Source organism: Pseudoalteromonas sp. AWM4_233 (assembly GCF_056158285.1).
Window position 1 is genome coordinate 3284997 of sequence record NZ_JBSWSZ010000001.1, and the last position, 57021, is coordinate 3342017.

General features: G+C 41.9%; 58 protein-coding genes and 1 pseudogene (2 of these 59 running past the window's edge). 23 read left to right on the plus strand and 36 right to left on the minus strand.

Annotated elements, in window-relative coordinates; all coding sequences use genetic code 11:
* The 7 genes in view from ACXAC4_RS14915 to ACXAC4_RS14945 are tightly spaced (at most 10 nt apart) and all read left to right on the plus strand, a layout consistent with a single transcriptional unit that may run on beyond the window.
* Positions 1-512, plus strand: partial view of a DUF3450 family protein gene (locus ACXAC4_RS14915; protein WP_475162958.1) — the 3' portion only. 280 nt of this gene lie to the left of the window's left edge; the window shows 512 of its 792 coding nt (coding positions 281-792); the start codon falls outside the window, past its left edge; the stop codon is at positions 510-512.
* Positions 509-1798: a MotA/TolQ/ExbB proton channel family protein gene (locus ACXAC4_RS14920; protein ID WP_475162961.1), complete on the plus strand. Its 1290-nt coding sequence runs from the start codon at positions 509-511 to the stop codon at positions 1796-1798. The genes ACXAC4_RS14915 and ACXAC4_RS14920 overlap by 4 nt, the downstream gene beginning before the upstream one ends.
* A 1-nt stretch (position 1799) precedes the next feature.
* Entirely contained in the window at positions 1800-2207 is a 408-nt protein-coding gene (locus tag ACXAC4_RS14925; protein WP_138560522.1) for a MotA/TolQ/ExbB proton channel family protein, read from the plus strand.
* Positions 2195-2602, plus strand: coding sequence for an ExbD/TolR family protein (locus ACXAC4_RS14930; protein WP_058031064.1), 408 nt, complete (start codon positions 2195-2197; stop codon positions 2600-2602). Before ACXAC4_RS14925 ends, ACXAC4_RS14930 begins: the two co-directional genes overlap by 13 nt.
* Position 2603: 1 nt before the next feature.
* On the plus strand, positions 2604-3284 hold the full coding sequence (locus ACXAC4_RS14935) for a hypothetical protein (protein ID WP_475162965.1): 681 nt from the start codon (positions 2604-2606) through the stop codon (positions 3282-3284).
* A 3-nt stretch (positions 3285-3287) separates the two neighbouring features.
* On the plus strand, positions 3288-4667 hold the full coding sequence (locus ACXAC4_RS14940; protein ID WP_475162968.1) for a tetratricopeptide repeat protein: 1380 nt from the start codon (positions 3288-3290) through the stop codon (positions 4665-4667).
* 10 nt (positions 4668-4677) lie between these two features.
* Positions 4678-5118: a DUF2799 domain-containing protein gene (locus tag ACXAC4_RS14945; protein ID WP_475162970.1), complete on the plus strand. Its 441-nt coding sequence runs from the start codon at positions 4678-4680 to the stop codon at positions 5116-5118.
* A gap of 53 nt (positions 5119-5171) precedes the next feature.
* On the opposite strand, the gene ACXAC4_RS14950 is transcribed toward ACXAC4_RS14945, so the two are convergent.
* Positions 5172-5654 carry a YajQ family cyclic di-GMP-binding protein gene (locus ACXAC4_RS14950; RefSeq protein ID WP_058031068.1) on the minus strand — a complete coding sequence of 161 codons (483 nt, stop codon included), beginning with the start codon at positions 5652-5654 and terminating at the stop codon, positions 5172-5174.
* Positions 5655-5830: 176 nt separating this feature from the next.
* On the opposite strand from ACXAC4_RS14950, the gene ACXAC4_RS14955 reads away from it, so the two are divergent.
* Positions 5831-6181 carry a VanZ family protein gene (locus ACXAC4_RS14955; RefSeq protein ID WP_349285043.1) on the plus strand — a complete coding sequence of 117 codons (351 nt, stop codon included), beginning with the start codon at positions 5831-5833 and terminating at the stop codon, positions 6179-6181.
* A complete protein-coding gene (locus ACXAC4_RS14960) occupies positions 6174-7079 on the plus strand; it encodes a ketopantoate reductase family protein (RefSeq protein WP_475162972.1) in 906 nt (301 codons plus the stop codon). Before ACXAC4_RS14955 ends, ACXAC4_RS14960 begins: the two co-directional genes overlap by 8 nt.
* Positions 7080-7129: 50 nt before the next feature.
* Here the strand turns inward: ACXAC4_RS14960 and thiI are convergent, their stop codons facing one another.
* Together thiI and ACXAC4_RS14970 are read right to left on the minus strand one after the other, a co-directional pair.
* Positions 7130-8587 (minus strand): tRNA uracil 4-sulfurtransferase ThiI, encoded by a 1458-nt coding sequence (thiI, locus tag ACXAC4_RS14965; protein ID WP_475162975.1) that lies wholly within the window; start codon positions 8585-8587, stop codon positions 7130-7132.
* Between the two features lie 97 nt (positions 8588-8684).
* On the minus strand, positions 8685-9341 hold the full coding sequence (locus ACXAC4_RS14970) for a TetR/AcrR family transcriptional regulator (protein WP_390448484.1): 657 nt from the start codon (positions 9339-9341) through the stop codon (positions 8685-8687).
* A 251-nt stretch (positions 9342-9592) separates the two neighbouring features.
* Between ACXAC4_RS14970 and coaD the strand changes: the two genes are divergently transcribed.
* A complete protein-coding gene (gene coaD / locus ACXAC4_RS14975; RefSeq protein WP_475162980.1) occupies positions 9593-10075 on the plus strand; it encodes a pantetheine-phosphate adenylyltransferase in 483 nt (160 codons plus the stop codon).
* Positions 10072-11436 carry a capsule assembly Wzi family protein gene (locus tag ACXAC4_RS14980; RefSeq protein WP_475162983.1) on the plus strand — a complete coding sequence of 455 codons (1365 nt, stop codon included), beginning with the start codon at positions 10072-10074 and terminating at the stop codon, positions 11434-11436. Before coaD ends, ACXAC4_RS14980 begins: the two co-directional genes overlap by 4 nt.
* Here ACXAC4_RS14980 and ACXAC4_RS14985 read toward each other — a convergent pair whose 3' ends face one another.
* The 10 genes and pseudogenes from ACXAC4_RS14985 to argC form a co-directional block, all read right to left on the minus strand.
* Entirely contained in the window at positions 11437-12030 is a 594-nt protein-coding gene (locus tag ACXAC4_RS14985) for a hypothetical protein (RefSeq protein ID WP_475162986.1), read from the minus strand. It abuts the gene before it with no gap.
* Entirely contained in the window at positions 12027-12650 is a 624-nt protein-coding gene (locus tag ACXAC4_RS14990; RefSeq protein ID WP_475162989.1) for a hypothetical protein, read from the minus strand. Before ACXAC4_RS14990 ends, ACXAC4_RS14985 begins: the two co-directional genes overlap by 4 nt.
* Before the next feature lie 3 nt (positions 12651-12653).
* Positions 12654-13148: a hypothetical protein gene (locus ACXAC4_RS14995; RefSeq protein ID WP_475162991.1), complete on the minus strand. Its 495-nt coding sequence runs from the start codon at positions 13146-13148 to the stop codon at positions 12654-12656.
* 281 nt (positions 13149-13429) lie between these two features.
* Positions 13430-13765 (minus strand): hypothetical protein, encoded by a 336-nt coding sequence (locus ACXAC4_RS15000; RefSeq protein ID WP_475162996.1) that lies wholly within the window; start codon positions 13763-13765, stop codon positions 13430-13432.
* 227 nt (positions 13766-13992) lie between these two features.
* Complete coding sequence (locus tag ACXAC4_RS15005; RefSeq protein WP_349285051.1) at positions 13993-14172, minus strand: hypothetical protein; 180 nt, start codon at positions 14170-14172, stop codon at positions 13993-13995.
* A 302-nt stretch (positions 14173-14474) separates the two neighbouring features.
* Positions 14475-15839: pseudogene (gene argH / locus ACXAC4_RS15010) on the minus strand (argininosuccinate lyase); the annotation flags it as partial.
* Between the two features lie 23 nt (positions 15840-15862).
* Complete coding sequence (locus tag ACXAC4_RS15015) at positions 15863-17071, minus strand: argininosuccinate synthase (RefSeq protein WP_475162999.1); 1209 nt, start codon at positions 17069-17071, stop codon at positions 15863-15865.
* Positions 17072-17081: 10 nt separating this feature from the next.
* Positions 17082-18002 carry an ornithine carbamoyltransferase gene (locus ACXAC4_RS15020; RefSeq protein ID WP_475163000.1) on the minus strand — a complete coding sequence of 307 codons (921 nt, stop codon included), beginning with the start codon at positions 18000-18002 and terminating at the stop codon, positions 17082-17084.
* Between the two features lie 9 nt (positions 18003-18011).
* Complete coding sequence (gene argB, locus ACXAC4_RS15025) at positions 18012-18791, minus strand: acetylglutamate kinase (RefSeq protein WP_138478388.1); 780 nt, start codon at positions 18789-18791, stop codon at positions 18012-18014.
* A complete protein-coding gene (gene argC, locus ACXAC4_RS15030) occupies positions 18788-19801 on the minus strand; it encodes an N-acetyl-gamma-glutamyl-phosphate reductase (RefSeq protein WP_475164162.1) in 1014 nt (337 codons plus the stop codon). The genes argB and argC overlap by 4 nt, the downstream gene beginning before the upstream one ends.
* A gap of 187 nt (positions 19802-19988) precedes the next feature.
* On the opposite strand from argC, the gene argE reads away from it, so the two are divergent.
* Positions 19989-21140 (plus strand): acetylornithine deacetylase, encoded by a 1152-nt coding sequence (argE, locus tag ACXAC4_RS15035; protein WP_475163001.1) that lies wholly within the window; start codon positions 19989-19991, stop codon positions 21138-21140.
* A 45-nt stretch (positions 21141-21185) separates the two neighbouring features.
* Here argE and ACXAC4_RS15040 read toward each other — a convergent pair whose 3' ends face one another.
* The 3 genes from ACXAC4_RS15040 to ACXAC4_RS15050 form a co-directional block, all read right to left on the minus strand.
* Positions 21186-21389, minus strand: a complete 204-nt coding sequence (locus tag ACXAC4_RS15040; protein WP_475163004.1) for a hypothetical protein — start codon at positions 21387-21389, stop codon at positions 21186-21188.
* Between the two features lie 101 nt (positions 21390-21490).
* The gene (locus ACXAC4_RS15045) at positions 21491-21679 is read right to left on the minus strand and encodes a hypothetical protein (RefSeq protein ID WP_475163006.1); all 189 of its coding nucleotides are present in this window, start codon (positions 21677-21679) and stop codon (positions 21491-21493) included.
* A gap of 165 nt (positions 21680-21844) precedes the next feature.
* The gene (locus ACXAC4_RS15050; RefSeq protein WP_475163007.1) at positions 21845-24271 is read right to left on the minus strand and encodes a zinc-dependent metalloprotease; all 2427 of its coding nucleotides are present in this window, start codon (positions 24269-24271) and stop codon (positions 21845-21847) included.
* 160 nt (positions 24272-24431) lie between these two features.
* On the opposite strand from ACXAC4_RS15050, the gene ACXAC4_RS15055 reads away from it, so the two are divergent.
* Positions 24432-25400, plus strand: coding sequence for a class 1 fructose-bisphosphatase (locus ACXAC4_RS15055; protein WP_138560505.1), 969 nt, complete (start codon positions 24432-24434; stop codon positions 25398-25400).
* A gap of 71 nt (positions 25401-25471) precedes the next feature.
* Here ACXAC4_RS15055 and ACXAC4_RS15060 read toward each other — a convergent pair whose 3' ends face one another.
* Positions 25472-25810 carry a hypothetical protein gene (locus ACXAC4_RS15060; protein WP_475163010.1) on the minus strand — a complete coding sequence of 113 codons (339 nt, stop codon included), beginning with the start codon at positions 25808-25810 and terminating at the stop codon, positions 25472-25474.
* 27 nt (positions 25811-25837) lie between these two features.
* Between ACXAC4_RS15060 and ACXAC4_RS15065 the strand changes: the two genes are divergently transcribed.
* Complete coding sequence (locus tag ACXAC4_RS15065) at positions 25838-26170, plus strand: DUF5522 domain-containing protein (protein WP_475163012.1); 333 nt, start codon at positions 25838-25840, stop codon at positions 26168-26170.
* Positions 26171-26189: 19 nt separating this feature from the next.
* Here the strand turns inward: ACXAC4_RS15065 and ACXAC4_RS15070 are convergent, their stop codons facing one another.
* The 3 genes from ACXAC4_RS15070 to ACXAC4_RS15080 are packed head-to-tail and all read right to left on the minus strand — an operon-like array spanning position 26190 to position 28505.
* Positions 26190-27023 carry a sulfurtransferase gene (locus ACXAC4_RS15070; RefSeq protein ID WP_475163016.1) on the minus strand — a complete coding sequence of 278 codons (834 nt, stop codon included), beginning with the start codon at positions 27021-27023 and terminating at the stop codon, positions 26190-26192.
* 13 nt (positions 27024-27036) lie between these two features.
* Entirely contained in the window at positions 27037-27435 is a 399-nt protein-coding gene (locus tag ACXAC4_RS15075) for an FAD synthase family protein (protein WP_475163019.1), read from the minus strand.
* Complete coding sequence (locus ACXAC4_RS15080) at positions 27432-28505, minus strand: CDP-glycerol glycerophosphotransferase family protein (protein ID WP_475163022.1); 1074 nt, start codon at positions 28503-28505, stop codon at positions 27432-27434. Before ACXAC4_RS15080 ends, ACXAC4_RS15075 begins: the two co-directional genes overlap by 4 nt.
* A gap of 164 nt (positions 28506-28669) precedes the next feature.
* Here ACXAC4_RS15080 and ACXAC4_RS15085 point away from each other — a divergent pair, with 164 nt between their 5' ends.
* On the plus strand, positions 28670-29413 hold the full coding sequence (locus ACXAC4_RS15085; protein WP_475163024.1) for a glycosyltransferase family 25 protein: 744 nt from the start codon (positions 28670-28672) through the stop codon (positions 29411-29413).
* A 48-nt stretch (positions 29414-29461) separates the two neighbouring features.
* Here ACXAC4_RS15085 and ACXAC4_RS15090 read toward each other — a convergent pair whose 3' ends face one another.
* Complete coding sequence (locus ACXAC4_RS15090; RefSeq protein ID WP_475163027.1) at positions 29462-31777, minus strand: bifunctional diguanylate cyclase/phosphodiesterase; 2316 nt, start codon at positions 31775-31777, stop codon at positions 29462-29464.
* Positions 31778-32035: 258 nt separating this feature from the next.
* A complete protein-coding gene (locus tag ACXAC4_RS15095; protein WP_475163032.1) occupies positions 32036-33136 on the minus strand; it encodes a phosphoribosylaminoimidazolesuccinocarboxamide synthase in 1101 nt (366 codons plus the stop codon).
* A 224-nt stretch (positions 33137-33360) separates the two neighbouring features.
* Between ACXAC4_RS15095 and ACXAC4_RS15100 the strand changes: the two genes are divergently transcribed.
* From ACXAC4_RS15100 to ACXAC4_RS15110, 3 genes are read left to right on the plus strand one after another with little or no spacing between them, the layout of a single operon-like run.
* On the plus strand, positions 33361-34038 hold the full coding sequence (locus ACXAC4_RS15100) for an ABC transporter ATP-binding protein (RefSeq protein ID WP_475163033.1): 678 nt from the start codon (positions 33361-33363) through the stop codon (positions 34036-34038).
* Entirely contained in the window at positions 34035-35444 is a 1410-nt protein-coding gene (locus ACXAC4_RS15105) for an ABC transporter permease (RefSeq protein ID WP_475163034.1), read from the plus strand. The genes ACXAC4_RS15100 and ACXAC4_RS15105 overlap by 4 nt, the downstream gene beginning before the upstream one ends.
* 15 nt (positions 35445-35459) lie before the next feature.
* Positions 35460-35939 carry a DUF3299 domain-containing protein gene (locus ACXAC4_RS15110; RefSeq protein ID WP_475163036.1) on the plus strand — a complete coding sequence of 160 codons (480 nt, stop codon included), beginning with the start codon at positions 35460-35462 and terminating at the stop codon, positions 35937-35939.
* A gap of 198 nt (positions 35940-36137) precedes the next feature.
* Here the strand turns inward: ACXAC4_RS15110 and ACXAC4_RS15115 are convergent, their stop codons facing one another.
* Genes ACXAC4_RS15115 through ACXAC4_RS15125 form a run of 3 tightly spaced genes read right to left on the minus strand, consistent with a single transcriptional unit; the run spans position 36138 to position 41036 of the window.
* Complete coding sequence (locus ACXAC4_RS15115) at positions 36138-38711, minus strand: M14 family zinc carboxypeptidase (RefSeq protein WP_475163038.1); 2574 nt, start codon at positions 38709-38711, stop codon at positions 36138-36140.
* Between the two features lie 12 nt (positions 38712-38723).
* Positions 38724-40097, minus strand: coding sequence for an ATP-grasp domain-containing protein (locus ACXAC4_RS15120; protein WP_475163040.1), 1374 nt, complete (start codon positions 40095-40097; stop codon positions 38724-38726).
* A gap of 3 nt (positions 40098-40100) precedes the next feature.
* Positions 40101-41036, minus strand: coding sequence for an ATP-grasp domain-containing protein (locus tag ACXAC4_RS15125; protein WP_475163043.1), 936 nt, complete (start codon positions 41034-41036; stop codon positions 40101-40103).
* Positions 41037-41224: 188 nt separating this feature from the next.
* Between ACXAC4_RS15125 and ACXAC4_RS15130 the strand changes: the two genes are divergently transcribed.
* Both ACXAC4_RS15130 and ACXAC4_RS15135 read left to right on the plus strand, forming a co-directional pair.
* The gene (locus tag ACXAC4_RS15130; protein ID WP_475163047.1) at positions 41225-42361 is read left to right on the plus strand and encodes a M20 family metallopeptidase; all 1137 of its coding nucleotides are present in this window, start codon (positions 41225-41227) and stop codon (positions 42359-42361) included.
* Between the two features lie 195 nt (positions 42362-42556).
* Entirely contained in the window at positions 42557-42742 is a 186-nt protein-coding gene (locus ACXAC4_RS15135) for a hypothetical protein (protein WP_390448421.1), read from the plus strand.
* A gap of 71 nt (positions 42743-42813) precedes the next feature.
* Here ACXAC4_RS15135 and ACXAC4_RS15140 read toward each other — a convergent pair whose 3' ends face one another.
* The 3 genes from ACXAC4_RS15140 to ACXAC4_RS15150 all read right to left on the minus strand — a co-directional run bounded on the left by ACXAC4_RS15140 (position 42814) and on the right by ACXAC4_RS15150 (position 44952).
* Positions 42814-43410: a hypothetical protein gene (locus ACXAC4_RS15140; RefSeq protein ID WP_475163052.1), complete on the minus strand. Its 597-nt coding sequence runs from the start codon at positions 43408-43410 to the stop codon at positions 42814-42816.
* Between the two features lie 142 nt (positions 43411-43552).
* Positions 43553-44362, minus strand: coding sequence for a bifunctional DNA-formamidopyrimidine glycosylase/DNA-(apurinic or apyrimidinic site) lyase (mutM, locus tag ACXAC4_RS15145; RefSeq protein WP_475163054.1), 810 nt, complete (start codon positions 44360-44362; stop codon positions 43553-43555).
* A 38-nt stretch (positions 44363-44400) separates the two neighbouring features.
* Positions 44401-44952 carry a hypothetical protein gene (locus ACXAC4_RS15150; RefSeq protein ID WP_475164164.1) on the minus strand — a complete coding sequence of 184 codons (552 nt, stop codon included), beginning with the start codon at positions 44950-44952 and terminating at the stop codon, positions 44401-44403.
* Positions 44953-45087: 135 nt separating this feature from the next.
* On the opposite strand from ACXAC4_RS15150, the gene ACXAC4_RS15155 reads away from it, so the two are divergent.
* Positions 45088-46008 carry a manganese-dependent inorganic pyrophosphatase gene (locus ACXAC4_RS15155; protein WP_010562021.1) on the plus strand — a complete coding sequence of 307 codons (921 nt, stop codon included), beginning with the start codon at positions 45088-45090 and terminating at the stop codon, positions 46006-46008.
* A 74-nt stretch (positions 46009-46082) separates the two neighbouring features.
* Positions 46083-46805 (plus strand): AraC family transcriptional regulator, encoded by a 723-nt coding sequence (locus ACXAC4_RS15160; RefSeq protein WP_475163056.1) that lies wholly within the window; start codon positions 46083-46085, stop codon positions 46803-46805.
* Between the two features lie 584 nt (positions 46806-47389).
* Here the strand turns inward: ACXAC4_RS15160 and ACXAC4_RS15165 are convergent.
* Entirely contained in the window at positions 47390-48184 is a 795-nt protein-coding gene (locus tag ACXAC4_RS15165; RefSeq protein ID WP_475163058.1) for a substrate-binding periplasmic protein, read from the minus strand.
* Between the two features lie 147 nt (positions 48185-48331).
* Positions 48332-50152, minus strand: coding sequence for an alpha/beta hydrolase (locus tag ACXAC4_RS15170; protein WP_475163059.1), 1821 nt, complete (start codon positions 50150-50152; stop codon positions 48332-48334).
* 122 nt (positions 50153-50274) lie between these two features.
* Here ACXAC4_RS15170 and ACXAC4_RS15175 point away from each other — a divergent pair, with 122 nt between their 5' ends.
* A complete protein-coding gene (locus tag ACXAC4_RS15175) occupies positions 50275-52308 on the plus strand; it encodes a winged helix-turn-helix domain-containing protein (RefSeq protein WP_475163062.1) in 2034 nt (677 codons plus the stop codon).
* Between the two features lie 4 nt (positions 52309-52312).
* Here ACXAC4_RS15175 and ACXAC4_RS15180 read toward each other — a convergent pair whose 3' ends face one another.
* From ACXAC4_RS15180 to thiC, 6 genes are all read right to left on the minus strand, one after another.
* The gene (locus ACXAC4_RS15180) at positions 52313-53059 is read right to left on the minus strand and encodes a HesA/MoeB/ThiF family protein (RefSeq protein WP_475163063.1); all 747 of its coding nucleotides are present in this window, start codon (positions 53057-53059) and stop codon (positions 52313-52315) included.
* The gene (thiE, locus tag ACXAC4_RS15185; RefSeq protein WP_475163064.1) at positions 53059-54594 is read right to left on the minus strand and encodes a thiamine phosphate synthase; all 1536 of its coding nucleotides are present in this window, start codon (positions 54592-54594) and stop codon (positions 53059-53061) included. The genes ACXAC4_RS15180 and thiE overlap by 1 nt, the downstream gene beginning before the upstream one ends.
* 27 nt (positions 54595-54621) lie before the next feature.
* The gene (locus ACXAC4_RS15190; RefSeq protein ID WP_475163066.1) at positions 54622-55407 is read right to left on the minus strand and encodes a thiazole synthase; all 786 of its coding nucleotides are present in this window, start codon (positions 55405-55407) and stop codon (positions 54622-54624) included.
* 2 nt (positions 55408-55409) lie between these two features.
* Entirely contained in the window at positions 55410-55604 is a 195-nt protein-coding gene (gene thiS, locus ACXAC4_RS15195; protein ID WP_058031113.1) for a sulfur carrier protein ThiS, read from the minus strand.
* The gene (locus ACXAC4_RS15200; RefSeq protein WP_475163067.1) at positions 55601-56611 is read right to left on the minus strand and encodes an FAD-dependent oxidoreductase; all 1011 of its coding nucleotides are present in this window, start codon (positions 56609-56611) and stop codon (positions 55601-55603) included. Before ACXAC4_RS15200 ends, thiS begins: the two co-directional genes overlap by 4 nt.
* A gap of 71 nt (positions 56612-56682) precedes the next feature.
* Positions 56683-57021 carry the end of a phosphomethylpyrimidine synthase ThiC gene (gene thiC / locus ACXAC4_RS15205; protein ID WP_475163068.1) on the minus strand. Its footprint extends 1611 nt past the window's final position, so the window shows 339 of its 1950 coding nt (coding positions 1612-1950); its start codon lies off the right edge, out of view; the stop codon is at positions 56683-56685.

Here is a 57021-nt window from a genome sequence, read left to right on the forward strand (position 1 = left end):
ATCAGCGACTAGTTGAAGCCGAGCTAAAAAGCCTAATGCAATTTATTAATAGAGTCTCTCCTCTATTGCCCCCTCCTATTCAGGCTCAATGGGAAGATGCTTTAACGACCATTAATAGCACACCTTACTCTAACAGCGAGCAACTAGAAAAACTGCTAAGTATGTTTAAATCAGCGACTGAGTTTAATCAAAGAGTTGCGTTGAATAATACCAATATGACCATTCCTACAGCAGGCGGGGAGACACAAATGCTCGTAAGTCAGATCTATTTGGGTTTGTCACAGGCTTGGTATGTTAGCCAAGATGGTAAACACTTTGGGATAGGACGGGTAGAGCAACATGGTTGGCAGTGGCACCACACGGAGCAAGCTCAGCAGTTATTGGGCCTCTCTTCACGAGAAGACCTATTGCAATCTCTTGCACAAATAAAATCTATACTCAATAAACCTACAACTGCAGCCTTTGTGAATGCCCCTCTTGCAATAGCTCCCATTGAAAAGGACTTACTATGATCACTCGGCTCACAATATTACTTTTCTTGTTGATCACAGGCTTTTCTTCTACAGCAGCCCCTAATTCTGTCAGCCAAGAGCTCGTCAACAGGATCACAGGCTCTCAAAAGTCACTGCAGGCGCTTGAATCTAAGATTAACGAAGAAACTCTGAAATATCAGGCCCAACTAAATAAAGAACTTGCTGTCGTCAAAGCATTACGAGAACAAGCCACAACTATTCAACGAACTGCCGATGAGCAGTTGATGAGTATTGAGCAACTCTCAGACAGGATCAATAAATGGCGAGAACAAGATAATTACCAAAAACTGTTATTACAAACTTATTTAGAACAACAAAATATTGCTTTTGAGCATACTGGAACGAGCAATGTCACAGCCAATCCTGAGATATTTCGGCATCTGAGAAACGAATTAATCGACGATCTTGCACCTAGCTGGCAACAAACTGATGTGATCAGCACAAACGGTGAGGTCAAACCTTTCAATGTCCTCAATATTGGCCCCATCCAGCTGGCATATAATTCCCAATTACAATCTGGTGGGTTGCTTGAAAATCCAGTTAATCAAACTCTACCTAACCTTGTTAAAGGGGTAAGCCAAAATGCTCAAGCTATGCAATTGCAACAACTCAATCAAACAGGCATAGGAAGTGTGACTTTTGACCCGACACTTGGTAATGCCACAAAATTGCAAAATAACCAGCAAGGGATAATTTCTCACATTAAAAAAGGCGGTGTGTGGGCATTACCTATTTTATTCTTTGGCTTATTGGCACTTATCGCAGCTCTACTTAAAAGCATTCAACTCATACGTTTACCTCGCATTAGTAACGATTTCATTGAACAACTCAAAGCCCAAAAAACTTCATTGGAAGCTCAAATTCCATTTGATGGTGCAGAGAAAAAGCTGGTTCAAATCGCGCTTGATACACCAATCTCAGAGCAAAGAGACGATCAAATCGTGTCTTACTTAATGCGGCACCAACAGAAGGTGGAAAACTATTTAGGCGTTGTTGCTACAACAGCTGCTATTGCCCCGCTTTTAGGTTTACTTGGTACTGTATCTGGCATGATAAATACCTTTATGATGATGAATACCTTTGGTACAGGAGATGCGGCAACCGTCTCGGGAGGAATATCGGAAGCTTTAGTTACAACAGAGCTGGGGCTGATTGTTGCTATTCCATCACTCATTATAAGTGCGCTGTTAAATCGTAAGGCTAAAAGCTATAACGCCAAGCTTGAAGCCAATGCAATTCAGATTAGTAAATTTGCGATGCACTAACATGACAGATATCAGCATCTTCCTAAAACTACTCAACAACACCATAGTTTGGACATTGATTGGGGTTGCATTTTTTAGTTACGGTAAGCTTTTATCGTTACTGGCTTTCGCAACTTGCAACACACAATGGGCTGCGCGTTGTAATTACTGGTTAAGCGCTCTAAAGACATTGCTTGCATCCTTACCTTTACTGGGACTCTTGGGCACAATCAGTGGATTGCTAAGCACATTTAATTTCATGTCTGTCAACAACGGACTAGATATGCAAGAGATGATCAGTGGCGGGATTGCCACTGCGATGTTCACAACACAGCTAGGTTTAGTATTTGTTGTACCTGGTCTTTTGCTCCATACCGCTTTGAGAAGCAAAGTTTCTAACTGGCAGGTAAATACGGCATGCGCTCACTAATAAAACAAAAAATTTCCGAATCTAAAAGCCAAGAGATCGACTTAGCACCGCTACTTGATGTGGTCTTTATACTACTTATCTTCTTTATTGTGACCACTGTATTTGTAAAAGAAACAGGGGTAGAGGTTGATAAACCCAACGCCGTATCCAGTCAGCAGTTACAAAAGTCAGTATTTTTAATTGCGATAACGGATACCGGTCAAGTCATGTATGCAGGCACTAATATTGGCGTTGCCGGTGTAAGGGCAACATTGATGCAAGCAAGCCGCTCGCAAACTCGTCCACTGATCATTCAAGCAGACAAAAGCGTTCCCACTGAGTTATTGGTAAAAGTCATTGATCAAGCTAAGCTCGCCGGTTTGAGCAATATTAGCCTAGCAACACAGGCGCAATAATATGGCCCCTCTAACTCATAATTCATTGAAGTATGGAACGCTCACTTTAGCTCCCTGGCTGTTAAGTGCAATGACTGTTGCAGGTCTAGTTTTCAGCTTACATTTACTAAAACAGCAACCTGTGGCACCAAAAGCGGACCTCATTACCAGAAAAATAGACGTGGCTTTACCAACCCCTCCACCGCCGCCGCCACCGCCAGTGAAAACTACTTCGAGCAGTAGTGAGCCGTCTCAAACCGCGCTTAACCTAGCCAGCTTAGGTGACGGACCTAGTATTAATTATGCTGATAAACCGACGATGACACTACCAAAAGTCGAGTCGCTTGAGTTACCCAACTTCGCGATGGATGCAAAGGTGATTCAAGAACGATTAGCCCTTGATGTGCCTTTACTGGCTGTCGAAAAACTTGATCGCGTGCCTCAAGTCGTGCGACAAAAATACTTCCCGCCCCCTAAATCTGTTAGACAAAAGGGAGTGAAACGAATAAAGACACAAGTTGAATTGATCATTGATCAATCAGGCAAACCCTATATCAAACGCATTGTTGATCCTGTTTACCCCGAAATGGAAGAAGTGATCCGCGCCTGGGTTAGCCATGCAATCTTCAGCAAGCCAAAGAAAGATGGCAGAGCTGTACAAGCAATTTACTTTTACTCTATTAACTTCAATTACGGCAGATAATCTATGAAGAATCTAAAACAAATAATTATTGCTGCGCTACTGTCTCAAAGCCTGTGTAGCACTGTCGCATTTGCCAGCTCATCATCCTCTCAATTTAAGATAGAGGTTGCGCCTCCAACATTTGTACTACCTCAGTTTACCGGTCCTTACACTGAAAAAGAGGCGAACATAGCACCTGAAGAGCTTGAAACAGCAGAACGCTTAAAGAGCCTGTTAGAGCAGGGGAAAAGAGAGCAAGTTCTTAAGGAACTAGAAGCTTTTTATGAAATAGAGTTAAGCGTTGCCATGATAATGCTAAAAGCACAACTATATTTCGCGTTAGAAGATTATGATAAAGCGGAAAAAGCCTACTTATCATCATTGAGCCGAAGCCCACAACTTATTAGGGCGCATAGTGACCTTGGGCAGCTTTACTTACTTAAAGGGAAGTTAGAGAAAGCAAGAGAACACTTTTCTAATGCTATCTCCTATGGCTCTCAAGATGCTCTCATATATGGTCAGTTAGCATATTTAAACTTATCCCTACACGGCCCCTATTCTGCGATTTCAGCGTACCAGCAAGCACTCTCATTAGAACCAACTCAAGAACAGTGGCAGCAAGGGTTATTTATTGCTTTAACGCAAGCCAAAATGTACCCGGCTGCGCAAGCGCTTCTAAGCGAACTTATTGCCAAGCACCCGAACGATCATAAGTTATGGCTAAATCAAGCAATACTTAAACTTGAACTAGATAATAACGTAGAAGCATTAGCATCTTTAGAAATGGCAATACTGCTCGGTAACGAGCAGCAAAACAATTACAAAATAGCAGCTCAGCTTCACATGCAACTTGATAGCTTTGATAGAGCCGTAGAACTTATTAGCTATCATTTGAATAACTTTGATCTTGAAATGAATAGCCTCAACACCTATTTAACTTGGCTCGGTCAAAGGGGATTATGGTCTCAAAGCCAAGAAATTCTGGCGTCGCTTGAAACTAAAGTACAAACCATGTCGGCACACAAGCAAAGTGTAATCTACCTTCACCATGCCCTGATTGCACAGCAATTAAATGGCACGCGAAAAGCTGTTGAAAATTTCAAGCTATCAATAGAGAAGAACCCTAATAATGGTATGGCATTAATTGAATACGCTAATTATCTAGCATCTAATAAACAGTTTACTCAAGCAGAAACCTTACTATTGCGGGCTGAAGCTCTAAATGATTCGAAAAAAGAAGCCCTGCTCGCTAGAGCTCAGCTCTATGTCGATTTACAAAATTACCAAGCCGCACTCAACACTCTTAAAAATATTGCAAATCAATACAAAGAAACAAAAGGTATATGGCAACAAATAACATTAATAGAAAACATTATTAAAACAAAAGAGCAGCAGAAAACTTAAGGACTACAAAATGAAAAGACTCTTAATTTGCTTACCACTCAGCCTGTTAATTGGCTGCCAGTCGAATACAACCCAAATGGCCTGCAATGCCTCAGAAAGTGAATGGTATGAATTTGGGCAAAACAGTGCTATTACAGGAAAAAGTGTCCGTATTTTTGATGCCTTTAAGCAACAATGTGCAAAACAATTAACTCCAACTGCACAAAAAAGCTATATAGATGGCTTTAGTGACGGATTAATATCTTACTGTACTTTTGATAATGGATTTAAAAGAGGTCAAGAAGGGTTAGAGTTAAATCACAGTTGTCCATTAGAAATACGGCAAGAATTTGAAAAAGGCTATAAAATTGGTAAGAAAACAAGAGATGAAAAGTTAAAACAGGCTGAATTTGCTCGAAGAGAGCAACTAAGATCTCAGCAAAAAAAGTATGTTGCACCTCAAAAACATTAAAATAATTGTAACTGGCTATAAATACTCTTAGTTATAGCCAGTTATAGAAGTACCTAGTCGCGGAAATTCTTAAACTGGAAAGGCTGACCTAGTTCACCAGTGCGGATTAACTGCATTACTTCTTGTAAATCGTCACGCTTCTTACCTGTTACGCGCACTTCTTCACCTTGAATAGAAGCTTGCACTTTGATTTTTGAGTCTTTGATAAGCTTAACGATTTTCTTCGCCATGTCTTTATCGATACCCTGCTTCAGGGCAACTTTACGTGACACATACTTACCAGAGCGCTCAATATCTTTCAGCTCAAGGCTTGAAACATCTAAGCCACGCTTTGACGCTTTCGCTGCAATGATATCGAACAACTGCATCACTTGCTGCTCAGCTTCAGCTTTCAGGTTGATCGTTTCGTTTACTAACTCAATTGATGCATCAACACCACGGAAGTCATAACGGGTTTCAAGTTCACGGTTCGCATTATCTACCGCGTTCTTCGCTTCTGTCATTTCAATTTCAGACACAATGTCAAATGATGGCATTATCTATCTCCTAATCATATTATGGCCTGATTATAACAAGCAAAAACCGACTCGGTGAATAAATTTATCTCGCCTGATAACATCTATTTACAGAGCACTTTCGTATATTCACCCACCATCCATTTTTCGGTGATATACTGGCTCTACTTTGCCTGCATAGAGATATAGGAAGTTTTGTGACTCGGCGTATTTACCAAATTTTATTACTACTCACTTTAAGTATTTGTACTGTTTTATTTGCTAAAGAGATCCAGCATTCAGGCATTCGATTTGAGCACGCTGATAAAATTGCACATTTTGGTATTTTTTTTGTGCTTGCCTTTATTATGCATCACGCCATTCGCATTCCTATCTGGCTTCAGCTTTGTTTACTAACCGCTTACGGAATTGGTATTGAATACATGCAAGATACCCTGCCTCATAGGCAAGCTTCTGTTGGTGATTTTGTTGCTGATGTAGCAGGTGCTGCCAGCTACTATTTAAGTTATTTCGCATGGCGAGAATGGCGAGTTCGTAAGCATGGCTAGCATTCATGTTTTAGGTGCTGGTGCTGTTGGTTTAAGCTTTGCGTTTCATTTAAGCCAACACCATCAAATCACGCTAGTGACTCGACATAAAAAAAACAACACTTTTTATTATCAAGAAGGCGAAACCGTCACTCCAATCACTGCCAACATAGTTGATATCACAAGTTTAACCTCACAAGATCCCATCTCAATTTGCTTTATCTGCGTTAAAGCGTACCAACTCGTTGATGCTTTCAATGTCATTCAGCCTCTTCTAACGCCAGAAGCAAAGGTAATTATCAGTCACAATGGTATTACCGATTTGGCTGAGATCACGTCGCAACTCAGTAAGAATCAAAGCCTATACTTTATGAGTACCTCACGCGGAGCACTTAAAGCGTCGAGCAAAACAGTGGTTCAAACAGGTATTGGTGCTACCTATTTAGGTGCTTGTAATACCGAAGCTGAAAATAACATTGATACTTTTTATGAAGCAGTATTTGCTGAAAGTATTTCCGCCAGCGCCATTCATAACGACATTACATTGCTGCGCTGGCAAAAGCTGATGGTTAATATTGCCATTAATCCACTCACCGCTTTGCATCAAGTTCAAAATGGGCAATTACTCAAACCGAATTACGCCACACAAGTGATGAACTTATTAAATGAAGCCTGTTTTATTGCCGATAAATTAGGAGTTGATATCGCATTAGCTCGAGCGCTCAACAGTGCGTATACCGTTATGCGACAAACTCGCAGTAATAACTCATCAATGGCACAAGATTTAAAATTAGGGCGTAAAACTGAAATTGAGGCAATCTGTGGCTATATCGTTGGTGAGGCGAAAAAACTCGGGCTGGATGCGCCTTATAACCGAACCATGCTTGAACAAATCAATCGTTTAGAACAAACAAGCTGATAGCAAAAAGCCGAGTTATACTCGGCTTTTCTGACAACTAAAAATACTTGCTATGGACGGTACACTTTTACATTCATGTAACCATTTTCATGCAAAATAAGTGCTTGTAGCTGGCTCATTACCCCACGGGCACAATATAAGTAATATTCTTTATCTTGAGGCAGATCACCAAACTTAGTCGCTAATCTAAAGAATGGAATATGCTCTACTTCTACCCCATCAAGCTCAAGTGGATTTGCGTCCTCTTCTTCTGGCGAACGAATATCAAGTACTACTGCATTTTCAGGAAGCTCACTAACAGTTTCAGCCTCTTTAACTTCTTCTTTCGCTTCTTCTTCGATTTCGCGAATGTCTTTTACAGTCGCGTTTTTGATCACAGTATCTAAAACATCAAAGTCGAACTTGGCTTCTTCTTCCAAGATCTTTGACATTTTCGCTTTAACAGTCGGCTTTTGTGAAATAACACCACAGTATTCAGGCATAGATTCTGCCATTTCTACTGTACCAATCTCACGTGCAATCTTGATAATGTCAGCTTTATCGTGCTGAATAAGCGGGCGTAAGATAAGTGTTTCAGTTACACGGTCTATCACACTTAAGTTAGCCAGTGTTTGACTAGATACCTGACCAACACTTTCACCTGTAATTAACGCGTGAGCATTTACTTTTTCAGCTACCGCAGCGCCTGCACGCATCATCATACGCTTAAGTACAACACCCATTTGACCGTTTTCTACATTTTCTAAAATCTCGGCTACCACAGGTTCAAAGTCTACCGTAATAAACTTAACCTTGTGAGTAGAGCTAAATTGCTTCCAAAGATAATGACTAACTTGTTTCACGCCGATTTCGTGGGCAGCACCACCAAGATTAAAGAATAAGAAGTGAGTACGCGCACCTTTACGCATCATTTGGTAGGTAGCTACACCCGAGTCAAAACCGCCTGAGATAAGAGAAAGAACATCTTCTTGCGTCGGCAGAGGGAAACCACCAATGCCGTAGTGAGTGTGGGTAACAATATAGGCTAAGTCTTTTTTGATTTCGATTTTAACTGTTACATCAGGCTTGCTCAGCTTAACTTTTGCGCCTTCAACATTTTGATTAAGGCCACCACCTACATAACGCTCTACATCGCTTGAAGTAAAGTCATGGTTACCATTACGCTTCACACGCACACAAAAGGTCTTCCCTTCGATAGTGTGACTCGCAAGTTCTAGAGTACGCTGGTAAATATCGTCAATGGTTTCAAAAGGTGTTTCTTGTACTTCGATAAACTGCACAATACCTGGTACGCGTTTTAGGTTATCAATGAACCATTCACGGGTTTGTGCATCGCTGATATCCGTTTCAACTGCAATGTTATCCCAGTTATTTTTTACGCGAACTTTTTCATCTCGACGAAGTAAAATCATCTTGATGTTTTTCTCAAGTAACTTGGTAAAGCGTTTACGAACAGATTTACTCTTGATCGCGATTTCAGGGTGCAGTTTTACGATAAATTTAAGCATAGAAACACTCTTAAGGTGGGCGAATGCGCGCCGCGTCAGTCGGGCGCGCGATTATAACAAATTTCTATGCGATGAGGAAATAAACAATATTGGTTGATTAGGCAATACTCGGTAAAGCCTCATCAGCCAATTGCTGATATTGCTTTTGCAGGTCGCTAATTTTCTTAAAACTCAAATCAGTGCAATATGGTTTGACTAAAACCAATACTTTGACAATGCCATTATAGATATCTTGTTGCTCTAATACCCCTGTCATACGACGCGCTTTAACGTAAGGTGTCCAGAAGCTCACCGTCATCTTTAACATGTGCGCAAACTCAGATGCATCCTCATCTGTGATTTCTATTACGCCAGCACTGCGTAATCCGATCACTACTGAGCGCACTTGATTAAACAAATCGGCTTGAAATTCTATGTATTGCCTTTTTAACTCACTGTCCTTCGCAAGAATGTCAGTTAGGTTGTCATAGAAGAAATGATAACGCCACATAAGTTCAAACAATGAATCTAAATACTGTGTTAATTGTTCTAGTGGCTCGTGAGATGTGTCGAGTGGTTTAAAGTGGGTACTTAAATGCTCTCGATACAGAGTGAAGATATTACGGATAATGTCTTCTTTATTTTTAAAGTGATAATACAAATTGCCGGGACTTATACCTAAGTTTGAAGCGATATGATTGGTAGTGATCGCTCGCTCTCCATGAAGGTTAAATAAGGCAATACTGGTACGAATAATTTTTTCCTTGGTATTCATATCCTGCTCTCAGACACGCTAATAATGATGAATATAATAACTAAATTCTGCTTTAATTACTTATTTGATTCTGTCATAAGACATAAATTATGTGACATTACCCAAAAAAAAAACAGTTCCATAAAAATTATATCCATACTGAAAATACCATTAAAACGGCTTAGTTATAAGCAACAAGTTGCTAAGCAGACCAGTGATATTTGCTGCAAAGCTTGATAACATTACGGAAATTTTATTCTTACTGAACTGTTATGAAAGTTACCGCGCTATATCCTGGCACTTTTGACCCACTCACCAATGGTCACGCAGATTTAATTAAGCGTGCAGCTAAAATGTTTGACGTGGTGTTATTGGCCATTGCCAATAACCCGAGTAAAAAGCCTTGCTTTAACTTAGATGAGCGCGTTGAACTCGCTGAACAGGTGTTGAGTGAATACAAAAACGTTAAAGTCATCGGTTTTTCTGGACTATTAGTCGATTTAGCTAAACAACAAAATGCCCAAGTATTAATTCGCGGCATTCGCGCAGTCTCGGATTTTGACTACGAGTTTCAATTGGCGAATATGAACCGCCGACTTAACCCTGATCTTGAAAGCGTATTTTTAACGCCTTCAGAAAGAAACTCATTCATCTCCTCAACGCTCGTTAAAGAAGTGGCTTTACATCATGGTGATGTAACCGAGTTTGTCGATCCTATTGTTGCCAAGGCCTTAATGGAAAAATTACACGGATGAAGTTAAAACTATTAACCCTAGCAGTCGGCCTAAGTAGCTTCTCAGCTATCTCTAGTCCCTGGATAGAAGCTGAACAAGCGCAGCTTAAGCATTCTATCGACTTACTTGTCAGTCACAACTTAATTCAACGACCAGTCAATCAATACCCTTTATTATGGCGAGGTATAGTGCAAGACTTGGCTGCTGTTAATATGAATGAAGTACCTGAGTCGGCAAAGTTCGCGATTGCGCATATCAAGCATGCTTTATCTAATGCGAAGCAAAAACGCCGCTCCAGTATTCGCGCTTTCTACAACCAAGACCCAGAATTAAGAGAAGGGTTTGGCGAGCGCAAAGGCGCAAAGTCTGGTGTTCAAACGTTTGGTCAGATAATCAGTGAGGACGTTAGCGCTAAAGTGCAAGTCAACTATACGGATGATGCCATCGATGGTAAGTACATCAATCATTATGGTAGTCATGTCGCGATATTGCTAGATAACTGGTCAGCTAGTATCGAGCAATTGAACTATTGGTGGGGCCCAGGTAATGAGCAAGCTTTACTGCTTAGCAATAACGCGGCCCCTATGAAAGCGTTTAGACTGAGTAGAGCCAATACCGACTACCAAGGCCCATCATTTTTATCATTTATCGGCCCTTGGCAAGTCACTGCTATCGCAGCCAAGCAAAAGCCAACATTAGCCACAAAGAAAGAAGGTGATTTTTGGGGCGTTCGCTTATCTAGCATGCCATTATCTGGATTAGAGATTGCGTTTAGCTCAACATCAAGTGACTTTATTTATAAAGAAGATCCACAAAACCCCGAGCTTAGAAGCAAGCAGCGTCTAACAAGTTTAGATGCGAAATACTCGGACACTTTTCAAGGTTTACCTTTTGCTGTCTATGCTGAGATAGCTGGTGAAAATGACGCCGGGTTATTACCTAGCAATAGCAGCTATACCCTTGGTATTGAGGGTCACCTTGCAGATATAACCTATCGAGCAAAAGGCTTTATTGAATTAAGTGATACAGAACTGAATTGCCAAGCAGAGCAAGCCAGTTTCCAATGTAATTTTGCTACATCAAATAAAGGGGCTGATTACATGCAACGCGAGCAATGGCTAGGTGCGGCCATGGGACCGCAAGCTAAAAGCGTCACTCTAGGTATTGATTATTACCGTCTGGCTGGTTTCGGCGGGTATGCTAAATTAAAGCAGTTAAATTTTGATTCTTTAGATTTAGATAGAAGCTTACTCGAAGTAGGCTATCAGCAAGGCGTATTAAAAGGCTTAGGAAAACTGGGCTTGAGTGTTTGGAAAGATAAACTACCCAAAGACTCTGAGACTCACACAGCAGTCTCAGCAAGCTGGGAAATTCAATTTTAATTAAGGGCGCGTATAAGCGCCCTTAATTTTTTCGCTTAGCTTGTACCAACCTAAAAAATCTTTTTGTACAACTAAAACTAGGACCATGATAAGGTCTGAGCCATTTATCCCATAGCTAAATACAGTCCAAAACCACCAAAAGCCACTCTCCTTCAACCCCTCATGTATAAGTAAAAGATCAAGCTGTAATAAGAAAAATAAAGAAGCGTTCACTCCAAGTGCAACCGTTAAATAAAAACGACACAATTCCCCCAAATTGGTTTCTATTTTTACAAAACTGTAAATAAATAGAATTGTTAGAATATCCAGCACCATATAGGGTGTATTAGGCATGTAAACTGAACGTACCTCGGAGAGCCAATATATGTAATCGAATGGCATGGGAATCGCGTATGACACAGACATAACAAGCGATAAAATCAAAATTTCATGTGCTTGCTGTTTTTTTAGAGGGTAGCTGTTTCCTCTGGAGGTTCTAACAAAGTTCACCAGCAGCACCATAAAAAAGATAAACGTTGTAGTATGTCCATATAAAAACTGCACTATTGGCTCAAAGTACAATATTTCACCAAAAAGATACAAAACTTCTATCATTTTAATTCACCAACTCTAAGCTTTTTATTTCTCCTTGCTAAAAATTGTGACTCGAACTTATGTAAAAGTAATATATCCCTATAACTCAAGAGCACCAGAATCATCACTGCATCAAAAAAATTTATACCTATCGTAAATACATCCCAAAACCACCAAGCTTTGAAAGGTTTAAAGTCTTCATACATCAGAATTAAATCGATTTGTACTAAGAGGAATAAAACAGAGTTACACGATAAACAAAAGACAATATAGCGTTTGCATAGTAATGCTTTGTTACTTTGGGTATTCATCAAAAAACATATCAGCAGAATGGTGAATATATCTAGAAAAAGATAAACAGTATAAGGGAAGTAACGCGAAGAAAAGTCGAACAAGGTAACTAAGAGTTCTATTGGTATCATTAAGGCATAAGAGATGAACATTACAACAGATAGCTTAAGCACTTCTTTTTGTACAATTTTTTCATTTTGACTTGCATGTATATTGGATGTTCTTACATAGCTAGCCAGCATGACTAAAAAAAATAACCAAGTTACAAGGTGCTTGTATAGAAACCTGGTGAAAAGGTCCCAATCCATTTCCACCCCAAAATAGATTATCCCGTAATTATCCATAACCACCTGTTACTCATTGCGGAGTTGAAATTGATTGAAAAGAAAGTGGAGCTTGAGAAAATCTTTATGTAATAACAAGACTAAAATCATCATGGCATCGAATGTATTAACCCCTACTGCAAAAACATACCAAAGCCACCATGGCTGGTAAGATTTTAATCCCTCAAAGACCAAAAATACTTCTATTTGAATAACTAGAAAAAGTAGTGAATTACACAACAAGCCTACAAGCAAATAAGTTTTGCATATCTTGCCTTGCTCAGAACGCGTATTCACACAGTTATAAATAAATAATACAGTTAAAATATCAAGTAAAAGGAAGTAAGTATTGGGGTAAAGATAAGAGATTAGCTCTTTCAAATTTACGAAGTAATCAATCACACTACCAATAAAATAAGATAAGAACATGATAGTTGATAACTGTAATGGTTCTTTTAATTTTGCTTTATCTATATTCTTGAATTGCCAGCCAGACATCCTCACAAAATTTAATAAGGTCGTCATTAAGAAGCTCCAAATGACAAAGTTGGCTAGAAAACTAGAAAAGATAGCAGAGGAAAAAAGGGTAACCACAGTAATACATAACCCGAAGTAATAAACTCTATAGAAAAAGGCGCAAAGGAACTATAAAGCCCATTTAACTGCAATTAGACAAGTTAAACTTTATTACTTATCGATACAAGCCTTTCATTACAACGAGTGCATATTATTACAACGACAGTCTGATTGGCTAGACAGCTTGAACGGGAGAAGTAATCTCTTTTTGTATTACCCATTATGGTATATTAAGTTGAAAGTGTTTTTTTCTTCTTAGAGAAATAGATTGAGATTTTGTTTTTCAAAAATTTCATACCTAAAAAGTCTCGATCTAGTATGAGTGCTGCAACCATGATCACATCGATCGTATTAATCGCTAATGTATAGAAATACCAGAACCACCAAGGCTCAGAGTTCCAGAGTACCCGAAGATCAATATGTATAAACAAGCATAATAAAGCGTTTAATGAAAGGCCAAAAATTACATATTTAACAGCAATACAAAGTTTTTGCTTCCAAAGCTTATGGGCAAATAAGATCATACCTATAGTGACTATGTCATATACTATCCATGAGATATACATATACATTCTATCAGCAGATAAATTTATAAAATGATTACTTGTGAAGTATGACGCAGCCATTAGAAAGGAAGCTAAAAGGAGGGATATATTTTTACTAATTCCAGACACAAAAAAGAATAAGTTCAGCAAAAAAGCCAAAACCATACCTATTAGAATTATTGTGTCAAAGTGTAAGCCTAAGCTTATTGAGTTAAGAATATATCCACCACGAGAGTTAGTTGAAGCAATTAATCAGCTTTTTTATCTTTTGGGCGATAATCTTTATCGACAAGACCACCACCTCGAGCACCAGTAATTTGCTCTAAAAACTTTTCAGATTTAATTACCTTACCAGAAAGCGAATTGATTTGGCTAGTGCTTTGAGCCGAACGTTGTTTTGATACTAAAGTTTTAATTACCTTTAACATAATGTTTCCTTATTTACGCTGTGAAACAGAGAGTCATAAAAGTGACGTTTATTTATTGTTAAAAGTTATTTAGCAATGATCGATCCAATATTACACCACATTACACTTAACTTGCTTAAATGCTGGTTTTATGTTCACAAGTAACAAAAAAGCACCAGTTTGATATAAAAATGGTGCTTAATTAATAATTTAAAGCTTTACTCAAATAAACGAGTAGTGGCTTGATTCAAAAAGTATTGGCTTAACATGCCAAGAAATAAACTCTACAAGCCACTTAATCTTTATTACTACTTAGATTTTGCCTGCTGTTTAGCATATTTAATTGCTTGTTCCACTTGTGGCAACGATGTGCCACCAAGCGCTTGCCGTGCGGCAATACAAGCATCTATCTCTAATACAGGATAAACATCTTGTGTAATTACGGAGCAAACAGTTTGAAATTCATCAAGCGATAAATCTTCTAGATTCTGACCTTTATCAATTGCATGCTGAACAAGCTGCCCAACGATATGGTGGCCTTCTCTAAATGGAATGCCTTTAGCAACTAGGTAGTCAGCAAGCTCAGTAGCATTAGCATGGCCGCCTTTCGCTGCCTGTAATGTTGCTTCACCATTTACCTTGATGCCCTTAATGCAGGCTTGTGCCATATGAATACAGGCAAGCCAAGTCGGCATAGCATCAAACAAACCTTCTTTGTCTTCTTGCATATCTTTATTGTACGCAAGCGGTAATGCTTTTAGTGTCATCATCATGGCGCTAAAAGCACCAAAGACACGGCCCGTTTTGCCACGAATTAACTCCAGCGCATCTGGGTTTTTCTTTTGCGGCATTAACGACGAACCCGAAGTCACATTATCTGCCAACTCAATAAAACTAGCTTCACCTGAGTTATAGAATATCAAATCTTCTGCGAAACGCGATAAATGCATCATAGAAATACTTGCGCAACTTAAAAGCTCAACTACAAAATCTCTATCTGACACTGCATCTAAGCTGTTGCGACTGGCATGTCTAAAGCCAAGATTGTGAGCCAAAGCTTCTCTATCAATCGGGTAAGCTGTGCCTGCTAACGCACCACTGCCCAGTGGGCTGACATTTAGTCTATTAATGGCATCGTTTAAACGAGACTCATCACGCTCAAGCATTTCAACGTAAGCCATACACCAATGGCTAAATAATACCGGCTGCGCTCGCTGCAAATGCGTATAACCAGGTAAAATCGTGCCTAGTTCACGTTCAGCAAGGGCGACGAATTCAGCTTTTAACGCTTGAATGGCTTCAACAATTTGTTCGGCTGTACTTCGACTCCAAAGACGAAAGTCAGTCGCAACCTGATCGTTGCGACTGCGGCCCGTGTGTAGTTTTTTCGCCAAATCGCCTACTTTGTCTATCAGCTTAGCTTCAACATACGAATGGATGTCCTCATACCCAGCGCTCGCCACTGCTGATAGATCTTGTTGTACTTCACTTAATAGCTCATTCAAAGCTGCAACCAGCTCAGTATGCTCTTGTGCACTTAACACCTTTACTTGTTGAAGTGCACCGGCCCAAGCGATTGAGCCGATAATGTCTTGCTCCGCCATTTGGTAATCAAACGGCAAAGAATCATTAAATTGTTTAAAAGCCTCATCAGGTCCTGATGAAAAACGGCCGCCCCATAGTGCCATGCTGAAATCTCCGAACTTAACTCTTATTTAGCCTTTGCGTTTAATGCGGCAATTCTGCTCGACAATGAGAACAGGCGAATAAACCCTTCAGCATGCGACTGGTCGTACACATCATCTTCACCAAATGTGGCAAAATCTTCACTATATAAGCTATTTACCGATTGCTTTTGTACGGCAGCCACTTGGCCTTTATACATTTTTAAGATCACTTCACCTGTTGCAACTTCACTTAACGCTTCAGCTCCGGCTAGCACTGAGTCTTTTAACGGCGTGAACCAACGACCGTCATACACTAAATGTGCAAACTCAGAAGAGAGTGCCTCTTTCCATTTACGACTTGCTTTATCTAGCACTAACTCATCGATTGCTTGCAGTGCAGCCATCATGACTGTGCCACCTGGCGTTTCATAACAACCACGAGACTTCATGCCCACCAGACGGTTTTCAAGAATATCAACTCGACCTACACCATGTGGCGCTGCTAGTTTATTTAACTCCATTAAACATTTATATGGGCTATAACGCTCACCGTTAACCGCAACGATTTGACCCTTTTCTACTGATACAGCAACAAACTCTGGTTTATCTGGCGCTTGCTCTGGCGCTGTTGTCCAAGTCCATACTTGGTCGCTTGGCTGGTTCCAAGGATCTTCTAATTCACCACCTTCGTGCGAAATATGCCAAGCATTGGCATCACGACTGTAAATTTTTGTCGCAGAAGCAGCACATGGGATATTACGCTCTGCAAGGTAATCAAGTAATGACTCACGGCTTGATAAATCCCACTCACGCCAAGGCGCGATCACTTTTAGATCTGGAGCTAATGCCGAGAAACAAGATTCAAAACGGACTTGGTCGTTACCTTTACCCGTACACCCGTGAGCTAACGCATCAGCACCTACTTTGCGAGCCACTTCAACCTGTGCTTTAGCAATGATAGGACGTGCCATAGACGTGCCTAGTAAGTAAGTGCCTTCGTAGATTGCGCCTGTTTTCAGTGTTGGGTAAATATAGTCACTCACCATTTCTTCTTTAAGATCTACGATGTGACACTCTGATGCACCCGATGCTAAAGCTTTCTCCTCAACACCTACTAGCTCTTCATCGCCCTGACCTACATCGGCAACAAAGGCGACAACTTCACAGTCATAGTTTTCTTTTAGCCAAGGAACAATTGCTGACGTATCGAGACCACCAGAATATGCCAATACAACCTTTTTGATTTCGCTCATTACTTTACCCTTACACATAATTTGGATTTAACAGTGACACCAGCAGTGCATTTTGGGCATGCATGCGGTTTTCAGCTTGTTGAATAATTTTTGAATTTGCACCGTCCATCACCTCTGAAGTGATCTCGTACTCACGGTGAGCAGGTTGGCAATGTAGAATTGTGCTTGCGCCAGATTGTTCTACCAACTGCCGATTAATTTGATACGGCATATATTTAGCTTTAACTTGCTCAAGTGGTGTCGTGTCACCCATTGACACCCAGGTGTCTGCATACAAGGCATCAGCACCCGTTGCAGCTTCTATGTCATCGCTTACAGTGATTGATGCACCTGACTCTAATGCCAGTTGTTCTGCTTGTTTTAAGACCTGTGCATCTGGTGACGCGCCTTTTGGACTAATCGCCACAAAGTCAGTACCTAGCGTTGCAGCTAATAACATAAGAGAATGAGTGACGTTATTACCTTCACCTAAATATGCCAGTTTGATTTTACTGACGTCACCATAAACTTCTTGCAACGTTAAAAAGTCAGCTAATGCCTGACATGGATGGTAAAGATCACATAAGCTGTTCACCACAGGGACACTCGAAAACTCAGCCAATGTTTGCAATGAACTATGCGCATTAACACGTGCCACGATACCATCAGCCCAAGTGGCAATATTGAGGGCAAAATCTTTCACCGACTCACGACCGCCCATCGCACCGTTTTGTTGATCAAGATAAACTGCATGGCCGCCTAAACGGTTAATACCAATATCGAAAGACACACGAGTACGTAGACTCGGCTTTTCAAACAAAGTAACGATAGATTGACCTGCAAGCGCTTGATTAAACTCTTTTGGCTGCTGCTTGATGGTTTGTGCAAGCGACAAAAGTTTTAGCGCTTGAGCTTTATTTAGTTCTAATCCTGTTAAAAAATGAGATGTCATTGCTATTTCCTAAGGTGTAATTTTTGTACCGACATGGATGCCTTGAACTAAGGCAATAAGATTTTCTGGCTTCTGCCAGCTCGATATGTACACCCCGCGTCGTAAGTGTTGTGCAGCGTGCAGGCTGGTCTTCACTTTGACCTCCATGCCGCCAACAATGACTCCTTCTTCGATAAGAGTTGCAATGTGTTGTTCAGATAGTTGATGTAAAGGCTGCTTATTCGCATCAAGCACCGCCTCTACATCTGTCATATAAATCAGTTCAGCATCTAGTTGCTCGGCAATCGCCGCCGCCGCTTCATCTGCATTAACGTTATAAAGTTGACCATCAACTCCGATACCTATTGAGCTCACCATAGGTGTTCTGCCCAGCTCTAACAGAGTAGGTAGAATACTTGCTTCACCCTGTTGGCACTCGCCCACTTGACCTAATGCTTTGAGTTTTTGCGAAGCAATTAAACCCGCTTCATATAAACAAGTACCCACAGGTTTTAAACCGGCTTTAATGGCTTGACCACTCAGTTGTTTGTTCGCAGTACCTGCCAATGCACCAACTATATAAGGCATCTGTTCCTTTGGGCTGATACGAAGACCTTGGTGCTTAGCCGTTGCAAAGCCCGCCTCTGACAACCACTTATCAACTAGCGCGCCACCGCCATGTACCACAACAAACTGCTTGTCGATTTGTACTTTTGTCAGCTCAGCAATTGCAGAAAATAGTCCCATCGCTGCATCTTCCGTGTTTAACACCGCTCCACCGACTTTAATGACCCATGTTTGCATCTTCATGACACTCCTTTTAAGCCAAGTTCAGCAGGTAACAATGCTGCGATATTCATACACTGAAGCGCTTGACCAGCAGCTCCTTTTAACAGGTTGTCGATGGCAACCACCACGATCAGTTGTTCACCTTGTACTTGCCAACCAATATCAACATACGGTTGTTTAGCCACACCTTTAATTGAAGGCATTTGCTTATTGCCTTTTAAACGAATTAACGGCTCGTCGGCCAATACCTGAAATGCTTCATTAACCTGGTGCTCACTTACACCCGGCTTCAGCTTCACATAAATAGTTTCAAGAATACCGCGAGCAAAATTACCTAAGTGTGGGGTGAATAACACTGAATGACCAAGATACTGTGAAATTTCTGGCGTATGCCTGTGATTGAATAAACCATAAGGTGCGAGAGACACTTCGCAAAACTGGGTACCTATATTGGCTTTACGACCCGCACCCGTGACACCTGATACCGCGTTTACAATAATGGTATCGTCCGCAAGTAAATCGGCTTGTTTAAGTGGTTTTAAACCATTTAACGCAGCCGTTGGATAACAGCCTGCAACAGCAACGAGTTGCGCCTGTGAAATGCCCTTTGCATTCCACTCTGCTAAACCGTATTGAGCTTGAGCAAGCCAGGTTGGTGATTGATGTGTGAAGCCATAAAAGCTGTCGTAGTCTTGAGGATTTTTAAGTCTAAAGCCGCCAGATAAATCAAATACTTTTTTGCCCATAGCTAAAAACTTAGGCGCGAGCTCTACACTGACTTTGTGGTCTGTACACAGGCAAACGAAGTCAGCATTTGCTTCGATATCAATAAAGGCTTGTTCATTAAGAGGTAAAAGAAGCGTGTCGAGCAAAGAGGCATGTTCTGGATACAAGTCACTCAGGAGCTTTCCTTTGTCTAAACTTTGCTCTGACACAAAACATCCAGCAAGGGAGAAGTTGGGATGTTTGGCAATTAAACTGGCTAATTCGGCGCCGCTATAGCCGCTAGCGCCAATAATGGTTACATTCAACATAGTAAAAAAATCTCTAAAAATTTGGTTCCGTTTCGTGCCCTCTGGGCATTCTTTAAAAAGTGTTGAATGTATATCGTCGCATCTTAGCCTCAAATTATATTTATGCTTAAAAAGTGAATTGATATTCATAGTAAACACATATAAATTATTATGCAAACATTTTGAATAAATATTTTGGACTGATATGACCACTCCCGCTTTTATTAATATGTACCAGCAGCTTATCGCTGAGCCCTCTATTAGTGCACTCGATCCGCAGCTCAATATGAGCAATTACTCCACCATAGAATTATTAGCAGCCTGGTGTGAAAATTTAGGTTTTCAGGTTGAGATTACAGAACTTGAAAGCGCACCGGGTAAATTTAACTTACTGGCCAAACGTGGCGAAGGTGAAGGCGGTTTGATGTTAGCTGGGCATACAGACACTGTGCCTTTTGATGACAGTCGCTGGAGTTATGATCCGTTTAAACTTAGTGAAGTCGACAACAAACTATTTGGTCTAGGCTCGATTGATATGAAAGGATTTTTTGCATTTGTGATTGAAGCCATTAAGCAACTTGATGCACAAGATGCGAAACAAGCTAGACCCATTATGATCCTCGCCACCGCAGATGAAGAAACCACCATGGCAGGCGCACAAGAAGTAGCTAGACATCAAAACTTGAAACCTGAATTTTGTGTCATCGGTGAACCGACTGATATGGTGCCTGTATTCACCCATAAAGGGCACATGAGTACCGCCATTCGTGTGACGGGTAAGTCGGGTCATAGTTCTGATCCTGCACGCGGTTTAAATGCCATTGAAGTGATGCATAAGATTATTGCAAAGCTGTTGCAACTAAAAGACACTTTAAAGAATAAATATTCAATTGAGCATTTTGCAATACCCTACCCCACTCTAAATCTAGGGCATATTCATGGAGGAGATAATGCTAATCGTATCTGTGGCTGCTGTGAGTTGCACTTAGACATTCGTCCATTACCCGGGCTGAGTATTCAAGAGCTGCAATTATTATTGCTAGAAGCGGTTAAACCCATTAATGATGAATACCCAGGTAGTGTTGCGGTTATCGACTTGCATGATCCTATTCCAGCCTTTACTGGCACAACCGACAGTGCATTAGTAAAACTGGCTGAAGCGGTTTCAGGAGAACAAGCCATTGCAGTGAACTACTGCACCGAAGCACCATTTTTACAGCAGCTCGGCTGCGAAACCATCGTTATGGGTCCGGGCTCTATCGAGCAAGCTCACCAGCCTGATGAGTTTTTAGCAATGGAGAAAATCAAACCATCGCAAGAGAAGATCACACAGTTAATTCATAAATTATGTTTTTAAAACTAAAAAAGCCACCAAAGGTGGCTTTTTTCATTGTATGCTCAATTACATGATGTCACATGGGATTGTTCTACAGATTTCGATACTCATTGTATAAGTTGTAGGTCTATCACATGCGATTGAGCCTGTATCAGTGATGCATCGTAGAGTATTAACACCACCCGCTACCGCTGGAGTTGCATTTACCGGTAGTGCTTTGTTGTCTTTTGAAAGGTTTTTTACGCTTTTTTTGTTTAGTTTAAGTTTCATTTTATTTTCCTTAAATGAATAGGTTTGGTACCTGTGAATAAATTACTTACTTAACATCAGGACCAATAATGAATAGAGTAATTTTCTAAAACTTGCGTTTATTAAGATAAACAGTCGTTTCTGTAGCTAGGTGGCAATGTCGTAATTGTGATGCAAGGGTTTGTATGGCAAACCTCAGTTTTCACAAACAAAGGCACACCACCTGCGATTTGCGGCGTTGCTTCTAAAACAGCTTGTGAGTTATCTAAGCTTAAGTTTTTTACTTTCTTTTTGTTTAACTTCAATTTCATAGTGACTTTCCTTATTAAGTGTGACCCAAGGTCAAAAAAGAAACTATCAAAAAGGGGACAAGCTAGCAAGATATTAATTGAATATTTCTCAAGTAAACAAAATGACTATTTAACTGTAAGAGAATGTAAAAAAAGAGCGCTTATTTGCGCTCTTTAAAATGAAGGTTAAATTGGTGAGCCGGGCGGCATTTTTAATGCAGCAAAGCCTTCAGGCCACTTTCCTGATTCTAAAAACGCTTTCACTTGACGTGCAAGGTCATGTCTAAATGCAGTGTCTTCACTGACGCTACTAAACAGTGATCTTTGATCAAACTGTTTCGCTACTCGCATTAGTTGAAAGCGTAACTGCGCTTGCACTTCTGGTTCAACTTTATTTGAGCTAGCTAACTGGGCTAGTCGTGCTGCTGTTAAAAATTGCACGCGTTGGGTTAATTTTTGTGCCATACCAGCTGCGCTATTTGCTTCAAAGATCTTGCTGTAAAGTGCATTCATTAGGTCGCTCAAGCCAAAGTTTTTGCTGTCTCGCGCAGCATGCTGCGATAGACGATTTAAGCGCTCAGCATTTAATAGCAGTTTTAAACTATGGTTTGCTGCCACTTCCGGTAACGCCATAGCATCAAGGGCTAGGCCTGTACGGCCATAGACACTTTCACGGGTTTTACGCTCACCATACGCTTTAGGTGGGATCAAAGCTAAGATGCCCTCAGGGATCATCAACTGCTCAGCCTCAAGGGTTTTCAGCATCGCCGATAGTGCTTGTTGCTGCGTCGCTTTATCTACAATTTGCGCACCTTTAACAGCACGCTCGCTACGTACTTCATAATCGTAATCAATACCCGCGATAAGCTTCACAGCCGACTCAGTTTGGTAGCGATGGAATAAAAACAGGGGTACGAGTTTCTCTTCTAACTGAGACAATGCAACACCAGTTTTAATGTTATTAATACCGAACGTATTCAACGCTTGCTGACGAATATCGAGTACACGCAGTAATTCTGCGGCTGGGTTTTCACCGTTATCCCATAAATGCGCGGTTGGATGACCACCACCTTGCGGGCGCGCATCTGGGTCAGAAATAAACTCTAACCCTTTGTTGTGATTTTCAGTGATGATATTAGCCAGCTCAGTTGCTTCGTCTTTACCGCTGAAATCACTGTAACCATATTTCACCGCTTGAATATCCCAATCGCCCATACCTTTAGCATAGCCTTTAGAAATATCTAGCTGACCTTGTGCATCAAAACCAACCAATGGGTGCGGATAATCCATCACAGACGCTCTATTTTTAATAGACGCCGAGAAGTTATGTGCAATACCCAGCGTATGACCAATTTCGTGGGCACTTAGCTGACGAATACGATCAAGGGCCATATTCTGTAAATGTGTGTTTACTTCGTCACCTTTCACGAAAGGTGCCGCTAACGCTTCTGCAATTAGAATATCTTGGCGCACTCGCAATGAGCCTAATGTGACGTGACCTTTGATGATCTCACCCGTACGCGGATCAATAATCGAAGAGCCATACGACCAACCACGTGTTGCTCTGTGCACCCATTGGATCACGTTGTAGCGCACATCCATAGGATCGGCATGCTCTGGTAAAATTTTCACTTGGAAACCATTGCTATAACCTGCCGCTTCAAACGCTTGCTCCCACCAGCGTGCGCCATCTAATAAAGCCGTTCTTACTGGCTCTGGTACACCAGGGTCAAGGTAATACACAATTGGCTCAACCGCTTCGCTTTGCGCAGCCGTTGGGTCTTTTTTCGCTAAACGATGACGAGGAATATAACGCACCAGCATAGACTCGCTCAGCGGAGCCGAGTAATCCTTATGCTCAATACTCCAATATCCAGATTGTGCATGAAATTGGCGAGGCTGATACTCATCATCAGGTAATTTAATGAGTGAGTGATGCTGGTGAACTGTCACTGCATATGGGTCTGCACTGACTTGACGAACATACTCACCTGGCTTGCTGCCTTTAAACGTCAACACGGCTTCAAGTTCCGTGTTATCTACGAATGCTTTTGAGCGAGGCATAAATACCGCACTGCGCGAAGTATCTAAGCTAAAGCTACCTTGTTTACGATTTGCCAACGTGCGACTCACACCATGCACATCTGATAACAAATAAGGCGTGTAATCAATCAAGACGCTGTCATTGTCTTCAGCAACAACTTTAAAGCCTTGCAAAATACTTGAAGCAAACGCCTCATTGATACTTTGCTTTTCAGCGGCGTTGTTCGAGCTCGCACGATAGTAAGTATTTAATGCGCGGAGCATAATTTTGTCGCCAAAGCGCTCGAATTGCGCGATATGCGTTCCGCCTAGTTGGCCCCTGTCTAAGCCGATATCATTCGAGCCTACACCATATGGCAAACTAAATTGCAGCAAGAACGGTTGCTTGAATTTATCGACATCAAGGTAAATTTTGCCGCTCTGAGTGTCGGCATAGAAGGAGTAATGACCCGGAAAATGATTAAACTTTTCAGTAAACTCATCAATAGACTTAATTGCGGCGTGCGCTTGGGTTATCATAGTGCCCAGCAAAGCTGAGAATATGACAGGTAAAAATCCAATTTTTCGCATAATCTTATCTTTGTTATTAGAGGTTTTAAGTGGTTGTCATTGTTACAGTATAATTTATCCAATCTGTTTAACAGCTATTTAAGACAAAATTCAGCGCGGCACGCAGCCCCCTCTCACACTATACTTGGCTGCGACCATAACGTTATCAGGACTATTTACTATGCGTAGACTTCCTCCGGTGTTAATTGAAGACGGTTGTTCTAGAGAGTTAGTTTCATTGATCCGCACTATCCTTGCGGCTTGTAAAGAAATTTCATTCCGTGTTGGCCAAGGCGCACTTTCTGGCGTATTAGGTTCAACATTAGACGAGAACATTCAAGGTGAAACTCAAAAGAAGCTTGATGTACTGTCTAACCAGCTTTTAAAAGACATCTTATTAGAGTCTGGCTATGTAAAAGCGATTGCATCTGAAGAAGAAGACTACACGGTGGCAGGCAACCCTGACGCTGATTTTATCGTCGCGTTTGACCCACTTGATGGCTCTTCAAACACTGATATCAACTCACTGGTTGGTACAATTTTCTCAATCATGGAAGCGCCTAAAGATTCAGATCCTGCAGATCCTGCTATCTTCATGCAACCAGGTCACAAGCAAGTTGCAGCAGGTTATGTACTATATGGCCCATCAACAACGCTTGCGCTTTCTACTGGTAAAGGCACACGTATTTTCACCCTTGATAAAACGCACGGCAGCTTCTTATTAACTGAAGACTTTGCGAAAATTCCAGAAGATACCAAAGAATTCGCAATTAACGCCTCTAACCAGCGTCACTGGCAGCCGGCAATGAAAAACTACATTCAAGATTTGTTAGCTGGCGATACTGGCCCTCGCGGTAAAAACTTTAACATGCGCTGGATTGCAGCCATGGTAGGTGACGTACATCGTGTATTATGTCGTGGTGGCCTATTCACTTACCCTGCAGACACCAAAAACCCAGAAAAGCCATATAAGCTACGTTTAATGTACGAAGCAAACCCAATGGCAATGCTAGTAGAGCAAGCGGGCGGTTTAGCGCACACAGGTGAAGAGCGTATTATGGATATTCAACCAAATGACATCCACCAGCGCGTTGCAGTAATTCTTGGTTCTAAGAACGAAGTTGAAGCGTGTTTGGCTTATCACAAATAAACTTACTTCAAGTTTAACGTATTAAAAAAGCAGCTTAGGCTGCTTTTTACTTTTTAAGTCGCTTTTAGCTTTTAGCTTTTAGCTTCCAACAAATTGCTTAATTGCTGAATCTTTTCCATTGTAATCTCTCCCATCTGTTCGGGGTTACTCAAGGCATACAACACGCCTTCCACTTGTTGTGTATCTATGTCTTCTCGCATATCGAGTAACTGTGCCCACATTTCTAATTCATCCATATCTAATTGCTTACTAAGCACTTTATCTAATACAGTGAGCACATCTTGATTGCTAACACAATAAACCACCTCTGATTGCAAGGCAGAGAGTAATACTGAAAACGCCTCTGAACGCTTTTCACTAAAGTGCACGATGGCTTTAACCGCCTCTAGGTGAGTCATGCTATTATTCACGTAAATTTCTCTTATTCGAATGTCTTCATGAACTGCGAGCAATGCCAGCAAAGTCTAAAATGTAGTGCCGACACTGATTGCTGGTGTATGACACTGCCAAATATTCTACCTATTTCTGAGTCATCTGGCTGCGTATGTCGCGCTTGTTTAATAAAAAATATTAGAACTTATATCGAAGATATAAAAAGCAAGCCTATTAAGGAGCAGCTTGCGCTCGCAAGACCTTATCAAAACGATGCTAATTTTATTGAAGGCATTGATTACGATATGGAAAATGGCTTACTCGTGATGAGTCGTTGGGCACACTTAAAACGGGGTAAGTGCTGTGGCAACGGCTGCCGCCATTGCCCTTATAAATGACCTCAGGTGAAGTAGTAAACTATACTTCGCCTGTTTCTATGGGTAGGTTATTTTCAGTATTACCCCACTCTGACCATGAACCATCGTATACAGCTAAATCTTGATAACCACATTCATCAGCTATCATGGCCAAAATACAGGCTGTTATGCCAGAGCCGCAGCTAAACTGCAGAGACGTGTCTTCAGCCCCCAAAGCTTTCAATCTTGCATGTAATTCGGAAATTGGTTTTAAGCATTTGCTTTCATCAAGTACACTCTCATAGTGCATACTCTTACTGTTTGGAATATGCCCTGAGATCATTCCGGCTCTTGGCTCTGGCTCGTCGCCTGTAAAACGTTTATAACTGCGCGCATCAAGCAATAAGGTGTTAGGATCGTCTATGGCATTGAGAACCGCTTGCTTATCAATGAAGTAACCCGCTCTTGGGTGAGCAACAAAATCACCTATCGCTCTAGCTTGGCTGTACTCAACCTGAGTAGGTAAACCTAGTTCAAGCCAACGCACTAAGCCCCCATCTAATACGTATACCTCGTCAAAGCCCATGCTTTTGAACATCCACCAAGCACGTGCTGCACTAAATAAGCCTTTATCGTCATAAACAATCACAGTATCAGCGTTATGCACGCCCAATTGACGCATTTCAGCCTGAAACTGCTGCGCACCACACATAGTGCTTGAAAGCTTAGTATCAGGTTCACATAGCGCACCTTTGATATCAAACCGTTTAGCACCTTGAATAATCGCTGGAGGGCAATATGCCCTTTTCACGCCTGCACTCACTATGCCTGCATCGAAGATATGAACTCTCTCTAGGTTTTTACTTAACCACTCACACGACTTGATATTTTTCACCAGCTCTCCCTCTTTAAAGGTCTGTTTCTTTGACGACTTCTATAATTTCTGTTGTAGAGATTGATGGTGTTCTTGGCAAATAATGTACCTTACATAGCGTATTGAAGTGATCAAACTTTCCTTGCCAATCATCGCCCATTACTAGGATATCAGCATTGTGCTGTTTAATGTATTCACCTTTTAACTCTAACGACTCTTCAATAAAAACTTCATCTACACATTTTAGTGCTGAGATAATTTTTACCCTTTCAGCTTGTGAGTAAACAGGTAATCGACCTTTCTTTGATTGATTTAGCGCATCAGATGAAACACCTACTATCAAAGTGTCTCCCATCGCTTTTGCTCTTTCTAAAATTCTTACATGGCCGACATGAAAAATGTCAAATGTGCCGAAAGTGATCACTCTACTCATAAAGCTTCTTCTAAATAATTAACAATGCGTGTACTGGCTTGTCCATCTAACGCACCTGTTAGGTGAACAATTCTCTCTAATCGCTCTTTTACTTTGTCAACTGATTCGTGTTCAGTTTCAGCCAAACACGCTTTAATGTCGCTGTAACTCTTTGCGTGGTAGCACATCTCTTCAAAGTACTTAATATCTTCATCCATGCGCTTTTTGAAACGAAATGCAAGCGGACCACGATAAGACCACCTCAATTTATAAAAGTCACACCAAATAACGGGCTTGCCTAATGCTAAGAACTCAAACACAGCGGAAGAAGCATCAGACAACATGATGTCACTGATTGCCAAAAACGGCACTAAATTAAACTGCTCAGGTTTTGCTAAGTACACATTGTCATATTCGGCAAATGCATTTAACAGCTTTCTTTGCTTCCCATATTTTGCTTTTAGTAAGCTAAACTGGTGCGGTTTAATAATGATGTTGTAATTGCTAAATTCTTTTGGAAACGACTTAACAAAACGTTCAATTGAACTTGGGTAATAGGTCGGCGCATATAAAATGGTTTTCTTATTTGGATCTAGCCCGATTTCTTGTAGGGAAAACGCTTGCCCATTGCCTGATAAGATTGGGTCTAATTTAGCATAGCCAGTGTCAATAAAAGTTGAATTCGGATAAAGAGATTGCAGTTTCTTAAGGCGATGCTCCCCCTCAACAAAGCGAACTGTCATTCCCGAGTCTGAAACATCGTAATAGCACTGCTTAGGCCCGATACCATGTTGCATTAATATCGTTTTACTCACTTTATTCAGTTCTTTGGCATACTCAAATGCATTCCCAAATACCACCCAGTCAAACTTACTTTCTAAATAATATTCATAAGCTTGTAACATCGAACTGTTATAATTTAATTGAACATTCAATTGCTTAGCAACATTTTCTAACGCCGCCTTTTCATAATTCTGAAAAGTATCATAAGCACTAAGAAAGACCTGATGATTTGATGTATTAAGAGATTGAATTACAGGGATATATTGAGGAAGGTAATATAAATGCTGAATATCAAAACATATCTTCATGATTTTCTACTAATTAGAGAAACGTAATTGCAATTTGATATTCCTTTATGCAGTCAGATCCTAATATAAAAAAGCAAAAAGTTTTAATTATTTTTCTTAAAACTGCTATTAAATAGATTCTACGTTGTTAAACTCTTTTACACAAAGAACAAAACCTATTTTTTATGCAGCCTCCTATTTTTATCATCAACATGGCTAGTAGCATCGAAAGGTGGCATACCACATCTTCTCGATTGCAAGCCATTGGCCTAGAAGGCACACGCTTTGAGGCCACTATTGGGAAAGCACTCTCAGAGCAAGAAGTCGCCTCTTGGTACAGTGCAGAGCTAAACTTAAAACGCCATCATAGAAATATGACACCAGGTGAAATTGGCTGCTACATTAGTCATATGCGTATTTGGGAAAAAATGCGCGATGAGCAAATCCCTTTTTGCATCGTGCTAGAAGACGATCTTAAAATCGAACCACATCTCGTCGATGTTATTGAACAAATCGGTAAACTAAGAAATTGGGATTTAGTGAAACTGTCTGATAATTGTGCAAACCCATTTATTGATGAAGTAAAACTTAGTGATACATTAACACTAGGTAACTATTTAAAAGTACCTAACTGCACTCATGGTTACGCTATTAGTCTTGATGGTGCGAACAAACTACTGAAAAGAAGACCCTTTTTTAGAGCGGTTGATGTAGACATTCAATTTCATAGCGAAGTGGCTTTAAACATTACCGGCGTTAAGCCCTATCCTATTGATGAAGATTTATCATTTGTTAGTGATATTGCAACCAGCAATAATGGCCGACATTCAAATAGAAGTACTTTTTGGCGAAACTTCCGCCATCGCAAAGACATGTATTTTCAGCGCAAGAAAATTTCAGCCGACCTGTCTAAAATCACCCAAAAATAAAAAACGAGCCCTCGGCTCGTTTTTTATTTTAATCATCACTCAACAAATTTAACCTGCCTGATGATAATCACCTAACCAGTTCAAAAACTCAGTCGATGGGAGCGGCTTACTTAAATAATACCCTTGCGCATAATCACACTGCATTTGATCGAGTAGGTTTAGAGACGCTAAGTTTTCAACCCCCTCTGCAACCACAGAAAAGCCTAACTGATGACCAAGCGTAATTGTTGACTGTACGATATGTTGATCTTGCTGCGATTCATCAAGTTTTAGAATAAACACTTTATCTAATTTTAACTCATCAATAGGCAGCATTTTAAGACGTCCGAGAGACGTTTGCCCTACACCATAGTCGTCTAGGGAGATCATCACACCTAAGGCTTTCAAAGCCTTGAGCGCGGCGATACCTTTCTCTTCATTTTCTATCATGTCACGCTCTGTGAGCTCAATTGTAATGAGTGCAGGAGGCACTTTAAATAACGCTAATTGAGACTCTAAATGAGGGAAAAAATCATCATGGGCAATATCCTGTGCTGATACATTGATCGCCGCTTTCATGGTAATACCTTGTTGCTGCCACTCAGCGACTTGCTTAACAACAGTAGATACAACCCATTGGGTTAACTCGACTATCAGACCTGATTGCTCAGCGAGGTCAATGAAAAGCTCTGGAGAAACCCATTGCCCGTCAGGTTTATGCCAGCGGATCAGTGCTTCAACTTTATCAATTTGTTGTGTTTTTAAGTTTAACTTAGGTTGATAGGCCATAAATAGTTGCCCATCATCATTCGTAAGTGCCTGCTTTAATTCATCAATCAATTTGAGTCGGGCCAAGTGTTCTTCGTCTTCACCATCTTGATAATAATAAATCTCATGACTATCTTGCGCTGCCGTATCGACTGCTATCAAGGTTCTACGCACCAAGTCTTCTGGGTTATCAGCTTGCTCGGGATAAATCACCACCCCCATACTAAAGCGCAATGAGATATCTAAATTACGGATCATATAACTTTTTACCAGCGCTTGATTAAGCTTAGCGACACAAGCTTCAACAGTACTACCCACTGTAGGCTCCATAACCACTAAAAACTCGTCGCCACCAATTCGTGCATGTAAACCATTAGAATCTTTGGTGACTTCTTCAATTCGCTTGGCAACTGCGCGAATACAATCATCACCCACTCTAGGACCAAGCTTGTCATTGATGTGGCGCAGGCCTCGTATATCAATCGCAATTAAATATAAGGTAGGATTGCTTGTTAATTTCTTTGCAAGACGCTCTAGAGCCGCAGAGCGATTATAAAAGCCCGTTAAATGGTCGTGCTGTGCTTGAAAGCGAATTTGCTTCTCACGGGCTTGAATGTCTTCACCCATTTCTTGGAAAGCATCTACTAGCTCACAGATCTCCTTACTTGGACTGTGATCCGTTAAACCTGCACTATAATCCCCTTTTGAGAAGCGCTTTGCCATCTCAGTCAAATGCTGAAGTGGAGTCGTCAAGTTATTTGCTAAGAAGCCACTGGTTAAGAAACCGAGCACTATAGTGCCGCACGACAATAAAATGATGCTTAATACTAGCTGATCAAATTCATCATATTGCTCTGTTAGGTTTGCACTGAGGATAACGCTAATTGGGTTGTTCGATAAAGCAGGTAAAGGCACTTCTGCACTTATAAAAACAGGGTAATCAGAAAGCCAACGTGTTGTTGTCTGCCCATGAATGAAGGCTAGTAGATCGCTCTGTTCATTTGGTAGCTCTATTGAACTGGCTTTTAGACCCGTAGCGTGAGAAATAAAACTCATCTCAACACCCGTTAATTCTTTAAGCTCTGTTGCTATCGCCTCATCGACAGCAAAACCAACCACACTCAATGCAATGGTGCGTGGTGCTTTTACTGGCAGAATGATTGCTTGATAAAGTTGGTTATCAATCACTATAAAGGTCGACTCTTTACCATTACCTAGTAATTGTTTCATGAGTTGTTGGCTGTTTTTAGGTAATACCAAGCCCTCTTTGTTAGACGCAATGACATTGCCTTTTAGATCCATCAACAGCATGATATCGGCGTCTATTCGGTTACTATGATTAAACAACGCGCTTTGAATAGTGTCTTGATCTCGACTCGCCACAGCTTGCTTGAAGCCGAAGTCCGCAGTCAGTACCGTAGATGCGGTTACCAATAAACGTTCTTTGGCTTTTAGGTATTGTTGATAAACATTTTGCGCAACTTTAATACCCTGTTGTACTTGTTTGTCATTATATTGATTGGTCGACCACCAAAAGCTCGCTAAGCTTGTGATTGCCGTAAGCAATACAAGCCCGACACACAGTAAAATAATTCGTTGTTTTAAAGTGGTGCTCATGATGTTCCTTTTGCACGGTGCTTACTAAACATTAGCCACAACAATTTGCGCAGTGAAAATTAGAATTCAGAGTTGGTTATGAATATAGACCAATATTGCCTTAAATTCATTGACCGAGATCTTAGTAAAGATAAAGGGATAACCTTGTTAATTGCAAGGATTTTGAGAATAAAGCCTGATAATACAAGTTTTTAGTATTATCAGACTGAAGATTTTATAGCTTTAGGTCTTAGCCTCTAAGGGGCTTCAACTCACTTTTTAATCGATAAGGCCATATTCACTATCAAGGATAGCAATCACTTCTGCACGAGGATCAGCAGGAATTGTTAATTCTCTACCTACAATCTTACTCGCGATACCTACATAGGTATCTGATACTGACATCATCACATCAACTGGTAGCTTGTAATCTTGCGCCAGTTGCTCACGCTCAGGCATTCTGTCTTTATTAAGCAATACATCACTGTCTGGCACGTTGTTGATTAGTAACTGACGGAAACCTTCTTTCGAGTTTTCAATTACCTTACCATCACGGAATGCTGGACCATCCCAAATACGAGATGAATCAGGCGTACCAACTTCATCAATGTAGATAAGCTGCTCAGTGCCATCAGTTTGCTCTACGTAGCCAAACTCAAACTTGGTATCAACAAAGATCTGATCAAGCTCAGCAAGTTCTTTGCTGATCAATGCAAAACCTTCAGTTAATAGCTTTTCGTACTGAGCCACATCAGCTTCTGATTTGAAGTTAAATGCAGCTAGATTATCTGTGATGTTTTTACGAGTGATGTTTACATCATCCACTGGTGGTACTTCTGGTACGTCAGTGATAATACCTTTGGTAGACGGTGTAATAAGAACTTCGTCTAACTTTTGGTTGGCTTCAAGCCCTTCAGGTAGCTCAATACCACAGAAGTTGCGCACGCCTTTACTGTAATCACGCCACATGCTGCCTGTAATGTACTGACGCGCAATCGCTTCAACACGTACCGTGCTTGCTTTACGTACGATCCACACATAAGGGTGTGGAATGTCTACAATGTGGTTGCCCGCAAGACCTGCTTGATCGAATAACTTAAACCAGTGTGATGCCACGCTGTTTAGTGCAATACCCTTACCTGGTACACCATTTAAGCCATTTTCGCCTTGCCAAATGCAGTCAAACGCAGAAATACGATCAGAAATTACCATGATCGCCAGCTCAGTACCTTGAGGTACATCGTAGCCTTTTTCTTCGATTAAACGCGCACTGTCTTCGTCGGTTAACCAATAAACTGAACGAACTTTACCACTGTGAACGGCACCTTTTGTGCGGATCGGTAGATCATCATTCACTTCTAAAACTTTGTAGCTACTCATTATTACTCCAAGGCCGGATGCACCTTGCTAAGGGGTGCAAAAAATATGAGGGGGTTAGAAGTGCATATAATAATCGCAAGACCCTTAAATCACAAACTAAACCCGAACTCTTATGTTGCTAAATGTGGGGTTTATCGTTGAATTTTGGTAATTAAACCGAGCAGAGTTTAGCCGATGAGAAAACTGTTATACCATCACAGTGTTTTTAGTTTATTGAGCCCATCATGATTGAGATAAACAACCTCGTATTTAGCTGGCCTAAACACCCCGCCCCTACGCTAGATATTGCTAAGTTAACAATTAGCCAAGGCGAGCGGATATTTTTACACGGCCCAAGTGGCAGTGGTAAATCGACCCTGCTCGGATTATTAGCAGGTATTAATGCCATTCAAGCGGGTGATATTACAATTTTAGATACGCAAATGCGCCAACTCTCAGCCGCAAAACGAGATCAATTTAGGGCCGACCATATAGGTACGATTTTTCAAAACTTTAATTTGCTGCCATTTTTAGACCCAATTGAAAACGCCATGCTTGGCTGCCAATACTCTAAAATGCGAAAAAGCAAACTCACCCAATCTTTACAGCAAAGCGCTATTAGCTTGCTAGAAAATTTAGGGATAGATCAGGCTCTACAAGCTAAATCTGTCAGTGAGTTAAGTATCGGTCAGCAACAGCGAGTGGCTGCTGCACGGGCATTTATTGGTCAGCCAGAGCTTATCATTGCCGATGAGCCCACTTCAGCACTCGATGCCGACAGCCGTGAAGCCTTTATCGAAACCTTGTTTAACCAAGCGGAAAAATACCAAGCTACTATTTTATTTGTCAGTCACGACCACAGCTTGGCGCAGCTATTCGATAGAAAAGTGAGTTTGAATGAGATTAACGGAGCGGCACAATGAACTTAGCATCTCTGGCTTTCAAAAGTAGTTGGAATCGCAAATCGAGCGTACTACTCACTTTGTTCACCATCGCCATCAGTGTAATGTTACTGCTCTCAATTGAGCGAGTGAGACAAGAAGCAAAAAGCAGCTTCGCCAATACCATTTCAGGTACAGATTTAATTGTCGGTGCGCGCACGGGCGACATACAGCTGTTGCTCTCAAGTGTCTTTCGAATAGGCCATGCCAATAATGCCGTGCAGTGGCAAAGCTATGAGTACATTAAACAGCAACGCGGTGTAGCATGGACCATCCCGATAAGCCTTGGCGACAGCCACAAAGGGTATGCGGTATTAGGCACAGATAGCAGCTACTTCTCGCATTTCCGTTACGGGAAAAAGCAAATACTGGCATTTGAACATGGTCGCGCATTTCATAATGGTCGCGAAGTAGTTCTAGGCAGCGATGTGGCGAAAAAGCTCAACTATCATCTCGGAGAACAAATCGTGATTTCTCATGGTATGGGTAACACCAGCTTTCACCATCATGATGATAATCCAATGACCATAGTCGGTATTTTAAAGCCAACCGGCACGCCCGTAGACCGCACCGTACATGTGCCACTTATCGCCATTGATGAAATGCATGGTTCTGGTCATAACGCTTCGCCGCGCATGATTGGAAAGGCGATTAATAAACCATCAAACGAAGCTGTTCATTCTCATGATGAACATAAACATGAAGATCATGATCATCACTCACATGAAAAACATGACGATGAACACCACGAGCATGACGAGCATAGACATGGGGAACATCAGCATAAAACCCACCAGCTGGTTGAGAGTGAACCTGGCGAATTAATCGGCCAACCAAAGCAAATCACCGCGTTTCTAATGGGTTTTGATTCACCTCTTTATACTTTGCAAGTTCGTCGTAATATCAACCAATATAAAGGCGAGCCACTGCTGGCCATTATGCCTGGCGTCACTTTGCGTGAACTGTGGGGCATGTTAGATATTGTCGAAAAGATCTTACTGCTGTTTTCAATCGTGGTGGTGATCATCAGCTTACTCGGCATGCTGACAACCTTACTCGCCACGCTTAATCAAAGACGCCGTGAGCTGGCCATTCTGCGCTCAGTTGGCGCTCGACCTTGGCATATTTTCAGTTTGCTAACCAGTGAAGCGGTGATCATCACACTTCTCGGTTGCTTACTCGGAACAGCATTATTCTTTGTGACAATCTTGATAGCGCAACCTGTGTTACAGGCACAATTTGGCATTAGCTTGTCGCTTTCTATGCTCAGCAGCTATGAAGTTAAGCTATTGGGCGCTATTATGCTGGCTGGCACTGTGATGGGGATCTTCCCGGCATTGCGCGCCTACTATTATTCACTCAGCGACGGCATGAGTATTAAAGTTTAAAAGGTTATCTTAAGTATGAAATTATTTTCACTCTGCTTTGCTTTGTGCTTTAGTGCACTGAGTTTTGCCCAAGCACCGAAAGAAATTTTTTGGGAAGACTTAATCCCACAAGGTCATGTGCAAATTAGCAATCAAGATGCAGCCAGCCACGATGGCGCAGATCAAAACTGGGTGCAACCAGACTTAGACGCCCCTGTGGTAACAGCATTAGATGGTCAGTCAGTGAGTTTGCCGGGTTTTGTTGTGCCGCTTGAAGGTGACAGCGAAGTGATCACTGAGTTTTTATTGGTGCCATATTTTGGCGCATGTATTCACGTGCCACCACCACCACCAAACCAGATCGTCCATGTAAAAATCAAAAACGGCGTGCCAATCGAAAGTTTATACGATGCAATCACAGTCACTGGGGTTATCAAAGTTGAGACTTGGAGCGGCGAATTAGCGCAGACCGGTTACACCATGCAAGCTGTGGGTGTGGCACCATTTGAGCTTTAAACCTGTCGCCATAAATGACGACCTACGCAATCACCTGTAGGTCGTGCTTAAGCGCGTCAAAAATGCTTAGTGCAATACCTGATGAAATATTAAATTTTACGCACTAAATTAACGGCCCCAACTCCTTGAACTGCCACCTTTTAGCTTCAAACTTGTCGCCATAAATGACGACCTACAAAACCGCCCAAAACTCGTTAATTACTCTTTATTATTACCCAAGTAATACACCGCCGCGGGCTCTGAATAGTTTGGCGCGTGGTCGTAACTAAACACCGCATAATATTTAGCGATATCAGGATTACCAAAATTATCGAGCGTGTATTCATCTGGGCCACCGTAAAGCTTTACGCCATCAAACGGTGAACGCGGTGGGTGGAAGCAATTTCGCACCACAAAGCAACCGACAAAATCATCACTTTCTGGGTTTTGCCAAGTCAGTTTCACCACCCCATTTTCAACTTGTGCTTGTAACTCTGTAGGTGCGGGTAAAGCTTGATTACGCCGGTTTATGTAGCGAATATTTAGCTCTGCATTACTCCACTCAATTAACGCATTTTTAGCTTGTGATTCAGCGGTGGCACGGATCACAAAGTAATATGGGGTTTGTGTTTGATGTAAGCGCGCCAGCTCTTTTAAGCTGTAACTGTCGAACATAAAATCATGGGCAGTACGCTCTTTAAGCTGGGCATTACTCACTTCATAGCCGATATATTCGATTTTCTGACGCTGTTTAACGTGTTTAAAGTCGACGTCTTTCAACTCCACCAGCTCCACGGTAAAGCGCACGTCTTTACTCGATGGCAGTGAGTTTTGGCTATACAAGGTTAAGCAAGCTTGAGTAAACACGGTTTTTTCTGGCTCTAACTCGTGTTGATGCTCAAATGCCATTTGTCCGTAGACAATTTCACCTTGGTCGTCAAAACCTGAACATAAGCTATCCGCAATCACTTTCTCTTGATAAATAGTATTACAGCTGTTTGGCGTCAGTTTTAAGCTTTGCTCTGGTAGTTGATAAACCAACTCTAAATTAGGACGATAGTGTAAGCCGCTGCCAAATGGCCCATAACCAATGTCGAATTGCATCACTTGTGAGTCATTACCCAGTGGTAAACTGGTTGGCCCTTGCAAGCGTAAGATCAGTTTTTGCTCATCTAAAAGTTGAGAGATCAAATCTCGCTCGACGCCATTAAACGACCATTTAAGCCAAATACCTTGGGTCATCTTATCAGACTCAATTGTCTGCCCAAGGGTATGTAAAGCTGGCGCTTCACAAATGGCACTGTAGTCATAAATGTTGTCGATTTGATTTGGATCTAGCACCGATATCGACCATTCACCATACTTCTCTATTTTCGCATTCACCCGATTCATCGGGTATAAGAAAAACTCTGCCCGATCGATATGTGAGCCTTCTGGAATATTCGCCAAATCGAATACCACGACCCCCACGCTCGTACCGCGTTTTTTATCGACACCAATAAACATCGAATTATAACCAAAGCGTTCACGGGCCTTTTGTTGATAGTTAGCACTTAAATAACCAACTTGCTCTTTGGCTGGGAACAATGTGCGGCTACATTGATGCTCTGCCAATAAGGTTTTTAAACGCAGCTCAGGGCTAAACGGCGATTTAATTTTAGTGACTTTATCGACAGCACGGATGTTGTAAAAATAAAACTGTCCGCTTTCAAGTTGTGTATCGGTGAATGACAATGACTTGGTAATTGCCACTAAGTTAGCTTCATTACAGGGGCTTTTATTGTGTTCAGCACGATACAATTCAAAATAAATATCTTCTCGCTGTTCATATTCCCACTCAAGCTCCACGCTATCGTGACCCACTTGCTTTATGGTGAAGTCAGGTACTCTTGCAGGCGCAAGGTTTGAATAGTTAATCGCCTCACCCAAAGCATAGGCAACCGCTGGAATATTCTCGGCCACACTCTGCGCCATATTCTTCATATAATCAGGTATGTTACGGGTACCTACCTCAACCACTGTGGCAATAATCCCTTTGCGATAGTAATACTCGCGGCCGCTGCCCTGGATCAGCTGTGCAGGCGGCTTGCCACGATGAATGCCATACTGACGTCCTGTGACTTTTTTAATCTCGTTATTCATGTTGGCACACAACACATTTAAATCTGTGCCTTCAATCTCAACTTCGTGATTAAACTTATGGGCCGGAAAGAACACATTTCCCTGTGAGTGGTAGTCAAGGGCAATACAAATGTTGCTGCGCTTTTCGACGAAGTCACGGATGGCACAGGTTTCAGGCTCTGAAAACGCATGCGGACCACCGTAAGTGTTCGATTGCGTATTGGTATTTCGCATGAATTTAGCGTCAAAGTTGCGGTTAAGATCCACCCCAAAAGTGCCATCACCATTATTGCGGCGGTTCTTACGCCAAAATGAAAAGTGATTCCGCGAGTATTCAAATCCATCTGGGTTTAGGCAGGGCACCATATACAGCGTGTTTCGTGTTAACGCCGTTTGTAACTTAGGGTTAAAGCGATAGTTGTCTATGACATACTGAATAAACTTGATCGCTAACTCATTCCCTATCCATTCCCGTGCGTGAATGGTGCCCGTATACAATAACGCGGGTTTGTCATCCGCATAGGTGACATCCAATGACAAAGTAACCAGCATAATGGGCCTGCCCTCCCAGGTTTCACCGATACTTTGCAGACGAATTAAATGCGGATGTTCACTCATCGCTTTTTGTAAAAAATCGATGGTGTCTTGATACGACGCGTACTGTATTTTCATGCCTACTTCCCGTTATGCTTTTGTAAAGGCGTGCCAGTGATCAACGATTTTCTCTAGCTTTTTCGCTTTGAGGTTTTTTACAACACACAGCTGTTCAGGCTCAGTATTTAAAGCCTCAACCACGCCAGTTGCGCCAAACGTCGCTAAGATGTCATCAATCATTTTGTCACCCACGCCTTTTACTTCTCCCAGCATGGCGCGAATTTGTGACTCATCAAATGCCACATTCGGTAAATCGGTTTCAGACATGACTTCATCACTGCCTGGTACAGGTTGCATGGCTGACGCTGGTACCACTTTGGCAGGCAGTTTAAAGTTATCTTGTAGATTCCAGATCTCACTCGGCCACTCTTCACCCGCTCGGTACTGGGTATCAAAGATTGGATATCTTTGCTCTGTCATATCGGTAAATAATTCGCCGCAGTCTTGGCTTGGGGTATATTTAGAGAAACCAATATGGCGCATGGTACGAAGAAAACGCGCATCGATTTTGCCCAGCTCTTCCCAGTTATAAATAGGAATATTTGGTTTGCTAAAACGCCCTTCGCCCAATAGCCACATCAAGTATTGGCCTATCCAGTCACGGATATAAGGGAATGCAGCAAAGGCAGTCGCACACTCTAAAATACGTAGCTTGCCATCTTTGCCTAGCGCAATATCACAGGCCCAATATTCTGCATTCGCCGCTTTTGAGGTCTTGGTCGCCAAATCAAGCACTGACTTTGGAATACCTTGGTAATCCATGCTACCGCCCTGGCTGGTGTTAGTTAGCCACTCTCCTTCAGGCGGGCGTCGCCAAAACGCACAAACAGGTTTGTGACCAATCAGCATAACGCGAATATCTGCTTCCATCGGCACAAAATCTTGCACATAAACGGGGTAATAACGCTTTTCACTCAACAGGCTCTGCGCTTCTTCGTAGCTATCTACCTTATGGACAAAGTAACCACCATAATTCGATGGGCCGTAAGAACGCTTAATAATCTTCGGATAAGTCGCCGAGGCAAGATAAGACTGTGCCTTTTCAGGAATATAGAAAATTTCAGTATGCGGGATGGGCAAGTCGTATTTACGGCAAAAGTGCGTGACATTTTCTTTTGATTTATTTGAAAACTGACTATCTAGTGACGGTAAAAAACGTACTTCAGGAAGAGCACGGGCAATGTCACGAAATGTCTCGTACGCCGTAGCTGGAATATTACCAATTAACACATCGATTTTTTTACGCTTCACTTCTGCAATAAAGCGGGCTTTATCATTGCCCCAATGATAGGTCACTTGCTCAATTTTATCGGGCCAACCTTTAAAGTTAGATTTATCAAAAAAGCGCAGTACATAGTCCAAATAAAGCAGACCGATTTTTGGCAGTGAGGTTTTCTTCGTCATGATTTAAGCCACCTTGGCAGATTGCAGTGAAAGTTTGCGTTGTACAGTTTTGTCTATCAGCTCGACCATGGCCGAGATTTTGCTGTGATTAAAATTAATCCCCAGCGCTTCTTGTTCAGGCGTGGCAAAGGCTGGAATGGTATTCACTTCAAGCACCACATATTCTTCTCGTTCGCGGTCGTAAATAAGGTCAACACCAGCGATCTCTAACCCGAGTGTTTCTGTGGCTTTAACTGCAATATCAACCACTTCGTCACTTGGCTCGCGCACGAATACAGAGCCACCGCTGGTGATGTTGGTTTTCCAATCGTCTTTTGGTGCCTTACGGCCATAACAGCCCACACATTTGCCATCGACAATATCAATGCGATAGTCGGTGTTGTCATAATTGATAAAGCGCTCTACGTAGAAGTAGCGTAAGTCGGTGCGGCTTAAAAAAGGCATTAGCATGTCGAGCGCCTGCTCAGAGTCAATTTTTACTATGCCAACGCCACCCCAGCCGTCGGTTGGTTTGTAAACCAACTTACCGCCGAAGTCGCGGATGGCTGACTTTAAGCCGTCCATGTCGTTCTTGTGACATAAACGGTAATCTGGCGTTACGATGCCTTGCGAGCTTAATAAGTGAGAGGTACGGAATTTATCTTCAGCAATCGAGAAAGCGTTGTAGTTATTTAGCGTCGGAATGGTCTCGCTCAATGTTTGATACAAGTAAAGCTGATACTGAGTTTGCTGCCCTGCGTTATAGCTTAAGAACGTATCTAACTTTTCCATGGCGATGCCATTACACATAATTGAGCCGCCTTGCGCTCTGGCATCTCTTAAATTTAATCCTGTTGAGGTTTGAATGCCTCGCTCAGCCAAAGCGTGAACTAGTTTTTGCTCGATGGCTTTACCGCCACCATTTTCGTACATCCAAATGCCTACATGAGGTGCTGTCACAATGTGCTCCTTGTTTTCAAAACGGGTATAGCGCAAAAGAGTTATTTGCGCTGTTGGCGGCAATTTAAACGGATCAAGATGACACTTTTTTGACCAATTGCAGCGAACAAAATTTGTTCATAAAACATTCACCTCCTTGAAACATAGTGTCGAGAAACTGGCGGCAATTAAATACAGGGAAATCCGTTATGACACAGATAGATTTTGCAGAATTAGCAACCCTTATTCGTTGTAATTCTCACAGTAAAAACAAAGCAGGGATTGATGAACACGGCGAGCAAATGATTGCGCTGCTTGCGCCTTTAGGTTTTGCTATGACCCGTTACCAAAGAGAAAATATTGGTGATCACTTGCTTTTCCATACACCTAAAAGAGCAGGTAAGAAAGTCTTACTGCTCGGCCACCTAGATACCGTTTTTCCGCCCAATACCTTTACCGAGTTTAAGCAAGATGACGACTGGGTGTATGGCCCTGGAGTGTGCGATATGAAAGGTGGTAACTTTGTTGCTCTGAATGCACTTCGTAATTTAAAAGCGGAATTTGGCCCACTTTATAACATCGATTTTTTATTGGTCAGTGATGAAGAAACTGGCAGCGATGACAGTAAATATTTAACCGCAAAACTCGCCAAAGACTATGACGCGTGTTTGGTATTTGAAGCGGCAGGTAAAGATCACGAGGTCGTTATTGGTAGAAAAGGCATTGCCACCTTCGATATTGAGATCATTGGCAAAGCCGCCCACGCCGGCAATCACTACGCTGACGGCATCGACGCCAACTATGCGCTGGCAAATATGCTCACCGAAATGACAGCCCTGACCGATTTAAAAAAAGGCAGCACCGTCAATGTCGGTAAAATCTCAGGCGGTTTAAGCACCAATACTATTTCGCCCAAAGCCAACTTGATGGTCGAAGCCCGCTTTAAAACTTTAAAAGAGCAACAGCGATTACTCAAAGGCATAGAGAATATTTGTTTCGCCATGGAAATCACCGGTGTGCAAATTAACGTGAACGGTGGCTTGCAACGCGGCGTGATGAGCCCAGATACAATGCAACAGCAGTTACTCGACGAGATTGCCACGATCTTAGATGAGCCGCTGAAAACCGAGCAACGCGGCGGTGTGTCAGATGCGAATGTAGTCAGCGCTGCAGGCGTGCCAACCTTAGATGGCTTTGGCCCATACGGCGATGGCGACCACACCATTCATGAGCGCGCATTAAAAAGTAGTTTTGAGTTACGTATTAAGCAAGTGACACAGATATTGTCGGCATGGTGTTATCAAGCTGACAATGAAGAATCTAAACAAGATGCGCTCGAAGTTTAAAAATATTCATGCTTTAGGCTATTTAAACGAAAAAATAGCTTTTTAAGGCCAGTTTTTGAACGTTTTTCAAGCAAATATCGATTTCATGCTTGGTTAGCTGTGAGTTTAAATTTCTTCAATTTAATTTGACTGATTTTTGTGCAAATTTTGTTGTGCTTATTTACCGATAAGTACAACAAATATAAGGAGCATAAAATGAAATTAAATAAGATTAAAAAGCAACAGCTTAAAAACTTAAGTCAGAGTAAGATGAATAACGAGCAAACGGCAGCAGTCGCAGGCGGTACTTATACCAACCCAGCGCTTAGCTGTATCTCTTGCTTAACTGACTGCCCACTTTATAGGTGTTCAGCATTCAGTAAAGCTGTTATGGCTTGCTAAGTTCTAGCCTATAAAAAAATTAAGCCGGTTTGCACCGGCTTAATAAGTCACTTGAATTGTAGCTATTCACGTCACGCTCTTAACCAAGAATGATGAAAAAACCAAATAATAGAGTGCGAGAAAACAAAAGCCAAAAAGTATTGATATGTTATTTCTGTAACAAAATTAGCTAACACCACTACAGACAAAGTAGTCAATAAAATCGTCTTGAGTATTAGTTGAATACTTGGCTTTACACTAATTGTATGATTATGCTGAGCTGAAGTTTTAACTAAAGGCACAGAAATTAAAAGGGTAAATAACAACGACAACCCAAAAACCGCGAGGCCTTGCTCAAAGTTTAGAGTCTGCGTAATAGCTAAATATGTGTAAGCAACAGCACATACGGCATGAAGTAGATAAAAAACTGCATACTTGCGTGCTACTGGCACATATCTATTTAAATAATGTGCTTTTTCTGCCTTGCAAGCCTCTCCAACTAGTCCCTGCTTAAGTAACATAACCAAAGCGATATGGCCCATCGCAAAAAAGAGTGGCAACACCTTTAGTCCACTGCTGGTCATTATCACGAACGCGATAACAATCAGACTGAAAACATATAACACAAGACCTGCTTTGTTTTTAAGCAGGTTATCTTTCAATGAAGCAGTCAGATAACTTTTTTCCATAAATAATCCTTATTTAAGAAATGTAAAAATACAGCTGTGAAAATATTAGTCTCTGTAAATCATGGCCGTTAACGATACGGTTAAAAAAGGTACAGCACAACTAGAAATAGAAGATACTGGCTAGACACTAAAAAATTCGCATTTAATTCTGACACTTAGGGCAATACACGGTACTTCTCTGTCCCAAACGAATTTCTTTCAGTACGGTTTTACAGGTCACACACTCTTCGCCTTTGCGTCCATAAACCAGTAATTGCTGGGCAAAATAACCCGGTTTACCGTCAGACTGTGCGAAGTCTTTCAGTGTTGTGCCGCCTTGGGTGATTGCCGCAGCGAGTGTGTCTTTGATGATTGGCGTGAGCAATTTATAGCGCTTTAACGACACCTTGCCTGCTTCGCGTTTAGGATGAATACCCGCTTTGAACAGCGACTCATTGGCGTAAATATTACCGACGCCCACAACCACATGGTTATCCATAATAAATTGCTTTATGGGCACCTTCTTGTTGCGCGAACACTCAAATAAATGCTCGGCAGTGAATTCATCGGTGAGTGGCTCAGGCCCTAGCTTTGCGAACAACGCATGAGACTCATCAGGCGCTTGCCATAAACACGCACCAAAACGACGTGCATCGTTTAGACGTAACGCTTTGCCATTATCGAAGTGGATCTCAATATGATCGTGTTTTTTTAGCGGCTCACTGATTGGCACAATGCGCAAATGTCCCGACATACCCAAGTGTAAAATCACACTGCCAATATCCGTATCAAGCATTAAATATTTCGCTCGACGGCGCACACTGTTGATCGTCAACCCTTCAATATCTTTCACTTCATCTGGAACAGGCCAACGCAAGCTTGCATTGTGTACCAATACTTTACTGACTGTTTGTTTTTTAATGTGTGGGCTAATGCCTAAACGGCTGACTTCGACTTCTGGTAATTCAGGCATGAGGTTCTCTAATGTCTATTTCTTTAAATATGTTGAGGTTAATGAGCTGATGCTTGCGCTAAGTTAAGCGGTTCAAACAGTTGATACGCTAGCTCTGATTCTAAGATCAACCAAGATTGCTGCTGCTTATCAAAAATATAGTATTGCTCGGCATCTTGATAGAGTTGAAAGCTCCAAGGTAACTCTTCGCCTGCTAACCAAAACTGCGCCACACTGACGGCTTTGCTACTCGGCAAAGAAATATCTGTCAGCTCTAGCTCAACTTGTTGCCATGCATCAATCAACAAAGGCAATTGATTCGGGCTTACTTGCCACGGCCCTTCACTACGCCAAGCTGTGCCAATGCGCTCAATTTTGTAGCCAGGAAAAGCCAATGTCAGTACAAACGTTTGTTCGGGTAAGAGTCGCTGAGGACCAAACACTTGCTCATTCGGGTTGAGCTTATGATGCAGACCATTTAAAAAGAAGATCATGATCAGCATGGCGAAGATCACCACGTTATTCCATGCTTTACGACTCAATCCCATGCGCTTGCCTCTGTGCTTTATTGCTTTTATTAAATAGTCGTTTTGCAGTGTATCGAAAAACATCTTCACTGTGGAGCATGCTTTTGCCCTGTTTTGCTTCGGTTAGGCTTAGATTTAGGTCTAAAAATGCATCGACTTGCTATTAAACTGTCGTGATTGTTTGCTAGAATATCGCGCAAAATTTAAGGAGTTCCGTCCATGGCAATGTATGTAGTGGGTCATAAGATCCCTGATTCAGATTCTATTTGTGGTGCAATTGCACTTGCATATTTAAAAAATCAAATTGGTGAAGCAGCAATCGCAACGCGTTTAGGCGATGTATCACCTGAAACACAGTTCATTCTAGACACGTTTGGTTTCGAAGCGCCTGAGCTTAAAATGAGCTATGCAGGTGAAGAGGTTTACATCGTAGACCACACAGAAAAAACACAAGCACCAGATGATATTGATGAAGCAACGGTTGTGGGTGTTGTTGACCACCACAAACTTGGCGACTTAACGACGTCTACACCGCTTGAGTGTTGGATCCGCCCTGTTGGTTGTTCAAACACCATCATCAAGATGATGTATGACTTCTACGGTGTTGAAATACCAAAGAACATCGCGGGTCTTATGTTAGGTGCAATCCTATCTGACACTGTTATCTTCAAGTCACCAACTTGTACGACTGCTGACATTAAGTGTGTTGAAGTACTTGCTGAAATCGCAGGCATCGAAGACTACAAAGCATTCGGCATGGAAATGTTTAAAGTTAAATCAGCGGTTGAAGGCACGCCTGCTCGAGACTTAGTTATGCGTGACTTTAAAGACTTCAACATGAACGGTAACCTAGTCGGTATCGGTCAGTTAGAAGTTATCGACCTAGCTGTATTTGACGACATCAAAGCTGATCTTGAAGCGGATATTGCAAAGCTGAAAGAAGAAGGCGGCCGTCACTCTGTATTCTTACTACTTACAGACATCATGAAAGAAGGTTCACAAATGCTAATCGCATCTGATGACGAAGGCATTGTTGAGCGTGCTTACGGTGTTGCGCCTGAGCAAAGCCGCGTATGGTTAGATGGTGTACTAAGCCGTAAGAAGCAAGTAGTACCACCACTACAAGACGCGTTTGCATAAGCAATAACTAGCAAGTTATGTAAATAGCTGATAAAACCGAAGCAATGTCTTCGGTTTTTTATTGCCAATAACCTATGCAGCAACATGTATCTAGCCAATTACTCATCGACCCCGGCGTAATAGCCATTTTTGGCGCAGTGCCAAAAACGGCTGCACATCAACACACGCTTATTCAGATCACCTTACCTATGGGTGACGCGGATATGCGCCTTACTCTGCCAAATAACGATGAAATACAGCTCACTGGTGCAAGCATCATTAACCAAACAATCAGCCATCAACTCACCATGCAAACTGGGTGGGTGATCTTAATCGAGCCAAGCTGCAACCTTGGCATGCAACTCATGGCGAAACTGGCTGATAAAGCCTTTATTGAAATCGAGATAAATAAACCCTTAAACAGTACTCAGACCCTTAGTGAGTTGCTCAGTTTGTGTGGTTTAACCCATGCACTTCAAACCATACTTGATGCACGTATAGCTCGCTTACTCGATAAGCTTAATCTCTGCATTGGTCATGAGTGTGTGAAACCACAACAGTGGCGCGCAGCAGACATTGCACTTGAGCTCAATCTCTCAGAAAGTCGCTTTTTGCATTTGTTTAAAGACACTATGCAGATCCCCTGGCGACCTTACTTATTATGGCGAAGATTGATCTGTGCAGTACAGACATTACAGCTAGGAAAAACCGCCACTGAAGCGGCGTATATTGCAGGTTTCTCAGACAGCGCGCATTTGAGCCGCACTTTTAAAAAGCAGTTTGGGTTGAGTTTGAGGGAATATCAAAAACAAAAATAATATTTGATAAGAAGACCCAACCTAAACGTTCTTTCTAGGACGAGTTAGAGCCATTCAGCTTTTCTCTCTGAAAGAATCTATTAAGGCATGGACAGAAGTATTTATGCCAGCCAAAAGACAAATCACAATAAACCTAGACTCTTGAGCTAACTCTTCCGGCTCAATCCGCATCTCTTGCAAAGCATATAAAACAACAAGTAAGCAAATACAAATAGATATAATTAACTTGATCACACTGACACTTTTATCAAAGCAAACATGCTTGGAGCGCCCATAATAGAATGAAATAAAAAACGACAAGATACTTAACGTAAAAAAGCCAATACTGAAACCATCAGCTAGCCTAAATCCCAAATAATAAAAAAGCTGATATAAAAAAATACTGGGATCAAATGTATAAAATAGAAATAGTTGATCTCTTTGGGCAATAATCTATTGTGCACTTTGCGTCCTTGTTTTAAAAAGTGTGATGGTTTTGAGCCTTAAAATCACAAGTGAGCGTTTGATTTCTTTGTATATTCCGTTATCCCTTACAAGACCAAGAAAATTATACTTTTTCCAAGAGAGGAACAACTTCCTTAACACTAGTTGTTAATATTATCAGTGTGTGCCACTTGCTCCATTCGCCCCAGATAAGCTTCAACGATTTTGGCGTAGCCTTCACCTTGTTTAAACTTCTTCAATTCATAATTAAACCTATCTCTGAGCATTTTATCTTTAAAAGCGACACTGGCGGTGACTGGCGGGATTAAGTAATGATGTTTAAAAATATCTATGGGCCTTTGTTTGTCGTTCAAGCGGTAGAAGTAATAAAAAATATATTGGTCTAATACTGCAAAGTCGTAACGGGATTTCGCCAGCATCTCGGGGATCACCGACATATCTGCCGACTCTTTATATCGCGCTTGCTCCGACATGGTTTTAAACGCATCACCAAAATAGCCCGGCGCACCTTGGAAAGTAATCAAAGAATATTTTGCAAGATCGCTGATAGAGTCGGGAGATAAATTACGCTCAGACAAAGAAAACACCATGGGCTTATAGGTAACAATAGGGTCGCTGATATAAAAGTTATCGCTATCTTTTGCAAAGAATATCGGTGCCATTAGATCGTACTGCCCCGAGCGAACTAATTTTTCAGCACGGCCGAGCGCGACAAAATGCAAATTAACAGAATAGCCGAGCTGCCTGAGCACGGCTTTGGTCACATCTAAATCTATGCCGCTGTAGAGTTGATGATTTATGGTATGAGGCGGCCCTTCGCTGGTGACTAGGTTTAGGGCGTGGGTAATATGAGAAAAGCACAATGAAAATAAAAAAGCACAGTATTTTACAAACGACCCTTTTCCTCTATTTCGTTTATGAAAATGACTGTGCATCTTAATTCCATGCTATGTAAGCCTGATTTACTCACCTTTAAGTTTAGGAGTAATCACGAGGAGGTAAAGTACTGTACTGACAAAAATGTCAAATTAGCCCACGCAACTCCTAGTAAGCTCGCAGGCCATCAAGAATTAGAAAAGTAATTAATCATTACGCTCTAATATCTCTAGTGTTGCTTTGACAACAGTATCTGGATGTTCAAAAAACACTTGATGACTGGCGTTTTCAAGTACGTAGTATTGTCCTTGGGTTTTATTAGCAATATCTTTACTCCATTGCGTCCCCTCTTGCTGCCACTTTATAAGACCCGGCTTTTCTTCTTCAGTCGCATTAGCAATATCTAAACGCTCAAAGTCGCTGTCAATTACACTAATAGGCACATTTATATTGTGCTGTAATGGCTCTGCAATATTCAGATCGTCATGATAGTTCATCATTTCTTTTATACGTGTTACTTGATTTTCGACTTGCAACCGCAGCTCAGTTACTTGGTCATAGTAGACCCAATCCATTTTCTCTTGATGGTTTGAAGGAATGAGCTTGACGATCTCTTCACGTTCAATGGCAATACGCTCACGACTCTTTTCTGTCCAATTTCCGCCACGTACATGCTCAACATATTCGCTTTTATATTTTCGCAGGCCCGCAACCGCGCCACTTTGATATTGAGCAATCGAGTGAGGCAGTAAAATATCGGGATCAGCCCACACAATACCATTCACCTGAATTTCAGGGTTGGGATTATGTAAGTACATGAGAGTCGCTAAGTTACTGTTGGCGAAACTCAAGAATGTTACTTTTTTAATGTCTAATAAGCTCAGTAGTTCAGGCAAATCTGCCGCCAGTTGTTTGAATGAAGGTTCTTCGGTATCGGAGCTCCAAGCATTTCCCAGCCTATCTATTACATGCACTCTTGCATGCTCCGCAAGTAATGGTTGTACAAGTGAGGCCCAGGCGGAGTCGCTGTGAAAAAACTTGTTCGCGCCTGAGAGGATCACCACATCTCCCTTTTCAGTTTGTTTACCCATACTTCTAACGTGGTAGTTTTTAGTATTCACCGTATAAAGCGCTGAGTATTCAGGTAAAGCGTACGCGCTGCTTTGATTAAAAAAGTCTAATAGCTGGTTTGAGGTTGAGTAGTTTTCAAAAGACCAAGCATGACCCCCGCCATCAATGCTGACTAATTTGCTTAATAATTTAGTGTCGGTTGAAGAACGATATAATTTCTCAGTAACGCGCTCACTGGGCGTACTTTCAGACACTATGGCATCAGGTATGGTCTGGCTAGTAATCAATTCGACGGCTTTAGGCGCCGAAATAAGCCCAAAGTTATGATGTACCAGACCTTGATAAGGTAAGACTCTATCTGCAGTGCCTTGCACTAACATATAACTTGTAGGATCGGTAATACTACACATACTCGATAACCTATCTGACATAGGCGATGCCACACTCGCGACAGCTTGAAACTTTTCACTGAACTTACACAGCATGTTTTGGCTGAACAGCCCACCTTGAGAAAAACCGACCGCGTAGTTTTCACCTTCCAACAAATTATATTCGGCATGCATTTTATCAATCAATTGAACGATAAATTCGACATCTTTAGCACCCAAACGATGTGCAATATTGCACTCACACCCTTCATCCCACTCTACCTCCTTAGATTTAGGATAAATTACAAGGTAGTCATCGCTTAATAACTCAAATCGCGTCATGCGTTGCATACGTTTTTCTGTTCCTCCTGAACCATGAAAAGCAAATAATAACTTGTATGCTTTTCCTTCTTTAACCCCTCCTTCAGGGAAGGCCAAGGTATAAAAACGATCTCCTAAACTTAAATGTAAATCACTTGAGGTTTCCTCCGGTGTTTCATTGAGTTCAACCTGCTCTGTGTGGTGGCTCTGGCTTCCACAAGCTTGTAGCACACCAGATAATACAAGGGCTAATAATAACTTTTTCATTTGTCTCTCCTGTTTTGCCAAGAGACTAAATTTGCTGCTACATTATTGTCACAACCTTTAATCGAATTTATCGTTACCTTTTGCTTACCTAAAAAATAAGTATAAAAAACATTAGGCTAGGTATGAAATATCAAATACATGACATCATCTTTGATACTCAAGAAAAAGCGCTTTTTCATAATGGAGAAAGCGTTTTATTGGAAGCCAAGTCTTATCACCTATTATTAGCCTTTACTCAAAGTAACGAACCCGTTCTATCGAGAGATAAATTAATTGAGTTGGCCTGGCCACAACAAGTCGTCTCTGACGGTGCGGTAAACAAAGCGATTTCTAAACTTAGAAGTCATCTAGAACAGCTATCACCAGATGTTGAATTTATTGTCACCAAGCCAAAGTTTGGCTATCAATTTTGCGCACCTGTAAAAATACTGTCTGAGCCTAATAACACACTGGGCTCCGCAACCTTAGAACCGTCTATAAGACCTCAAAATAGATGGTTAATCATCGTCATTTGCACTTTTTTGCTTATATCGCTGTTTTTCTTATACATACATAACACTTTGCAGAACACAGAGGAAAAAACCAAACAAACTGAGTTCAGCCAGTTTAGATTTACCGCGCTCGATGGGGTAGAAACCAAGCTTAGTAGTTCAAAAGACGGGCAAGTGTTATTCATTAATACTGATGTAAATGGTCAAGCATCACTGTACTTGAAGGTAAATAAAGACATCCCAAAAGTATTGCCGATAAAACTGACTGACGTTCGAGATATTCGACTCGCTCCAGATGGGAAAGTCATTGGACTGGTGTCTCAAAATAGAGAAAGCTGCTTAATAGAACAGGTATCTCTCGCTTCTTTTGATAAAAAGACATTGCTCGATTGTAGTCAGTTTTCGGATGTAAAAATTGCATGGCACTACGATATGCAGAGGCTCTTTATTCAAGCCAGAAAAAATAACGCAACGCCCTATAAAATATATCAATTTAAGATAGCAACTCAGGTACTAGAGCAAATATCCTTGCCACAAAAGCACGCTGCTTTAAATGGTGATTTTCGATTGGCCGCTCATCCCACTCAACCTCGTTTAGCATTTGCTCGATATCTTGAGTCTGATCGCAGTGAAATTCATGTGCTAAACACCCATACACTAGAAAAGCTGGCAACTTATCCTGTACCTTATGTGGTTGGTGCTTTAGCCTGGGACGCAGAAAATGATGTACTGTTTTTTACTGCAGAAAAGACCTTACTACAAATTGATACTCAAAGTGGTTCTGAAAACGTCATCAAACAGCTGAGCTATCCGATTGAGTCAATTACCAGTACCCTCTCTTCTAATGGCAAGGTATTACTCGCGACTCAATATCACCCTAGCAGTCGTATAAAAAGATATGACCTCAACACACAAGAAACCAAAACCATGCTTAACAATGCTGCGCTCAACCGTTTGCCAAGGCAAACTGATAATCAGTCACTGTTGTTTCTCTCAGATATGATGGGCACGCATGATTTATGGCAACTTAAAGGCGAAGCATTACACAAAATCTCGCTACCATTTGAATTTGGCTTTAGACGCTTTCAAACTGATAAAAAAGAAGAGTATGTACTTTTTGAAAAACTGGGCGCTTTATATGAGCTTAATTTACTCACCAATGAAGTGAATAAACTCATAACAGCTGAGCACAAAGCGTATGTTGCAAACTATAGCCAAGACGATAAAAACATCATCTATAGCAGTCAAAAAAGCGGTCAATGGCAATTATGGCTGTTTAACAAAACGACTTTAATACACACTCAATTAACACAGTATGGTGGCTATAGTGGGTATCAATATCAAGGCGGGCTGATTTACTCAAAAAGGAACCAAGCTGGACTGTGGCGTTTTTTTGAGGGTAAAGAGACTTTACTTATCAAAGATTTTAGCAATATAAACTGGCTCAACTTTCAACTAATAGAAGACAAGGTTTACTTTTATCGAAAGGATTCAGGCATTTGGCGCTATAACTTAACAACCAAAGAAGCTGAAAGAGTCATGGCGAGCAATCACCATTTCATCAACCAGTTTCATATTAACTCAGCACAAAATGCAATTTTGTTTGCTGAGCTCAAGCCTATTCAAGGTGATGTGCAAGGCTTTGTGATTCATGACATGCTCTGACTCTCTAACCACTTGCACACTGTTCACACTCTGGATCTTTAAATAACCCAAAGGACTTTTGCTCTAACGTTAAACCATTAACTTGTTTAAACACACTGCCGCTATAATGACCTAAAATCATGTTTACGGTATAAAGCGCCTGCATTGAGCCTATAACGCCGAGCAGCGGGCTGATTACTCCAAAGTTATCGCAATTTTGCGATACTTGCTCGCTCCCTTCTGGGAATAAGCAGGCATAACAAGGACTTTCGCTTCTAAAATCAAATACCATTACTTGACCTTGGGTTGCGATGGCTGCACCTGAAATTAGTACTTTTTGCTTCGCAAGGCAGTATTCATTCAGTAGATAACGGGTTTTAAAGTTATCACTACAATCTAGGATAAAGTCGGCATCAGCCAATAACACATCTAAATTTTCTGCGCTTAAACGTGCGTGCACAGGATTTAGTGAAATTTGATTATTTAGACTGGTCAGCACCTTGCCCGCAGCTTTGGCTTTGCTTTGACCGAGGTGGTTTACCTTATACATAATCTGACGTTGAAGGTTAGACAGCTCAACTTCGTCATCATCAATGAATGTCAGTTTCCCTATGCCTGAAGCCGCCAAATACAGTAAAGCCGGACTGCCTAAACCGCCACAGCCTACCACCGCAACTTTGGCACTTTTCAGCTTATTTTGCCCAGCTTCGCCAACTTCTTTGAGTAACAAGTGGCGGCTGTAACGCAGCCGCTCTTTGTCATCCAATGCCATTAAGCCTCACCTCGTCCTTTGCGAATTGCAGCTTTAAGCTCAAGAACCGCATTTTGATGATCATCAGCTAAAGTGATAGCACGCACAACCGCGACACTGCCCACACCAGTACTGGCAACCTGCTCAGTACGCGCAATATCAATACCGCCTATGGCCACGGTCGGGTAATGTGCTTTCATTAACGGTACAAAATGCTTGAGCTTTTCAAGGCCCTGTATTTGCCCTGTCATATCTTTGGTTGTGGTTGGATAAATCGCCCCAAATGCCAAATAGCTCGGGCGATAGTTATGCGCTCGCACCATTTCATAAAAGCCGTGTGTCGATACACCTAAACGTAAACCCGCATTTTGAATTGCCGACAGGTTTGCTTCACTTAAATCTTCTTGACCAAGATGCACACCATATGCACCATGCTCAATAGCTAACTGCCAGTAATCGTTAATAAATACTCGGCCTTGATATTTCTCACCCAGCATGATGGCAGTTTTGATCTCCGCTTCTAGGTTTGGATCATTCGGATCTTTAATGCGCAGTTGAACGGTCGGTACGCCTGCGGCTAAACATTTTTCAATCCAATCTGCAGTATCAACAACCGCATAAAGCTCAAGCTCACCCTCGGTGTCAGCAAAACCTGCTGCAAAATTAAAATCATCCGGCGCGGCCAGTTCTAATTCATCGGCTAACCAACTACCCGGTTCAATCACTTGCGGGAAATGCGTTAAGTCTTCTGGGAAGCCCGTATGCGCTACAGGGCCAATGCCTTCGCCATAACGCTCGGCGCTTGCTAAACCTTGGTTGATATACGCTTTACCTAAAATAAATGCATCTTTTAACGGGTAACCTTTGGCAAGGCAAGCCGCGATACATGAAGATAAACTACAGCCCGTGCCATGGGTATGTGGAGTGACTATCGCCTCGTTTCCTAGCCAGTATTCTTCTTGGCTGTCACTGCGACAATAATCTATGCAGTAGCCTTTCGGGTAATCCCAGTGACCACCTTTGATCACCGCTGAACCTGCACCAAAAGCCTGCAGCTTTTCGGCCGCTTCAACCACTGAACTTGGGCCAATAAGGTAAATACCTGTGAGTAACTGTGTCTCGTGTGTATTTGGCGTGATCACATCCACCAGCGGGAAAAGATATTTCTTTAGCGCGTCAACGGTGTCTTCTTCGGTTAAGGTGTCACCACTGGTTGCAATCGCAACCGGGTCATACACCACCACTGGCGGCACCGCCCACGTTTTTTTGTAGTGGGCGATATGCTCGGCGATTAACTCTACTTGCGCAATATTGGCAAGCAAGCCTATTTTAATCACTTTTGCAGGCATATCTTGCGCCAGAGCATTGAGTTGAGACTCAATCACGGCATTACTGACAGGATTAATGGCGTCAACCCCAAGGCTGTTTTGAGCGGTTAGTGCCGTAATAACCGTACAACCGTGAACACCAAAGCTGTGCATGGCTTTAAGGTCGGCTTGAATACCTGCGCCACCGCCACTGTCTGAGCCTGCAATACTCCAAACAACTTCTGACATGTCAGACTCCTAAATTCTTTATCTATTTTAATCTTGGTGCCAAAACGGCATCCCCATGGTCGGCGTAGAAGGTGCCGCCACTTCTTTTTCAGGCATGGCTTTGGCTTCATAACTAAAACGCCCTGCTTCTACTGCTGATTTAAACGCTTTGGCCATGGTCACCGGGCAACCCGCACCAGCAATGGCCGAGTTTAATAGTACCGCATCATAACCTAGCTCAAGCGCTTGGCAAGCGTGAGATGGTAAACCTAAGCCAGCATCCACAATGAGAGTATGCTCTGGCAGGCGCTCACGAATGGTTTTTAAATTATAAGGGTTAATTATCCCTTTGCCTGTACCAATTGGCGCCCCCCAAGGCATCAATACCTCACACCCCAAATCAGCCAGTCGCTGACAGATTACTAAGTCATCAGTGCAATAAGGCAGTACTTTAAAGCCATCTTTGATCAAAATATCAGTCGCTTCTAATAAAGCCACGGGATCAGGCTGCAAATTATACTCATCACCAATCAGCTCTAACTTGATCCAGTCTGTATCGAAGACTTCGCGACACATTTGCGCCAAGGTCACCACTTCTTTGACACTGTGGCAACCTGCTGTGTTAGGCAATACGCGCAGCCCTGTGTCTTTGATTAATTGCCAGAAATCTTGGCCAGCTTCAACTGAATTTTGACGTCGCAACGACACAGTCACAATTTGCGACTGCGATGCCACCAGCGATTGCTGCATAATTTGCGGAGATGGATAAAGCGCAGAGCCTATCAATAAACGGCTATCAAAGGTTTCGCCATAAATAGTGAGTGGTTTATGCATGTTTAGCCCCCTTGAATAGGCGACAATAACTCGATTTGATCGCCCTCTTTTAATTCAGCCACAGCACATTGGCTGCGCGGTACAAACTGCCCATTTACAGCCACAGCAAATGGCGGCACTGCGCCTTGCGATTCAATAAATGCTTGTAAATTAGTGTCGGTTAACGCGACTTGTTGACCATTGAATACGACGTTCAAAGTAACCCCTTGCTCAGTGCTTGCTGCACCACAAAGGGTGCAAGTAAATAACCATGGCGATATAAGCCATTAATTTGGATGAGGTTGTCTTTCACCTCAATGTTTGGACGATTATCAACAAACGCAGGTCTTAGCCCAGAATTAATCGACATCACACGCCCCTCACTAAAGCCGCTGTGTACCGTGTAGGCAGCTGACAACAACTCAAGGGTAGAGCGCACCGTGATCGGGCCATTATCTTGCGACTCAATTTCAGTCGCACCAATGACAAACTCGTGATTTGGTTTCGGCGCAATGTAAATTGGGTAGCGAGGATGCATTAAACGCACAGGACGAGTTAACGTCACTTCTGGTGCGTAAACGCGTGCGACTTCACCACGAACACCACGTAGCCCAGACACTTCATCTTTAGCGCCTAAGCCACGACAATCGATGATCCAATCGAATGCTTCACCGTTAACTTGCCCCTGCTCGCAATGCACAGACTGACCAAAATGAAAATCAATGTCTTGCTGTTGTAAGGTCTCAAAACTGGCGCGATAAAAAGCCAAGTTATCGAGCTGGCCTTCACAAGGTAAAAATATGCCTTGATGAAAACGCCCTGCAAGTTCTGGTTCTAACTGAGAAATGTCTTGGCTATTGGCTATGTGTGCTTGGTGCCCTGCGAGGGGTTTTAAGCGCTGTGAAAAACTTTGTAAGTCACCCTTGTCTTGCTGGTGTGCCACAACGAGGGTACCTGCTTGTTGAAAAAATACCGGGGAAGAAAGTTTTGCTAAAAGTTCAGGCCAAAGTGCCATGGCTTTTAAGCCATCTTCGGCTAAATCTGCTTCACAAATTACCGACTCTGCCAACGGCGCTAACATGGCCGCCGCTAACACACCGGCGCTGTTATTTGCTTGTGCGTCGTCTTTTTCGAAGATGCTTAGTTGATAGCGGTCCATCAGCATCAATGCTGCAACACGCCCCAACAAACCAAACCCTAATACAGCAACTCTTGGTTTACTCATTTCTGCCCCTAAAAACCCGAAGGTTATAAAACAATGCCATGCTGTCCGCATGGCATAATCATCTAGTGTGACTAGATGGCTTTGTGATAAAGCTCAGAGCCTGTTTGTTTAAACTCTTCAGACTTGGCTTTCATTTCAGCTTCAACATCGATCATCTTGATCTTAATTGCGTTGTTATCAGAAATATCAACACCTTGTGCTTCTAGGTCTTTCGCGTAGTCACGTACTTCTTGAGTGATCTTCATTGAACAGAACTTAGGACCACACATAGAGCAGAAGTGCGCCACTTTACCCGACTCTTGCGGTAGTGTCTCGTCGTGATATTCAAGTGCACGTTCAGGATCTAGACCTAGATTGAATTGGTCGTGCCAACGGAACTCGAAACGCGCTTTTGATAACGCGTTATCACG

What these genes read in the sequence shown, in the direction of transcription:
- ACXAC4_RS14950 (WP_058031068.1), bottom strand. Translation starts at nt 5,654, where the DNA reads ATGCCATCATTTGACATTGTGTCTGAAATTGAAATGACAGAAGCGAAG.
- ACXAC4_RS15170 (WP_475163059.1), bottom strand. Translation starts at nt 50,152, where the DNA reads ATGAAAAAGTTATTATTAGCCCTTGTATTATCTGGTGTGCTACAAGCT.
- ACXAC4_RS14920 (WP_475162961.1), top strand. Translation starts at nt 509, where the DNA reads ATGATCACTCGGCTCACAATATTACTTTTCTTGTTGATCACAGGCTTT.
- ACXAC4_RS14925 (WP_138560522.1), top strand. Translation starts at nt 1,800, where the DNA reads ATGACAGATATCAGCATCTTCCTAAAACTACTCAACAACACCATAGTT.
- ACXAC4_RS15020 (WP_475163000.1), bottom strand. Translation starts at nt 18,002, where the DNA reads ATGACATCTCATTTTTTAACAGGATTAGAACTAAATAAAGCTCAAGCG.
- ACXAC4_RS15155 (WP_010562021.1), top strand. Translation starts at nt 45,088, where the DNA reads ATGGCAATGTATGTAGTGGGTCATAAGATCCCTGATTCAGATTCTATT.
- ACXAC4_RS15015 (WP_475162999.1), bottom strand. Translation starts at nt 17,071, where the DNA reads ATGAGCGAAATCAAAAAGGTTGTATTGGCATATTCTGGTGGTCTCGAT.
- ACXAC4_RS15080 (WP_475163022.1), bottom strand. Translation starts at nt 28,505, where the DNA reads ATGAAGATATGTTTTGATATTCAGCATTTATATTACCTTCCTCAATAT.
- ACXAC4_RS15180 (WP_475163063.1), bottom strand. Translation starts at nt 53,059, where the DNA reads ATGGCATTGGATGACAAAGAGCGGCTGCGTTACAGCCGCCACTTGTTA.
- ACXAC4_RS15045 (WP_475163006.1), bottom strand. Translation starts at nt 21,679, where the DNA reads ATGAAATTGAAGTTAAACAAAAAGAAAGTAAAAAACTTAAGCTTAGAT.
- ACXAC4_RS15065 (WP_475163012.1), top strand. Translation starts at nt 25,838, where the DNA reads ATGAACTGCGAGCAATGCCAGCAAAGTCTAAAATGTAGTGCCGACACT.
- argE (WP_475163001.1), top strand. Translation starts at nt 19,989, where the DNA reads ATGACCACTCCCGCTTTTATTAATATGTACCAGCAGCTTATCGCTGAG.
- ACXAC4_RS15085 (WP_475163024.1), top strand. Translation starts at nt 28,670, where the DNA reads ATGCAGCCTCCTATTTTTATCATCAACATGGCTAGTAGCATCGAAAGG.
- ACXAC4_RS15075 (WP_475163019.1), bottom strand. Translation starts at nt 27,435, where the DNA reads ATGAGTAGAGTGATCACTTTCGGCACATTTGACATTTTTCATGTCGGC.
- ACXAC4_RS14960 (WP_475162972.1), top strand. Translation starts at nt 6,174, where the DNA reads ATGGCTAGCATTCATGTTTTAGGTGCTGGTGCTGTTGGTTTAAGCTTT.
- ACXAC4_RS15105 (WP_475163034.1), top strand. Translation starts at nt 34,035, where the DNA reads ATGAACTTAGCATCTCTGGCTTTCAAAAGTAGTTGGAATCGCAAATCG.
- ACXAC4_RS15135 (WP_390448421.1), top strand. Translation starts at nt 42,557, where the DNA reads ATGAAATTAAATAAGATTAAAAAGCAACAGCTTAAAAACTTAAGTCAG.
- ACXAC4_RS15090 (WP_475163027.1), bottom strand. Translation starts at nt 31,777, where the DNA reads ATGAGCACCACTTTAAAACAACGAATTATTTTACTGTGTGTCGGGCTT.
- ACXAC4_RS15050 (WP_475163007.1), bottom strand. Translation starts at nt 24,271, where the DNA reads ATGCGAAAAATTGGATTTTTACCTGTCATATTCTCAGCTTTGCTGGGC.
- ACXAC4_RS15110 (WP_475163036.1), top strand. Translation starts at nt 35,460, where the DNA reads ATGAAATTATTTTCACTCTGCTTTGCTTTGTGCTTTAGTGCACTGAGT.
- ACXAC4_RS15095 (WP_475163032.1), bottom strand. Translation starts at nt 33,136, where the DNA reads ATGAGTAGCTACAAAGTTTTAGAAGTGAATGATGATCTACCGATCCGC.
- ACXAC4_RS14980 (WP_475162983.1), top strand. Translation starts at nt 10,072, where the DNA reads ATGAAGTTAAAACTATTAACCCTAGCAGTCGGCCTAAGTAGCTTCTCA.
- mutM (WP_475163054.1), bottom strand. Translation starts at nt 44,362, where the DNA reads ATGCCTGAATTACCAGAAGTCGAAGTCAGCCGTTTAGGCATTAGCCCA.
- ACXAC4_RS15175 (WP_475163062.1), top strand. Translation starts at nt 50,275, where the DNA reads ATGAAATATCAAATACATGACATCATCTTTGATACTCAAGAAAAAGCG.
- ACXAC4_RS14945 (WP_475162970.1), top strand. Translation starts at nt 4,678, where the DNA reads ATGAAAAGACTCTTAATTTGCTTACCACTCAGCCTGTTAATTGGCTGC.
- ACXAC4_RS15200 (WP_475163067.1), bottom strand. Translation starts at nt 56,611, where the DNA reads ATGAGTAAACCAAGAGTTGCTGTATTAGGGTTTGGTTTGTTGGGGCGT.
- ACXAC4_RS14940 (WP_475162968.1), top strand. Translation starts at nt 3,288, where the DNA reads ATGAAGAATCTAAAACAAATAATTATTGCTGCGCTACTGTCTCAAAGC.
- ACXAC4_RS14930 (WP_058031064.1), top strand. Translation starts at nt 2,195, where the DNA reads ATGCGCTCACTAATAAAACAAAAAATTTCCGAATCTAAAAGCCAAGAG.
- ACXAC4_RS15000 (WP_475162996.1), bottom strand. Translation starts at nt 13,765, where the DNA reads ATGTATATCTCATGGATAGTATATGACATAGTCACTATAGGTATGATC.
- ACXAC4_RS15040 (WP_475163004.1), bottom strand. Translation starts at nt 21,389, where the DNA reads ATGAAACTTAAACTAAACAAAAAAAGCGTAAAAAACCTTTCAAAAGAC.
- ACXAC4_RS15160 (WP_475163056.1), top strand. Translation starts at nt 46,083, where the DNA reads ATGCAGCAACATGTATCTAGCCAATTACTCATCGACCCCGGCGTAATA.
- ACXAC4_RS14970 (WP_390448484.1), bottom strand. Translation starts at nt 9,341, where the DNA reads ATGAATACCAAGGAAAAAATTATTCGTACCAGTATTGCCTTATTTAAC.
- coaD (WP_475162980.1), top strand. Translation starts at nt 9,593, where the DNA reads ATGAAAGTTACCGCGCTATATCCTGGCACTTTTGACCCACTCACCAAT.
- ACXAC4_RS15115 (WP_475163038.1), bottom strand. Translation starts at nt 38,711, where the DNA reads ATGAAAATACAGTACGCGTCGTATCAAGACACCATCGATTTTTTACAA.
- argB (WP_138478388.1), bottom strand. Translation starts at nt 18,791, where the DNA reads ATGAAGATGCAAACATGGGTCATTAAAGTCGGTGGAGCGGTGTTAAAC.
- ACXAC4_RS15100 (WP_475163033.1), top strand. Translation starts at nt 33,361, where the DNA reads ATGATTGAGATAAACAACCTCGTATTTAGCTGGCCTAAACACCCCGCC.
- ACXAC4_RS15165 (WP_475163058.1), bottom strand. Translation starts at nt 48,184, where the DNA reads ATGCACAGTCATTTTCATAAACGAAATAGAGGAAAAGGGTCGTTTGTA.
- ACXAC4_RS14935 (WP_475162965.1), top strand. Translation starts at nt 2,604, where the DNA reads ATGGCCCCTCTAACTCATAATTCATTGAAGTATGGAACGCTCACTTTA.
- thiE (WP_475163064.1), bottom strand. Translation starts at nt 54,594, where the DNA reads ATGTCAGAAGTTGTTTGGAGTATTGCAGGCTCAGACAGTGGCGGTGGC.
- ACXAC4_RS15140 (WP_475163052.1), bottom strand. Translation starts at nt 43,410, where the DNA reads ATGGAAAAAAGTTATCTGACTGCTTCATTGAAAGATAACCTGCTTAAA.
- ACXAC4_RS14985 (WP_475162986.1), bottom strand. Translation starts at nt 12,030, where the DNA reads ATGATAGAAGTTTTGTATCTTTTTGGTGAAATATTGTACTTTGAGCCA.
- ACXAC4_RS15190 (WP_475163066.1), bottom strand. Translation starts at nt 55,407, where the DNA reads ATGCATAAACCACTCACTATTTATGGCGAAACCTTTGATAGCCGTTTA.
- ACXAC4_RS15055 (WP_138560505.1), top strand. Translation starts at nt 24,432, where the DNA reads ATGCGTAGACTTCCTCCGGTGTTAATTGAAGACGGTTGTTCTAGAGAG.
- ACXAC4_RS15005 (WP_349285051.1), bottom strand. Translation starts at nt 14,172, where the DNA reads ATGTTAAAGGTAATTAAAACTTTAGTATCAAAACAACGTTCGGCTCAA.
- ACXAC4_RS15130 (WP_475163047.1), top strand. Translation starts at nt 41,225, where the DNA reads ATGACACAGATAGATTTTGCAGAATTAGCAACCCTTATTCGTTGTAAT.
- ACXAC4_RS14995 (WP_475162991.1), bottom strand. Translation starts at nt 13,148, where the DNA reads ATGACGACCTTATTAAATTTTGTGAGGATGTCTGGCTGGCAATTCAAG.
- thiI (WP_475162975.1), bottom strand. Translation starts at nt 8,587, where the DNA reads ATGCTTAAATTTATCGTAAAACTGCACCCTGAAATCGCGATCAAGAGT.
- ACXAC4_RS15150 (WP_475164164.1), bottom strand. Translation starts at nt 44,952, where the DNA reads ATGTTTTTCGATACACTGCAAAACGACTATTTAATAAAAGCAATAAAG.
- ACXAC4_RS15120 (WP_475163040.1), bottom strand. Translation starts at nt 40,097, where the DNA reads ATGACGAAGAAAACCTCACTGCCAAAAATCGGTCTGCTTTATTTGGAC.